The organism is Terasakiispira papahanaumokuakeensis (genome assembly GCF_001709345.1).
In the GTDB taxonomy this organism is placed as follows: domain Bacteria; phylum Pseudomonadota; class Gammaproteobacteria; order Pseudomonadales; family Halomonadaceae; genus Terasakiispira; species Terasakiispira papahanaumokuakeensis.
In genome coordinates, this window is sequence record NZ_MDTQ01000001.1 from 287,447 (window position 1) to 343,951 (window position 56,505).

Here is a 56,505-nt window from a genome sequence, read left to right on the forward strand (position 1 = left end):
GATAAGCAGGGTATCGAAGCCGTGCTGAATGATATTCGTAAGCGCGGTGAGCGCGTCTAAGACGTCGCTGCCTTTGCTATTCGATTGACGCAACCGACCCAGGAGAGTGAGTCATGCGCGAGAAGATCAAACTGGTATCTAGTGCCGGTACAGGTCATTTTTACACGACGATGAAAAACCGTCGTAATACCCCGGAAAAACTTGAGCGTAACAAATACGATCCCGTTGTACGTAAGGTCGTGGCTTATAAAGAAGCCAAGATCAAGTAATTTGGCGCCACCATTGGGTGGCGTTAAATGATGATCTGGCGAGGCAATTGTCTATTAATGATAAGGTTTTATCTGTATTAGGTTGACCTTGCAATTAATCGGCTCTTGCAAGCTTGAGTGGCGGTATTAAAAAGCCCAGCACGGCAACGTGCTGGGCTTTTTTCTGTGCTTAAATGTCTTGCCATTGCCGGTGATGCGGCGTCTGCCATTGAAGGTCAGTTATAGGTCAGTCATTGAAGATGCAAGCCCTGGCGATAAACCCTTGTGAAGACTAAAACGCTTGAAGATTAAGTACGCGGTATGCTTAATTTCGAGCTTTCATGTGTCCTGAGTAGCCGATATGCCTGAGTTACCTGAAGTAGAAACGACTCGACGCGGTTTAGCCCCTTATGCGGAGCAACAGGTGATTGAGCGCGTGACGGTGCGCCAGCCAAAGCTGCGCTGGCCTATCCCCGATAACCTCTCTTCTTTGATTGAGGGGCAGTGTATTGGAGCGCTGTTTAGACGCGCCAAGTACCTGTTGATGCCGGTTGCAGAAGGGCATCTGCTATGGCATCTCGGGATGTCCGGAAGTTTACGTTTAGTGTCTCCCGAGACACCGCTGCGTAAGCATGACCATGTCGAGCTCTTGCTGAGCAATGGTTATGCCCTGCGTTATCATGATCCGCGCCGTTTTGGCGCCTTGTTATGGTTGCAGGGTGACCCTATGGCCGATAAGCGGATTGCATCGCTCGGCCCTGAACCATTAGGCGCAGAACTGACGGGGGCGTATTTGTATCAGCAATCTCGGGGCCGAAAGACTGCAGTCAAAAACTTCATTATGGATAATGCGGTTGTGGTCGGGGTGGGGAATATCTATGCCACTGAGGCTTTATTTATAGCGGGTATTGATCCTCGAAGAGCTGCTGGTCGTATTAGCTTGTCACGCTATGAAGCCTTAACCGGCGCAATTCAGCAGGTGTTGGCCCAAGCGATTGAGGTTGGAGGGACAACCTTACGAGATTTTGTCGGTAGTGATGGGGCTGCGGGCTATTTCGCGCAGCAATTGCGTGTCTATGGGCGAGCGGGTGAAGCTTGTCGGGAGTGTCAGACGACCTTGAAAAACATTCGTTTAGGCCAGCGTGCCAGTGTCTTTTGTCCCCACTGTCAGCACTAGACTTCTGTTACAATCGCGCCATGCGGTCAATCGGATCATCATCGAATAAAGGGCCTATTGTGAGTTATTTGCTGTTAAAAAACCTGCATTTATTGGGTGTCGGGGCGAGTGTCGCGCTTTTTTTGACACGAGGTGTTTGTGCGCAATTGAATGTCAGTTGGGTTCAGGCGGCCTGGGCTCGAATAGCGTCTCATATCAGCCATACTTTTTTACTCTTGATGGCCTTGTTGATGTGCTATCAACTGAATATGTGGCCTTTGTATAACAGTGCCTGGTTGACGGCCAAACTGATCGGTTTGATTGTGTATATCGTATTGGCAACGCTGGCCATTAAACGTCAGCGAGGTTGGGCATTTGGCCTGGGATTTCTGTGTTTGATGTACATTGCAGGTGTTGCGTTTAGTAAATCACCTTGGGTGGTGATGTGACTGATCTGACCGTACGGTTCCGGTGCTGGCTATTATCCTGCATCATCCAGAGCCAACGTTTGTCAGCCGGGTAATCAAGGAGAGGGTATGCAGGTTGCTTATCGCTGGAGCCGTGCTCAGTTTGTGCGGGCCAGCCTTTATGACTATGAGTTAGGGCCTAATAGTCGCCGCCGCAAGGTGGTCACCATGGTGGTGATTATTGCGATTCTTGGGACCTTGGGCTTGAATTATGCCCATCGAGGGTTTGCTCAGTCAGATCTTGTGCTCGTGGCCGTGGGGTTATTGTGGTACGCCATGCGTGGCAAACTTCTCGCTTGGTCGTTCCGGCGAGCATTTGATCGTGCGCAAAGTACGCCGATGTCACTTCAGTTTGACCTCAGCGAAGATGAGCTGGCGACAACGGTGAATGATCAAACGAACCGTATGCCATGGTCCCAGCTCAAGCGGGTGGTTCGGACGCCTGAAGGTTTTTTATTATACCCAGGGCCTATGTGGTTGCCTGTGGCCCATTTGCAGGGTGAAGCGTCAGCTGAACAGATGGCTGCGCTTTTGCAACGTAAAGTCGACGATTATCAGGATCGTCAGCACCATAAGCTTAAATTAAAGGATGACGATTGAGATGAGTGCTTCTTTGCCGACTGACCGACGTTTTTCTGAGACCCATCAATGGGCTCGGTTACAGGATGATGGACTGATTCAGGTGGGGATTACTGATCATGCCCAAGAAGCGTTAGGTGATGTTGTTTTTGTTGAATTGCCCCAACAGGGCCAATTGTTGGAGGCGGGTCTCTCTTTCTGCACGATTGAGTCGGTCAAGACCGCATCGGATGTTCATGCGCCTGTATCGGGTGAAATTGTGTCAGTGAACGAGTCGTTGGATGATGAGCCTGAAGCCTTAAATGATGCTCCTTGGGAGACTTGGCTTGTGGTGGTGAAGGCCGAGCATCCAGAAGAGGCGATGAGCGCCTTGATGGACACTTCAACTTATCAGTCGGTTTTGGACGACTGAGACGTACCGATGGCGTACGCCCGTATTTTTGCGCATCACGATACGTTATTACTCGGGCATTTGCATAATCTGCTTAAGCAAGCCGGGATTCCTTGTGAGATGAGGAATCTCTGGCTTGCTGGCGGTGCCGGTGATTTGCCTTTGGGTGAGTGTGAACCTGAACTTTGGGTGAGTGACCACAATCAGGTTAGGGCAATCCAATTAATTCACACTGAACTGTATACACCGTTACCGGCATGGCCTCAATGGTGTTGTGAACAATGTGGTGAATGGAATGAGGGCCAGTTTGCCGTCTGTTGGCAGTGTGAAGCCCCTTGTCCATTGCCGCCCCCTACCGATGGCGACTGAGTCACTCGCCTTGCAGTGGAGTTGACCCATGCTTGACTGGGATTTGTCTGACCCTTTTGTTTTGCCTCTCACGGTTATGCCTGATGCGATTGATGATTATCAGCATGTCAATAATGCGGAATATGTGCGCTGGTTGGAACAAATCAGTTGGGCTCACTCGGCTGCATTAGGACTTGATCTCAAGCGTTATCAAGCGCTGGATCGGGCGATGGCCGTTGTGCGTCATGAGATTGATTACTTAGCTGCAGCCCGTGAGGGTGAACAGTTGATGTTAGCCACTTGGATTGTGGACTGTGATGGTCGGCTTTCGCTTACTCGGCGTTTCCAGCTGCTGCGTTGTGAGGATAAGCGCTGCCTGTTAAGAGGGCGGACGCGTTTTGCGTGCATTGAGCTCTCCAGTGGTCGACCAAGGCGAATGCCTGACGAGTTTACGCGTATTTATCGGCAGGCTTTATGCTCAGAGGAGGCCGGGCTTAAATGAAGTCCAAGCGTTTGTTTTTATATCTTTCTCCTGGGCAGCTGGATGTGTTACGCCATGTGAGATTGCATTTTCAACCGGTGAATGCACAGTTTGATCCTTTTGAGCAAAATGCTAAAACGATTGCCCGGCAATCTGTCCGAATTACTGATGCGGAGTTTGAAGCGGAACTGGACCGGCAATATAAAGCGCTTCCGCCTCAGATGGCGGGGCTTGTGTCGTTAGATTACTTCAAAGCTGAAGCGCGTAAGAAGCGAGCCAAAATAGAAAGTCAGATGAAGGCTAAGCGTCAAGGGAAGCCGCCCAAAATGCCCTCTTCTGCACCCTATGAGCAATTGATTCGTTTGCGTTTATTTGAGCGTGGGGATAATCCACTATTGTGGGAGCGCTATGCGGATCGTCATCGTGGCTTGGTGCTTGAGTTTGATATGACACATCCTTGTTTTCGGCAAGGTAAACAGATTCTTAAGCCGGTTCAGTATGGGCAAGCGCGCCCTCGTGCAGATCATCCTGAACAACCCTTTCCAGCACTATTTCATCAGCCGGCAGAATATGCAGCAGAGAAAAGTTGGCTTTTAGTGCGCCCTCAGGAAGAAGCAAAAGCGGAGCATACCACCAGCACTGGGCGTCGTATTGCTCTGGTTCCCTTTGCCCCTCAGGCGTTGGTTTCCGTTATTTTGGGAGCAGGTGTGGATGCTGAGCTCAGCGATCAAGTCGATCGCATACTTCAATATGATATGCGTTATAAGCCTGGGCGCACTAAACGCCAAGCCATGCTCGATCCTGATCAGTTTAAATTACACCTAAAAAGTACGTTATAAGGTGCTTTTTAGTGCGCCTTGGCGGCATGCCATGATTGCTGATGCTTTGTGAGCCGTGCTTGATTAGCACAAGACGACGAGTAATATGTCGAGCCGCCTCTCTCTATATTGATGCCTAGATATCGACCCTTGCTACGATTGAGTTATTGGTTTTTATTCATTTGACTCGATTGCTGGCGTCGACGATAAAGCCCTCCCATCGTTAGCCCTAGCCCTAATAGTGATACCACTAAAAAACTGTTAACGCCTAAGGGGTGGCGCTGGGCAAATGAGACGAAAGGCGCTTGGCTACCATCGTTCAGGCATGCCTGGGCGACATAATCGTAGCTCCCTCCCGCATATAAGCAGTCCAATGCTGCCTTGTAATCAAACCACCAAGCGAACATTAAGAGTAGGCCTGGTAGAACCAGCAGGGTGATACCGGCTTTCAGCATGCGTGTAACTCCATCAGTGAAGTAGGGCTTTGTGGGGTATTACTTTATGGAGCGTCATCTCTGATTTCAAGCAAGGGGTTAACTGCTTGATCGGGCGGGCTGATGGTTGTTGTGTTGTAAATAAGAGACGTTTTAAAAAATGGTCTAAAGTGCGCAAAATAGAGCTACATTTAAATAAAGGAGCGTGAGTTATGTTCAGCTTAAAACGCTGGCCATTGTTACGCGTCATGTTGTTGAGCGCTTTATTGATGGCCGTAGTGACGGCTTGGGTGGGAGAGATGGGCGTGACTCATCAGCCGCCGACATTGGGTTACTTAAGCAGTGCTGATCCTATCTTCTCTCAGTTGGATCAAAACCATGATGGCTTAATTTCTCGTACAGAGGCTAAACGCTCCTCTGACTTGACGCTAGCTTTTTCCGGGCTGGATCACGATGGCGATGGGCTGTTGAACCGCCAGGAATATCAGGCATTCCGTTTAGGTTGATTTTGTCTGAGATCAATTGAGGGGGCACTGCGTGGAAGTTATCGGTTTGAAGGGCCCGTGCGATTTTGAATGGTTTGTTTGATTTGTGAGTGGTTCGTGCAGGGGTTGAGTGAGCAGGCTGACGATTAGGTTGTGTAGTGCGAGAGGCGATATACCGAACCATAGCCCGGTATATCGCCTTTTTTATGCCTGTTTCATGAATACGCCCGTACCCGTCGATATTGGGTTAATACATCAGCGTGAACAGTTTGCGTCGATACGGTGCCACCAGAGGATGGCTTTCTCCCAGTAAGGCAAACACCTCGAGTAGTGCTTTATGGGCTTCCCCTTCTTGGAAGGTGCGGTCATCGCGCATGATCGCAATCAGTAATTCAAGGGCTTGTTCATGCTCGCCTTGTACTAATGCATTCATCGCTTTGAGGTAGCGGGCCTCACTATCATCTCGGTCACTGAGTGTCGCCAGCACTTCTAGAGAAGGGGCTGCATCGACAAACTTCAGCCCAGAAATCAGCCCTTTGACATCGGGTCGGCCTTTTTCTGTTTCCGGCAAATGATCGAGCACTGCTTTCGCGTCGTCGGTTTTTTGCTGCTGCAATAACACACGTGCAAGCAAAACCTGCAACTCAATGTCGTCGGGTAGCTGTGTAATGGCTTCTTGCAAATAAGCTTGGGCTTGCTCTAGCTGGCCATCACCGATTAATTGATCAATTTGTTCACGCACAATTTCGGCTGGGCTGCGGGTGTCTAAGTGTTTCCCCAGGAAAGCGCGGATTTCGCTTTCGGGAAGGGCTCCGTTGAATTGATCAACAAGTTGCCCCTGACTGACGAGCATGACCGATGGCACACTGCGAACGCCAAATTGAGCGGCGAGGTCTGGGTTCTCGTCAATATTGACCTTGGCCAGGACAAAATGGCCGGCATATTCTTCAGCAAGCTTGGTCAGAATCGGCATCAATGCTTTGCAAGGTGCGCACCAATCAGCCCAGAAGTCGACAAGTACTGGGCGCTCCATCGAGCCTTGAAGTACGACCTGCTGAACGTTTTCGAGCGTAATATCAACAATATGAGGAGATGGAGTCATAGAAAAATCCTTGTGGCTGATCGGCCATTAATCAATCGATGGCGCCGCAATGAGCGGGCATGCAAGGGTTATGGCGGTCCTGGATAGGAAAATCAAGCATTACAGTGATAGAAAAGATCTGCCACTGTAATGCGTTTTGTTCTTAGCGTCGACGCCAAGCCGGTTGACGGTCGGGTGGTGGAGGGGCTTGTTGGGGTGTTTTGCTGCCATCCCGAATATCTCTGAAGTCGCGTCCAAACCGAGTGCCGTTGGATTGCTCTTCACTTTTTGCTGAAGATTGCCGCTCTCGTTGCTGTTGACTCCGTTGTGCCGCGTTAATGGCAGCTGTCACGCTGCTGGCGCTAATGCGTTTGATCAGTCGAAAGCCTTTTTTCTCCAGGGCTTCGTAGTACCACTGATTGCCTTGAAGGCCTGCCCATATAGGCAGCATGCTTAAACCTGCCAAAGCGCCTAACATCAGCATTTGAGAGTTCATAAGCCCACTCGCCACAGCTGCTGCAATTAAGCCGCCTGTGAATAGGAAGAGCATAAACGCTTGGCCCCAAAGACTATTGGCCGCAGCCCAGAGAAAGCCAAGCCCTGCTGCTGGCCAACAAAAGCCGACAGGAACGGCACGATAGCCCTTGCGTTGATGATGATAGACTCTGAATGTCTGCATCCGTTGAATATGCTGGTATCAATATGAATGAAAATGGAAGGCCCAACCTTATTATTGTCAAAGGTCTGGTCTAGATTCCACTATTGTTAGGTGACAAGTTGTTAGGTATGACACTTTACGTACAGCTTATTGCCAGAACGGCTTTAAATCATCAGGTTACTTTTGCTTCGAATAACTGGGTTACCTTATTCAGGTTACTTTCTCTTTCCCAGGTTATCTTCTCTTTTCTAGTTTCTAGATTATCTTCCCTTATAGCGTATAACCCAATCGTTTTTTAGCCTATTGTTGCGTTTCTTGTTCTAGATATTGCTTTGCTCTCGATATTGTATCCCTTTATCGACATCTTATCTCATTGTGCCGCCTTGTGCGGGTTTTATCTTCTGTTATGCATAGCTTGAATTCGAGACCTTTTTTCGCAAACAAATGACTTGAAATCTCAATTGAGAGTCGTTATTGTTCGATCATTGATAACCGTTCTCGATGCCGAATGAAAGTAAGGGCTATTGCTGCCTACTTGGGATATGTCGGCCAGGAGTCAAGTTCATGGTTGTATGTCTGTGTAAAGGTGTCAGTGATCGCCAGATTCAGCAATTAGTGGACGCCGGTGCTCGTAGCTTACGGGATGTGCGTGAGACTACAGGGCTTGGCACTCAATGCGGTAAATGTGCTTGTGAGGCGAGACAGCTTGTTCGAGATGCGCTGAGTGAGCAGGCTGAAGCCGTACAACTCTTTAATCCTCGCCAGTATGAGGATGGTGCACGCGCGGTGGCTTAAGCATTCTCGAGCAGGCGTCGATCTGTTTCTTTTGAGTATAAACTCTCCTTATTAGCGTTTCTCAACGCTTACAATTCCTGTTCTCTGTTGCTTTATTGGCATTGGCCCTAATGGGGCTTTCTCGGTAGCCTATGTCTGCTGTTGCGGGTCTTGCCCGCGGTACAATCATTCATATGCTGATGAGGCAGGACTATTTATGAAAGGTGATGCTAAAGTGATTGAGCACCTGAACCAGGTGCTGGGCAATGAGCTGGTTGCCATCAACCAATATTTTTTGCATGCGCGAATGCTCCAGGACTGGGGGCTGAAAAAGCTCGGAGACTGGGAATATCACGAATCGATTGATGAAATGCGCCATGCTGACTGGTTGATTGAGCGCGTACTGTTTCTTGAAGGGATGCCGAACCTACAAGATCTTGGCAAGCTGCGTATTGGTGAAGATGTTAAGGAAATGCTGGAAAGTGATCTGGCATTAGAACAGCAAGCCCACAAAGATCTTAAAGCGGCGATTAGCTATTGTGAGCAAGTTCAGGATTATGTCTCGCGCGATTTATTGCGTAAGATTCTGGATAGTGAAGAAGAGCATATTGATCATCTGGAAACTGAACTGGAGTTGATTCGCCGAGTGGGTATGCAGAACTATCAGCAGGCCCAGATGGAAACCGCTGACGACTAAACCCTGTCGGTTTCTGGTTCAGATATCCAATAAGGCCCGGTATCAATACCGGGCCTTATGTTATTTCAGCGTTGTGCGCAGGGTTACGACGCCGTGTTAAAGGCGTGTAGGCCTAGGCGTCAATACGCTTGTATTTCATTCTGTGGGGTGTGTTGTCCCCAACTCTGTTGCGGTAATCTGCTTCATATTCGGCGTAGTTACCTTCGAAGAATTCTACGTGTGAGTCTCCTTCATACGCGAGAATATGGGTCGCGATGCGATCCAGGAACCAGCGGTCGTGTGAGATGACCATCGCGCATCCTGGGAAGGCTAACAGTGCCTCCTCCAGAGCCCGTAATGTTTCAACGTCCAGGTCGTTAGAGGGTTCGTCCAATAGTAAGACATTGGCCCCTTGTTTGAGCGTGAGTGCCAAGTGAAGTCGCCCACGTTCACCGCCTGACAATTCGCCAACCCGTTTTTGCTGGTCACTGCCTTTGAAGTTGAAACGACCGACATAAGCGCGAGAAGGCACTTCGACGTTCCCTATTTGTAGAATGTCCGCCCCCCCTGAAACCGCTTCCCAGACCGTCTGGTCGTCTTGAAGCCCTTCGCGAGACTGGTCAACAGTCGCCAAATGTACGGTATCGCCGAGCACGACCTCGCCTTGATCGGGCTGCTCTTTGCCGGAAATCATGCGGAACAGGGTCGATTTACCCGCCCCATTGCCGCCGACAATCCCCACAATAGCGCCTTTGGGAATGGTCAAAGAGAGGTCTTCGATGAGTAGGCGATCGCCAAATTGCTTACTGACGTTATGCAGTTCAATGACTTTATCACCGAGGCGTTCACCTGGTGGAATATAAATCTCATTGGTTTCATTACGTTTTTGGAATTCTTGACTGGAGAGTTCCTCAAACTGTTTGAGGCGCGCTTTGGATTTTGTCTGACGGCCTTTCGTCCCTTGGCGTACCCACTCCAGTTCGTGCTGAACTGCTTTGCGGTGGGCGGTCTCTTGTTTAGCTTCTTGCTCCAGGCGTTGTTCTTTTTGTTCCAACCAGGATGAGTAGTTGCCTTCAAAAGGAATGCCGTGGCCGCGGTCTAGCTCTAAAATCCAACCGGCCACATTATCCAGGAAGTAGCGATCGTGGGTGATGGCTACCACTGTGCCCGGATAATCATGAAGAAAACGTTCAAGCCAAGCGACTGATTCGGCATCCAAGTGGTTGGTTGGCTCATCCAGTAATAGCATGTCAGGGCTTGAGAGCAGCAAGCGACACAGGGCCACTCGGCGCTTTTCACCCCCTGACAGGCTGCCGACCTTGGTCTCCCATTCGGGGAGGCGTAATGCCTCAGCGGCAACCTCTAGTTTGCGGTCGAGGTTGTGGGCGTCGGCGGCTTCGATAATATTTTCCAGACGAGCTTGCTCGGCTGCTAACGCATCGAAATCAGCCTCTGGGTCCGCGTAGGCGGCATAGACTTCATCGAGCTTGGTTTGTGCCTGCTTGATTTCATCAACAGCTTCTTCAACGGTTTCTCGAACCGTTTTATCCGCATCGAGCTCAGGTTCCTGCGGCAGGTAACCAATATTGATACCGGGCATTGGGCGCGCTTCGCCATTATAGTCTTGATCAACACCGGCCATAATGCGCAGCAATGTTGACTTCCCGGCACCGTTTAAGCCCAGTACCCCAATTTTGGCGCCTGGAAAGAATGATAGCGAGATATCTTTCAGAATCTCTCGCTTGGGTGGGACAATTTTGCCCACACGGTTCATTGTGTAAACGTATTGTGCCATGTCGGATCAACCGCTCCTGAGTTGTTTGCAGTGTGCAAAATGCACATTGCAGTGCTTGCAGAAATGAATCTCATCACTTCTGGACCTATCGTAGCCGCATACCAAGCGGCGCTTTAGCGCCAGATGATAGGAGGTCGTCTCATTGAAAGCCAGCGCTTGACGATGAAGAATGCCGTCTTCGATTCCATGTCAGGGCGGTATGAATGAAATGTGGTGGTTAATGCGGTTTTTTCATGTGAATACGTGGTGTCTCTGGGCTAGAATACTCTTCCTTAAATTTTGATCACCTCACCTTGGTTGCTTTTTCCAATGTGTAGCCTTGGTGAATGCCTATCCCCGGGAGATGCGCATGTTTGATAAATCCGTGACGATTGCCGCTTATGATCCGGACGTCTGGAATGCGATGCAGTCCGAAGTTAAGCGACAGGAAGCTCATATTGAGCTGATTGCTTCTGAAAATTATACCAGCCCCGCGGTCATGGAAGCGCAAGGGAGCCAGCTGACCAACAAATATGCCGAGGGTTATCCGGGGAAACGCTACTACGGTGGCTGTGAGTATGTTGATGTCGTCGAGCGTCTTGCACAGGAGCGGGCCTGTGAATTGTTTGGCGCGGTTTATGCCAATGTTCAGCCTCATGCGGGCTCTCAGGCCAATAGTGCCGTCTTCCAGGCTTTAGTGACCCCCGGCGATACTGTATTGGGTATGAGTTTGGATGCGGGCGGTCACTTGACTCATGGGGCTAAGCCTAACTTTTCAGGTAAGCACTACAATGCCATCCAGTATGGCCTCAACGAGCAAGGCTTGATTGATTATGATGAGGTGGCTCGCCTAGCTCAGGAACATCAGCCTAAAATGATCATTGCGGGTTTTTCGGCTTACTCTCAGATTGTCGATTGGGCGAAGTTCCGTGAGATCGCCGATAGTGTCGGAGCCTATTTGATGGTTGATATGGCACACGTGGCTGGGTTGGTGGCTGCGGGTGTCTATCCGAGTCCGTTGCCTCATGCGCATGTGGTCACGACCACCACGCATAAAACGTTGCGTGGTCCGCGTAGTGGTTTAATTCTCTCTGCGGTTGAAGATGAAGCACTGCATAAGAAACTGAACTCTGCTGTTTTCCCGGGCGGTCAGGGTGGTCCTTTGATGCATGTGATTGCGGCTAAAGCCATTTGCTTCAAAGAAGCGATGAGCAGTGAGTTTAAGGCCTATCAGCAGCAAGTCGTCAAAAATGCTAAGGCGATGGCGTCCGTCTTTATTGAGCGTGGTTTTGATGTGGTCTCTGGTGGCACTGAGGATCATCTCTTCCTGTTGTCTCTGATCAAACAAGGCCTGACCGGTAAAGATGCCGATGCGGCTTTGGGACGTGCTCATATTACGGTCAACAAAAATGCGGTTCCTGGTGATCCCCAGAGCCCGTTTGTGACTTCTGGCTTGCGTATCGGTTCTCCTGCTGTCACGACTCGTGGTTTTGGTGAGACGGAGTGTCGTGAGCTGACCGGCTGGATCTGTGACATTCTCGATGCCATGGTGGCGGGTGATAGTGCCGCTGTTGAGCAGAATGTGCGAGATAAAGTTGAAGCACTCTGTGGGCGCTTTCCTGTTTATGGTTGAGCCCGTTTGTGATGGGACTGTTTTGTGATAAAGCACACTGTGTGACGAACATAGAAAGTCAGCGTTGATTCAAGGATCCGCGTTGGCTGAGTCTTTTAAGCCACCCGATGGGGTGGCTTTTTTATTGGTGCGCTAGGCATGGCGCGTAGCGCCTTGACAGGCGCTGTGCCGGTGTCGACCATCTGTCAGTGGCCGCTTTGAAGCGCCGTATATGGAACCGTACGTACGGTGGACGGTGGTGTGAGAGGACGGAGTAAGCAACTCCCCTCCTATTCGATTCGAGTATTCGGCAGCCATCGGAGAAACACGTTTTAAGGTTGGGTATCCCTTGAAGGATTCATTTTTGCCCATAGATCCCTGTTAACGCTATGCTGAGTTCAAATGATGCAGTTGGATGTCTCCGGGAGGGGTCAATGAAAATTCTGATGGTATTGACGTCGCACGACAAGATGGGCGATACGGGCCACAAGACGGGATTTTGGTTAGAGGAGTTTACTGCTCCATACTATGCTTTTGCTGATGCTGGGTGTGACATTACTTTGGCCTCGCCTGCGGGAGGGCAGCCGCCGGTTGACCCCAATAGTGATGCTGAAGATGCACAGACCGATACCACGCGTCGTTTTAAAGAAGATGCGTCTGCTCAAGATAAATTGAGCCATACCTTGGTCTTGGATACAGTCCGGGCTGCTGATTATGACGCTATTTTTTATCCCGGTGGGCATGGGCCTTTATGGGATTTAACGCAGAATGCTGACTCTATTCGTCTCATTCAGGAGTTCCTGTTGCAGGACAAGCCAGTTGGGGCTGTCTGCCATGCACCGGCGGTGCTACTGAAAACGCAGTATCCTGATGGCACCCCCGTCCTTGAGGGCATCAAGGTGACGGGCTTTACTAACACTGAGGAAGAGACCGTTGGGCTGACCAAAGTGGTCCCTTTCTTGCTGGAAGATGCGCTGAAAAAGCGTGGGGCTAATTATCAGAAGACGGGTGATTTTAAGCCCTTCTATGTCCGTGATGGGCTGGTGATTACGGGGCAAAATCCGGCCTCTTCTGAGACGACTGCACGTGCTTTGCTGCGAGCCTTGCGGGGTGAGAGCGAAGACGAGGATGATTGATGAGATCTCTGGGTGAGACGTTCGATCAGTGTTCAGTGGATTAAAGCGTATTGATCGCGTCTTTCTTGTACTTCGCCTGAAAAAGCCCGCCGTGTTTGGCGGGTTTTTTGTCTTATATATTTTTGTCTTATATATTTGTGTCTTATAGATTCTGGCCTTATGTATGCTTGCCGTTTCATGCTCAGTAGAAAGCGGTGTTATAGCGCACCTAATGATCTGAATGACTGAGACGCTTGCCTAGCATTTTGGCCACAAAAGGGCTGACGAGTAACACCAGTACAAACCTGACAGTCTGAAAGGTCATGATAAAGCCCACATCAACATGAGTGGAGGCCGCGATGATGGCAATGGTATCGAGTCCACCGGGGCTGGTCGCCATATAAGCCGTCAAAGGGTCGACATCAAACAGCCAGACCAATAAGAAGGCCAGGAGGCCGCATAACGCCATCAATGAGGCGATGGAAAGCAAAATTTTAGGTAGTGCGTGTGCGGCATAGCGCAATATGGTGACCGTGAAACCCAAGCCAATATGCCAGCCAAGCAGGGCGTAGCTGATGGCCAAGAGCCAAGGCGGGAGTTCAATATTAATGTGTCCTGTTAGCGTCAATGCCGCGCCAATGAGCATGGGCATTAAAAGTGCGCCGGCCGGTAGTCTCAATTTGATGCCTAGCCAACCGCTTAATGCGGCCAACACCAAGGTCGTGGCAAAGTCATCTGGATTTAATGAAGGAAACCAGTGGGTTAAGCTGTGAACGGGGTTTGCCTGAGTTTCTGGGACGGCCAGTGTGGCGATGAGGGAGGCCGTGATGGCCACCATTAAAACTCTTAAATACTGCATGAAGGCCACGAGCCGAATGTCGGCGCCTTGACTCTCCGCCAGCATGGTCATCACGGACGCGGCGCCGGGTGAGGTGCCCCATAGGGCGGTCATCCCAGGAAGCACTTGCCATCGTGTCATTAACCCCCCCAGTACAATGCTGGCGGCAATGACCAGCAGAGTGACCCCCATAAATAACCACCAGTTATGAATAAAGACACCGATGACTTCTGGTTGCAAACTATGTGCGATCATGCAGCCGATTAACGTTTGAGCGGCGGCAAACCGTGTTCGTGGAATTTTGATTTGGCTACCGCGAATGCTGAATAGAATGCCGGCCAGCATGGGGCCAAGCAGTAACGCCGCGGGGATGTTGAGATACTCAAGGCCTGCTGCGATCGCTCCTGAAACAGCAATCAAAGATAACCATTGAAGTCGAGTTGGCCAGTTGGCCAAACGAAAGCGTAACCGAATGGGCATCGCTTATCCTTTCACGAGGCGTCTAATAAGAAGGTCATGTTTTACTCGATTGAATCGAATCGAGACTGAATAAGGTCGTATTTAAAAACAATGATTCAGCATGCTATATATGAGGGAAACCTCACAAAACTGATTTTATGAATATGTCCTCACAAAAGTCAATGTCAGAGGGGTCGCCCTCATCGCGTGACGCTGATCACAAGGTGGCTCAAAAGCCTCGCCAACCCAAGCGCTTGCGAGGTAAGCAGCGGGTTGAAGACTTACTTAAAGCCGCCACCAGTATCTTTGCGGCTAAAGGGTATGATGCTGCAACGATGACTGAAATTGCGGCCCGAGCGAAGGCGCCTATCGGCTCTCTCTATCAATTTTTTCCTAATAAAGAGGTCTTGGCAGGCGCTTTAATGCAGCGTTATGCGGAACATTTGGAAGCACAATTGACTCAGTTATCGATTCAGGCCGGTGAGCTTTCAACCGACACCTTGTTGCAACATTTACTGGGAGTCATGCAGGCGCTGGCGCTTGAGCGGCAGGCGGTGATGACACTTATTGAGGCGCGTAATGTGACAGGGGAGTCTCGGCATATATTACGGCAGACGTTACGCCGAGGTATTCAGCAAGTATTGTGTGCCCATTGCGATACCTTGGCTAGTGATGACGCTGAGGTCTTGACTGTTATGTTGGTGCAGGCCATGAAAGCCATGGTACTGCTGGGCGATGAATCTTGTGCCGAAGCTGGGAGAAAGGCATGGCTGGAAATGGTGCAAATGTATTTTCAACAGCGTTTGCCTAGCGCTGGTGAGATGTGATTCTTGTGACTTGTTCAGTGAGGCATATCAGCCTGTCATGCCCGTCAGGTAATATAAACATCAGAACCCGAGTTAACAGGTGAGGATGTGCGTATGACAAGTCAGGAGGTCCCATTGGCAACAATCAAAAGTGTGGCCGTTTATTGTGGTTCCCGGTTGGGTCATCAGAAAGGGTATCAAGCATTAGCTCGAGATGTCGGGCGGCATATTGGTGAGCAAGGCTTGCGCCTGGTATATGGCGGAGCGAGTGTTGGTTTAATGGGCAGTGTGGCTGATGGCGCCTTACATAGTGGGGCCGAAGTCATTGGTGTTTTGCCTGAAGTGCTGAAGGATAAAGAGTTCGCTCATAAGGGACTGACGCAATTACTGGAAGTGCGTGATATGCATGAGCGCAAGTCCAAGATGTCAGCGCTTTCGGATGCTTTTATTGCGTTGCCAGGAGGGATCGGGACGCTCGAAGAGTTGTTCGAAATGCTGACGTGGCATTATCTGAAAATCCATCAAAAACCCTGCATTTTACTGAATTTTGATGGTTATTATGATGGACTTTTGAGCTTTTTGAAGCACTCTCTGAATGAAGGTTTTAGTGCGCCGATGCCTCAGTTATGGGTCAGTGACCAGTTAGATGATGTGTTTGCTGCGCTGGCAACGGGTGATGCGCCTGCAGCGATGAAACCCTTGGCTTAGGCTGTTTAATAAAACGCCGACACCCTGTCGGCGTTTTATACTGGGGCATCCTTGTGTTTGAGAATTTGAGAATTTGAGAATTTGAGAATTTGAGAATTTGAGAATTTGAGTGCTTATTGTTTTAGGCATCGGAAGCGCTATCGAGGCGCCCCATATAACGCTCACGTTTACGCGGTTTGAGTTTATCGATATCGACCATAACAAGACCGTCAATGCAGTAGCCGAAGTCCGCATCCACACTGAAATCTAGAAAGCGAACGCCACCTTCCTCACAGACTTCCGTGTATTGTTTGTAGAGTGTCGGCACCGTGACCCCGTACAAATCCAGTCGTTCTCGCAAGGCAATAAAGTCTTCTCGAGCATCTTTGAATTCGAAAATGGATTCAGCTTCACGCTGGCCCACCGCTGAAATGCGATACGGGGCATTCGCCATGGCGCCGGTTGAAGGGTCGTTGTGACCATAATAATGGCGGTAGTAGGTGACTAATAGGTCCTTGGCCTGGGTGGGTAGGCTGTTGGACAAGGTTACGGGGCCAAACATCCATTTGATATGAGGACGGCTACGTAAGTAAGCGCCAATACCAAACCACAGATAATCCAAGCTGCGCTTGCCCCAATAGCGAGGCTGAACAAAGCTACGGCCTAACTCTATGCCTTCGGCCAGTTGTGGAATGATCGCATCACCGTAACGGAATAAGCTGGCAGAGTAGAGGCCGCTGCGGCCGTGCCGTTTGAGCAGTTCGCCTGCTTCGGCAATTCGATAAGCACCGACTATTTCTAGTGCTTCATCATCCCACAGGATTAGGTGTCGATATTCTCGATCATAGGCATCCAGATCACGTCGGCTGCCTGTGCCTTCACCGACGCGACGAAAGGTCATTTCTCGCAAGCGGCCAATCTCACGCATAACGGCAGAGTCTGGCGCATAACCCAATAACCAGATCTGTTTACCATCAGCGGTACTGCCAAGCCGTTCACCCTGGCGTAGCTCAGTCCGTACTGCTTGGCAATCTTCCGGGTGAGCGATGGACTTTTCGGTGACAAATAGAGGCGGTTTGCCTTTAGCCAGTCGATAGACGTGTTTGCGGAGTAACTTGATTTTGGTGCGGGTAGAAAGATCCTGAACGTCAAAGCGCTCCAGCGGAATCAGTTCACCAATGCGAATGGGGATATCTACGGCATGCTTTTTAAACATTTCATTGACGAGCAGTAGCGAGCCAATAGGTCGATAAAGCAAGCAAAGGGAATAGAAAAGCGCTGAATTTCTTGCACTGACATGGACCGGTAGGATCGGCGCATTCGTTTTGCGAGCGAAATGTAAAAAACCGCTTTGCCAGCGGCCATCTTTGATACCCGTCGGTCCAGCGCGTGAGACTTCCCCTGCTGGAAAAATGATGACGGCTTCTTCAGCAGTTAAAGCATCCACGACTTTTTGGCTCGCGGCGCGATAACGCTTTTGAGAGACGACATCAATGGCCAGCAGCAGGGGGGATAACGGCTCAAAGTGCATCAACATGTCGTTGGCGACGATTTTGACATCGCGGCGCACTTCGCCGACCAATTTGAGTAATGCCAGTCCATCCAATGTGCCCAGCGGGTGGTTAGCGACAATCACCACGCGGCCTTCGGTGGGAATATTTTCGCGTTGTCGATCACTGACTTGGTAGCTGATTTGAAAGCGTTCAAGCACTTCATCGACAAACTCAAAAGGCCCCGCATCTTGGTGAGCACTGAGGAAGTGATTGACCTCAGACTCATGAGTCAAACGCTTCAACAGGCTGACGGTCGGTTGTCGAATCAGGGCGGGTTTATCTGCCAACTGCGGGAATCGATCCCGAATAACGTGTTCAATGTTCAGCATCAGTTTATCCTCCGGTCGCGCTCAGCATGGCGACCGGATGTGACGCTCAGATGGCACCGATATGGCAAAGGGATGACGGTGCTGGCCTTGAAAATCAGAGCAATCTGCACCATCACTCTTTTAGAGCATAAGCACCGAGTGTGCTTATCCGTTTTGAGATGAAGGAGAGCCCATGTCCGCAATGCAAGCAATCGTGATTGATGATCAGCAGCAATTACAATGGCAATCAGTTCCTGCTCCTGAGAGGCCGGGCCCAGGGGAAGTGCGGATTCAGGTGGTGGCGTCAGCGGTGAATCGAGCCGATTTGATGCAGCGCAAAGGGGTTTATCCGCCGCCCCCTGGGGCGAGTGAGATTCTGGGCCTTGAATGCAGTGGTTTGATTGATGCCGTGGGCGAAGGGGTGACGCAATGGCAAGTGGGTGACCGTGTGTGTGCTTTGCTCAGTGGGGGCGGTTACGCCGAGCAGGTGGTCTGTCCTGAAGGGCATGTGTTGCCTGTGCCCGAAGAGGTGGACTTGATCGATGCCGCAGGCTTGCCCGAGGTGTTTGCGACGGCTTGGTTGAATATTTGGCAGGAAGCCGCTGCTCAGCCGGGCGAGTCGGTGCTGCTCCATGCTGGCGCCAGTGGTGTCGGGACGGCCGCCTTACAGTTGTGTCGTTACATGGGGAATCCCACTTTTGTGACGGCAGGCAGTGCCGATAAGATTCGACTTTGCCAGACCTATGGTGCTGAGGGCGGTCATGACCGTCATGAGGGACGCTTTACCGAAGCGGTGAAAGCGTGGCGCCCGGCAGGAGTGGATATCATCCTTGACCCGGTGGGAGGGGATTACTTCCCTCAAAACCTGGAAGTGTTGGCACAAGATGGGCGCTTAGTCATGATTGCCATCTTAGGGGGGCGTCAGGCGGAGATCGACATGGGGCGCTTGGTGTTTAAACGGTTACGTCTTGTTGGGTCAACATTACGCTCTCGCTCAGATGCCGATAAAACAGCGTTAATCAGTGATTTACGGCAACGGGCTTGGCCTGGGCTGAGCCATGGCGATCTCATGCCCGTGATTCACCAGCGGTATCCGATTGCGGCGGCTGACCAAGCCCACCAAGCGCTGGCTGAGAATGATACGGTAGGCAAAATTATTTTAACGGTTGCGGATTCGACCGATACGTGACCATACCGCTAACCTGCTGTAAGGAATGACGCTGAGATGGATTCAGTCACTCAAGCCGTATTGGGTGCCAGTATTCAAGGCGCTCTTTTAGGGCGCTGGCAGGGACGCAAGGCGCTGTTGTATGGAGCTGTATTGGCCACCTTGCCGGACCTGGATATATTGATTGACTATGGCGACCCCGTGGCCAACATGACACATCATCGCAGCTTCAGTCACTCGCTGCTGGTGTTGACCGGGGCCAGTATTTTGATGAGTTGGTTGATCGTCAAAATGAAGCCTCGATTACCCTATTCACCTTGGCGGTTGTGGGTGACGCTGTGGCTGGTGCTGATTACGCACCCGTTGCTCGATACCATGACGACTTATGGGACTCAGTTGTTATGGCCTTTTGAGCCGCCCCCCGCGGCTATTTCGAGTATTTTTATTATTGATCCGTTGTACACGTTGCCGCTTTTAATCGGTGTGTTGATCGCCACTTGCTCATCGGCATCACCGCAGCAGGCTGTTCGGCCCCAGAAGGCACTGATTGTGGGACTCATGCTCAGTAGCCTCTATCTGGTTTGGAGTTATGGTGCTCAGCAATGGATAACGCATCGTGTGATGGCTCAAGCTCGGGCGGATCACGTTTCGGCGGATAAAATACTCGTTGTGCCGGCACCTTTTACCACTTTCCTGTGGCGTGTCGTGATGCTGGATGATCAAGGGCAGTTTACGGAAGGTCTTGTCGGTGTGTTTGATCGTACCCCGCCTCACTGGGTGACGTTACCTTTAGGTCAGCCGCCTGAGCCTGCGTTGGCCCAGTTGAGTGATTACCAGCGGATGCAGTGGTTTACACAGGGCTTCTTACGTCAGGATCTGGCCGATAATGAGTGGATTGTGACCGATTTACGATTGGGCATGACCGGTTTACACCCTTTTCGTTTTGGCCTGGCCACTGAGGATGATGGGCATTGGCAGCCGATGACCCCGGCGCACCGGCTACCTCGGGTGCAACCTGACTGGGATCGCATCAGATTGCTCTGGCAGCGCATTTGGAATGATCAGACCCCAGTACCACTGGCTGAGTGGGCGAAAGGGATTCGGTAGGATTTGGCCTGCGTATGCGCGATTGAACGTCTCATGCGCAGGCGGTCATTTATAATACGGGCGGCACCACACTGAAACTGGTTTCTGGCTCTAAACTCGCACTACGGGCTTCCAGCATTTCCAAAAAGTTATTTTGGCTGCGTTCGTACCATTCCAGAATTTCACGGTAGCGGCGAATGTTACGGACATAAATGACGGGCTCGTGGCCTCTGGCATAACCATAACGGGTGTGGCGATACCATTCGCGCTTAGCCAGTAGCGGGAGGTATTCGGCGACATCCGCCCATTGGTCGGGATCTTTGCCTTGGGATTCTGTGATGCGCCGTGCATCTTCCAGGTGGCCCATGCCGACATTGTAAGCGGCCAAGGCCATGTAAAGTCGGTCATCATCATTCAGTCTATCGGGCAAACGATTATAAAGCTGACGTAGATAGCGGGCACCGCCTTTGATGCTTTTAACCGGGTCGAGTCGGTTTTTGATGCCGAGCTCTTTAGCGGTCGTCAGTGTCAGCATCATCATGCCTTTGACCCCGGTGGGGGATACCGCACGGGGTCGCCAGTGAGACTCCTGGTAACCTACAGAGGCTAATAACGTCCAGTCCAAGTCGCTGGTGGCGGCAGCGGCTTTAAAAGCCTCTTCCCATTGCGGTAACTTTTCTCTGATTTGGCGCACAAAACGCCGCGCCCCAACATAATCGATATGTTTCTCGTGGCGGTAGTATCGATCTCGAATTTCGTCAATCAAGCCGCTTTTATGGGCTTGACGGATGAAACCATTCGCCGCTTGGAGTAAGTCTGTGCGCTCTTCTTCTGGAAATAGCCAGACTTGAGCCACTTTGGCATCAATCTCAAAAGCGATGCCTACGCGGGGGAAGAAAAAGCGGTTGAGGGTGTAATCTTGATGATTGATCAGTGCATAAGGCAGTTCGCCATCTTGCACCATTTTGAGCAGATCGGTGACTTCCAGCTCGTCGGTTTCGCGCCAACTGAGGGCCGGGTACTGGGTTTGCAGCGTTCGCATCATCTCAGCTTGACGTGTGTTGGCTAATACGGCGAGTTGGCCTTGATCAATCTCTTCCCAATTGTCGGGGCGCTTTGAACCCCGGCGATAGACCACGACCTGATCGGATTCAATCAGGGGTTCACTCATTTGGAAGCGATGCATGCGATCGAGTGTAATGCCTAGCCCGCCTGCCGCCATATCGGCTTGCCCTTCAAGCAAGGCTGTTTCCATGTCACTGATGCTATGACCACTGATCACCTCAAGCTGGACGCCTAAGTGATCAGCAAAGGCCTTGACCAGCTCATATTCAAAGCCAGCAGGACCATTACGGTTTTCATAATAAACTGAAGGCGTGTTGCGCATCAGCACCTGCAACTTGCCCCGCTTGAGGATTTCTTCCAGCGGGTCAGGGCTGCGGCAGCCAGTGAGTAACACCGGCAGTAGCAACAGAGCCCACCACCATTTCTTCATGATTGGACCAGGCTTGGGGAGCCATCTTACGGCTCCAGATTTTATCGTCTGAGTGTCGTTAGCTGAATCTGTCGTTAACTAAATCTATCGTTAATAGGATCTATCGTTGTGATCCGCATTTTTTACTTACACGAACGGGTCAATCAATCAACTGAGCAGCAATATTTGTTGAACCTGTTGCTGAGTTTAAGTTCGCTATGCCTGAGTTGAATACTGCGGATTGTATCAAATCCTGAATCCCTGTCTTTTGTCGCTTTGTTATCGTGAGCCTAACGGTTATCGCGAGCATTTTTTGTTACTGAAATCACTTTTGTTACTGAAATCACGCCTTCTTGTTATCAGGAATACTGCTTCATCGTTTTGCCTGGGCTCAGTGGTCCGCCATGGAATCGCTCAGTATTATATTCAATGGGCGTCGGCTAAATCTGACATAGATAGCAGGACACCGCCAGTCCCATACGGTATCATGCACGCCTAAATCTTTTCCCGCTCTTTCCATGCTCCCAAAGAGGCCCAGGTAATGCTTGAACTGCGAGGCGCGCCCGCTCTCTCTGCCTTTCGTTCCCGTAAGCTTCTGGCCAGTTTGCAGGCCGCTTGCTCGCATGTGACTTCGGTTTATGCCGAGTACATGCACTTTGTTGATCTTCAGGGCAGTCAGCCCTTGACTCAGCCTGAACAGGATGAATTGACCCAGTTGCTGAGCTATGGTCCAACAGAGACAGCCGCTGACCCTGTTGGCCAACTTTTTTTGGTGGTGCCGCGTCCTGGCACTATTTCCCCTTGGTCATCTAAAGCGACGGACATTGTACGTAACTGTGGCTTGACCCGAATCGATCGTATCGAGCGTGGTGTGGCTTACTATGTACAAGCCAGCGGTGTGCTTGATGCCCCCGTGCGTGCCGCGATTGCCGCGGTTCTTCATGATCGAATGACCGAGTCGGTGTTGGGCCAGTTGGACGATGCTGCTGCTTTGTTCCGTCATGAGCAGCCGCGGCCGTTATCCAGTGTCGATATTTTGTCCGGGGGACGTGAGGCATTGGTTGAGGCCAATCAGTCTCTGGGGCTGGCACTGGCTGACGATGAGATCGATTATCTGGTCAGCAGCTTCACGGATTTGGGGCGTAATCCCCATGACGTTGAGCTGATGATGTTCGCTCAGGCTAATTCAGAGCATTGTCGTCATAAGATCTTTAATGCGGATTGGACCATTGATGGCGAGCCCGCTGAACATTCGCTGTTCGGCATGATTCGGAACACCTATAAGCAATCGCCCGATAAAGTGTTGTCTGCTTATAAAGATAATGCCTCGGTGATTGAAGGCTTTACTGCGCCGCGTTATTTCCCTCAGCCTGATTCTTATCAGTGGACGGTCACAGAAGAACCGACGCCGATTCTGATGAAGGTGGAAACGCATAACCACCCGACTGCCATTTCTCCTTTTCCAGGGGCGGCGACCGGAGCAGGGGGGGAAATCCGTGATGAAGGCGCGACTGGTTTGGGTGCTAAACCCAAAGCAGGCTTGACTGGCTTCACCGTATCAAACCTGCGGATTCCTGATTTTGTTCAGCCTTGGGAAGGTGAGGATTATGGTCGCCCAGGGCGTATGGCTTCACCGCTGGATATCATGATTGAAGGCCCCATCGGGGGGGCTGCGTTCAATAATGAATTTGGTCGTCCTAACCTCAATGGTTATTTCCGCACCTATGAAGATAACGCGGTTGGCGTGAATGGTGTGGAGCGTCGCGGTTACCATAAGCCGATTATGCTGGCTGGTGGACTGGGCAATGTGCGTCCAATGCACGTTGAGAAAGGTGAAATCCCCGTTGGCGCCAAACTGATTGTGTTGGGCGGCCCGGCGATGAATATTGGGCTCGGCGGTGGGGCGGCCTCATCAATGGCTACGGGGGATTCCAGTGAAGATCTGGACTTCGCATCGGTACAGCGAGGCAATCCGGAAATTGAGCGCCGTGCTCAAGAGGTGATCGATCGCTGCTGGGCGTATGGCGATGATAACCCGATTTGTTTTATCCATGATGTTGGGGCTGGCGGGCTATCCAATGCGTTGCCAGAGTTGGTGAAAGACGGCGAACGTGGTGGACGTTTTCAGTTGCGTGATGTGCCCAATGCTGAGCCGGGGATGACACCGCTTGAGATTTGGTGCAACGAGGCACAAGAGCGTTATGTGCTGGCCGTGCCTGCGGATCGCCTGGATGATTTCGATCAACTGTGTCGCCGTGAGCGAGCACCTTATGCGGTGGTTGGCGATGCACTCGAAGCGCATGTACTCGAAGTCATGGATGGTCACTTCAACAGTAAGCCCGTTGATTTGCCCATGAGTGTGTTGTTCGGTAAGCCACCGAAAATGCACCGGACTTTTGAGCGTGTGGTGCCTGAGTTGCCCGCATTACAGCTGAGTGAACTGGATGTTTATGATGCTGCTGAACGTGTCCTGCGGTTACCTGCGGTGGCCAGTAAGCAGTTCTTGATCACGATCGGGGATCGTACTGTGGGCGGTTGTGTCGCCCGCGATCAGATGGTCGGGCCTTGGCAAGTGCCGGTGGCCGATTGTGCCGTGACAACAACGACACCATTCACCGAAACGGGTGAGGCGATGGCGATGGGGGAACGTACGCCCCTGGCCTTGATTAATGCGCCTGCTTCCGGTCGGATGGCTGTTGGTGAGGCAATTACGAATCTGGCGGCAGCACGCATTGAAGCTTTGTCGGATATCAAACTCTCTGCCAACTGGATGTCGGCGGCTAACCATCCTGGAGAAAATCAGGCGCTGTATGACACGGTGCATACAGTCGGGATGGAGCTGTGTCCTCAGCTGGGGATTGCGATTCCGGTCGGTAAAGACTCGATGTCAATGCGCACGGTATGGGAAGACGATCAGGGCGAGGAAAAAGCAGTGACCTCGCCACTTTCTCTCGTTGTGTCAGGATTTGCCCCGGTATTGGATGCGCGTGCGACCTTGACACCACAGCTGCGCACTGATCATGGTGATACCGACTTGATCTTGATTGATCTGGGGCGTGGACAGCATCGTCTGGGCGGCTCTGCGCTGGCGCAAGTTTATAACCAGGTGGGCAATCAAGCGCCTGACTTGGATGAGCCGGAAGACCTCAAAGCACTCTTTGCGGTTGTTCAAGGGCTTAATGCTGACGGCAAACTGTTGGCGTATCACGATCGATCTGACGGCGGCTTGTTCGCGACTTTGACTGAAATGGCCTTTGCTGGGCATACCGGCTTTGAAGTGAAGCTGGATTTATTAGCCGAGTCTCGTGATGGCGCCATTGCCGCCCTGTTTGCTGAAGAGCTGGGCGCTGTCATTCAGGTTCGTCAAACTGATACCGAGTTTGTATTGATGCAGCTAGCGGCTGCAGGGTTGGATTGTGTTCAAGTGATTGGCCACCCGACGACGGATGATCGCTTTAATCTCGTGTTTGATGGTCAGGCATTGCTTGAAGGGCCGCGTAGCCACTATCAGCGCTTGTGGAGCGAAACGAGCTTCCGCATTGCTGCATTGCGTGATAACGCCGACTGTGTCAACGAAGAGTTTGATAATCTGCTGGATACGCAGGATCCAGGTTTGAACGTTAAACTCCCGTTTGATGTCAGCGAAAATATTGCCGCGCCGATGATCAATACTGGGGTTCGTCCTCAGGTGGCGATTTTGCGTGAGCAGGGTGTGAACAGCCAGCAAGAGATGGCTGCGGCTTTCCACCGAGCAGGTTTTGACGCGGTCGATGTGCATATGAGTGACTTGCTGTCAGGTCGGCAAACCCTTGAAGGGTTTAAAGGGTTGGCGGCGTGTGGCGGTTTCTCCTATGGCGATGTTCTTGGCGCTGGCGGTGGTTGGGCCAAGTCGATTATGTTCCATGCGCAGACGCGGGCTCAATTCGAAGCGTTCTTCAAGCGTGATGACAGCTTTGCTTTAGGCATTTGTAATGGCTGTCAGATGCTGGCGCAATTGAAAGATCTGATTCCTGGTGCAAGCCACTGGCCCCGCTTTGTTCGCAATCAGTCGGAGCAGTTCGAAGCACGACTGGTGTTAAGTGAGGTTCAGAAAACGCCGTCTATCATGCTGGCGGGTATGGAAGGCGCTCGCTTGCCGATCGCGGTCTCCCATGGTGAGGGGCTGGCTGAGTTTCGTGATACAGGACACCTTCGTACGGTACAGAATAGCGGCACCGTGGCACTACGTTACGTTAACCACCATGGTGAAGTGACGACACGTTATCCGTTTAACCCGAACGGCTCCCCGGCGGGGATTACAGGGCTGACCAACGAAGATGGCCGTGTCACCATTATGATGCCGCACCCTGAGCGCGTAGCACGAACTGTCAATAACGCTTGGCACCCAGAAGACTGGGGTCAACAGGGGCCTTGGCAGCGGATGTTTGCGAACGCTCGTGTTTGGCTCGGATGATCTGCTTGGCGACTGTGATAAACTAATGCATAGCAAGCAAATGGGAAGGCCAGCGGCCTTCCCATTTGTATTTTTGGGCCTGAGTAAGCTCAGACCTGTTTCCTAAATGAGGCAGGAGATGCGCATGACTGATGAGAAAGCACCCATTAAACGCTTTATTGCTGGGGCCGTATGCCCGCGTTGTAGTGCGATGGATAAAATTAAGGCCTGGAGTGTTGGCGATATTCAGCACCGTGAATGTGTGGCTTGTGGTTTCCATGACAGTATGGACCCAAACCAGCAAGGCGCTTCAGGAGGGCTCAATGAAGAGCTGCCGACGCGAGTGAATCACATGGAGGATGACCCACAAAATGAAATCAATGTGGTGAAGATTCTGGATCCTCGGTGATCGAAGGGTTGGATCGTCTTGTTGAGCGTCAGCGCACTAGATGAAGCGTTAGAGCGTGAGAAAAAAGTGGAATCAATACAAAGGCCTGCGGATGCAGGCCTTTTAGATATTAGAAGCGCTTGCCTAGTAGAAACGTTTATATAGAAGAAACGCTCATTTTCAGCACGTCCGGCTTATATTGAGTTAGCCCATCGCCGCCGTAATAATCTTGTACTTGGCCATCAGGTCGTCTTTGCTTTCCTTGTGATTGGGATCGTGAGGAATGCACTCAACGGGACAAACCTGCTGACACTGGGGCTCATCATAATGACCTACACACTCTGTACAGAGGTTCGGGTCAATGACGTAAATTTCTTCCCCGGCGGAAATAGCGCCATTGGGGCATTCCGGTTCGCAGACGTCGCAGTTGATGCATTCGTCAGTGATATAAAGTGCCATGATTGGGTCCTCGACTGGCATCAGAATTCAGGGCAGTTATGTCAGGTGTCACTGCGCCTGATTGATATCATCATGCTTAAATCAGGTTGGCTTATGAGGTATAGCCAAAGTGTTCGCTGAGTGCGCGTGCGACTGATGGGTGGACAAACTTGTGCACATCCCCTCCGAGACTGGCCACTTCGCGCACCAGTGTCGATGAAATGAACGATAAATGTTCTGATGGCGTTAAAAATAAGCTTTCCACCTGAGGTGCCATGGCGCGATTCAGATTCGCCAGTTGCAGCTCATATTCAAAATCTGAGACGGCGCGCAGACCTCTGAGAATAATATTGGCTTGCTGTTGTTTTAGAAATTCGGTCAATAAACAATCAAAACCAATGACTTCGACATTGGCATGTTCTGCTAACACTTCTTGCGCCAGTGCAACACGTTGAGATAGTGATAGCGCGGGTTGCTTCTTGGGGCTGGCCGCAATGGCCACTAGGACACGATCAAAAATACGTGTGGCTCGGCTGATCAGATCAGCATGGCCGTTGGTGATCGGATCAAAAGTACCGGGATAAACAACTAGGCTCATGAAGGAATCCACGTTGGGTGTTGTGGTGCCTGTAAATCATGCCAATGCGGTCGGCATTTTAGCAGATGGCACCCCGATTCAACCACCTGAGTTCCATTCGGGGTGGCACGGTAATGAGTCTTGCCATGATGGCACTGCGATGCGGACATTAAGTCATGATTTAAGAAGCTTGCCGTTGCAGTAATTTGGCACTGACTTGTCCGGATTTTTTTTCTCTGTAAATCAACCAATTAGAAGGGAGTTGAACATCTTTAAGATCTTGCTCATGCTCAATGTAAATCCAAGCATTAGGTGCAAGCCAACCCTGTTGCTCGAGTGCTTGGCAGCTCTCAGACAGTAAGTTTTGATGGAACGGGGGATCAACAAAGGCGATATTGACCGGTCCTCCAATGGCTTCAGGGCCCTGTTGGAGCCATGTGAGTGCATCGGTTTGTATGACTTTGGCGCTCGGGTGCTCAGGTGCCAGTTGTTGCAGCAAGGTGTTGAGATGTCGACTCACCTGGGGCGATAGTTCACTCCAATAAACGGCACTGGCTTGGCGTGATAATGCTTCAAAGCCCAGCGCTCCTGTACCTGCGAAAAGGTCGAGGCAACGGCTGTAGGGCACTTCAAACTGCAGCCAGTTAAATAGTGTTTCGCGCATTCTATCGGTGGTGGGGCGCAACCCATCACCAGAGGGCACTGTTAATTTACGGCCACGCCATTGGCCCCCAATAATGCGAATTTGCCCGGTTGCGCTGGTCGCAGATCGGTTTCGGGCCGCTGATTGGGGTTGTTTGTGGCTTTTTTGAGCCTCTCGCATTTTATGAGGGACTCGTGCTTTTTGAGGGGCTCGTGACGCCATGGGCCTGTTCTCTAGCTTGTCTAATAGGCGCTGATTGTATCCCGCATGCGGTGCGGGTGGTAGGATAAGCGACGATTAAGGTTGTTAGTTTGAGATGTCTCGATTGACAGCCTCTCCTTTTCGATTGAATGCTGACTCGTTGCCAGGATTGAACTGTCCATGTTCGGATTCTTTAAACGTAAGAAAAATACCCCCGCCCAAACACCGGAAGAGACTTCAGAACAGCTTGAAGATGCTCTGGTTGAAAGCTCTGAGGCTGAAAGTGCTGCGGTTGAAGGTGCTGAGGCTAAAAGTACTGAAGTTGAAGGTACTGAGGCTAAAAGTACTGAGGTTGAAGGTACTGAGGTTGAAAGTACTGAGGTTGAGGCGACGCCAGAACCGCTTGAGGAGGCTTCTAAGCTTGATGAGTCAGTCGTCCTGACGGAGGCTGAACAGGAGGCGATAACGCCTACTCCTGAAGAAGCGTCCGGCTCGACGCCTGTCGAATCAGCGTTGACTGAAACTCAGCCGTCACCAACTGAAGCGCTTGCACCTGAGGCGACATCGACACAGGCTTTGCCCGAGCCCGAGCCCGAGCCCGAGCCCGAGCCCGAGCCCGAGCCCGAGCCCGAGCCAAAGAAACAAGGTCTTTTTGCGCGCTTAAAAGCAGGTCTTTCTCGCACCCGAAGTGGCCTCACTGAAGGGCTGGCCAGCTTGTTTCTGGGGGCCAAAGCCATTGACGATGAGCTTTTGGAAGAGCTGGAAACGCGCTTGCTGATGGCCGATGTCGGCATGACGGCGACGACAGAAATTATTGAACGTTTGACCGCACAGGTGAAACGCAATGAGCTGAATGATGCTCAAGCACTGTTTACAGCCTTAAAAACTGAGTTACGCGAGCTGCTGGTGCCTGTCAGTGAGCCATTGGTTTTGCCGAAGACCTCTGGACCGAAAGTCATCCTGATGGTCGGGGTGAATGGCGTTGGTAAAACGACGACTATTGGTAAATTGGCGAAGCGTTATAAGCATGAAGGCCTCAGTGTCATGCTTGCGGCTGGGGATACCTTCCGTGCGGCCGCAGTTGAGCAACTCCAGGCTTGGGGCGAACGAAACCAAGTGCCTGTGGTGGCGCAGCATACAGGCGCTGATAGTGCCAGTGTTGTCTATGATGCGCTTCAGGCTGCGCAGTCGCGTGGGGTTGATGTCTTGATCGCTGATACTGCCGGACGTTTGCATAACAAAAGCAACTTGATGGAAGAGCTGCGTAAAGTCCGTCGTGTCATGCAGAAGTTACAGCCCGATGCTCCCTTTGAAACACTGTTGGTGCTGGATGCTGGGACTGGACAAAATGCACTGAATCAGGCGCGTGAGTTCCAGCAGGCGGTTGAGGTGACAGGGCTTGCTTTAACCAAGTTAGATGGGACAGCAAAGGGTGGCGTGATCTTTGCTCTAGCCCGTGAGACCGGACTGCCTGTGCGCTTTATTGGTGTCGGTGAGCAAGCAGAAGATCTGCGTGACTTTGACGCTGAGGCTTTTGTGGAGGCGCTGCTTGATCTGCAGGAGGAGGCAGCCTAAGGCTGATGCGTCACTATGATCCAGTTTTCCAACGTATTCAAACGCTATGAAAATGGTCACGAAGCGCTACAAAATGTCAGTTTTCACTTGCCTAGCGGAGATATGACGTTCCTGACAGGGCATTCAGGTGCAGGTAAAAGTACCCTGTTGAAGTTGATGATGCGTATGGAAGTGGCCACGCGGGGCAGTGTGGTGATTGATGGTCAACAATTGTCACGTCTTAAACCTCATCATGTGCCCTTCTTGCGCCGTAAGATTGGCGTCGTGTTTCAAGATCACCAGTTGTTATTTGATCGTACTGTTTTCGACAATGTTGCTTTACCTTTGGTCATCGAAGGGATGGACCCGCGTGAAATCGGGCGTCGTGTGCGCGCCGCACTGGATAAAGTGGGTCTTTTATCTAAAGAAAAGCTATCGCCGATCATGCTCTCTGGAGGGGAGCAACAACGTGTGGGGATTGCACGAGCCGTGGTGAATAAACCCCCGATTTTATTGGCGGATGAGCCGACCGGTAACCTTGACCCTCAGTTGTCAGCAGAAATCATGCAGTTGTTTCGCCAATTTAATGCCGTTGGGGTAACGGTGATGATCGCCACCCACGATCTAGAATTGGTTCAGCGAATGGCTCGCCGGGTCATGGTCTTGAAAGATGGAGCGATGATTCATGACGCGCCTTTTAAACCCCAAGCCGCGACAGGAGGTGAGGGATGAGTCGAGATGATTCTCGCCAGTCTGGTGGAAACCCTGGTGGCAAAACCGGCGGCAAAGGCGGAGCGAGTTATTCTGAGCGTTGGGGGCGTCAGCAACCCACTAAAAAGCGAGCCCCTGTTAAACGCACTAAACGCCGTGAGCCTGAAGCTGAAATCTCATCTCGTCGTGGTGGTAATGCTCAGATCAGCCGTGTGGATGCGCAGGAACGACTATCGAGTTGGAAACGACACCATCGACAAATGGCCATCGATAGTTTTCGCCGCATGCTGAAATCACCGGTCGCCAGTTTGATGACTTGGCTGGTGATTGCGATTGCCTTGGCATTACCTACGGGGCTTTATCTGTTTTTGAACAACGCGCAACTGGTATCGAGTAATTGGGATGGGGCCGCTCAGATGTCGGTATATCTGAAGGCCTCAGTCAATGATGAGCGTGGACGTGATCTGACGCAGGAATTAAAGCTGCGCCAAGATGTTGCTGACGCTCATTTTATTTCTCAGGCCCAGGCGTTGGAAGAGTTTCGAACCTTCTCTGGGTTTGGCGATGCGCTGAAGTACCTGGATGACAATCCTTTGCCGGCCGTCATTGTGGTGCGTCCTGCGGCTGCAAGCCTTGGCACTTCCGCAGTCGCCTTGCAAGAACACTTAATGAATCAGCTTAAGGCCATGTCTGATGTCGATGAAGTACAGTTGGACTTGGCTTGGGTGAAGCGACTCTACTCTATTATGGCGTTAGGCGAACGCGCCGTAACCGCTTTGGCATTGCTCTTAGGGGTTGCCGTTTTGTTGGTGGTCGGTAATACCATTCGGTTAGCCATTGAAAGCCGACGTCAGGAGATTGTGGTCGTGAAGTTGGTCGGCGGGACCAATGCATTTGTCCGTCGTCCCTTTTTGTATACCGGTATCTGGTACGGGTTAGGTGGTGGGGTTCTGGCCTGGTTGTTGATTAACCTGGCCTTGATTTGGTTGGCAGGCCCGGTTCATGCATTGGCCAGTGCGTATGCCAGCGACTTTGAGCTATTAGGGCTGGGATTCACAGATTCGGTATTGCTACTCTTATGTAGTACACTATTAGGCTGGCTGGGCGCTTGGTTAGCTGTTGGACGTCATCTTGGGGCTATTGAGCCTCAATAATGGTGTTGTGGTGTTTTTGTCGCCGCTTGAAGTCCATGAGCTTTGATTGGGCCCCTCGTATGATGGTCGAGACTCTCGTGTAAAAAACTTGCGTATAAAAAACGAGAAGAGCAGGCATGTTGTATCAGTGCCCAGTGACAGACCTGAGTGACGAGTGACTTGTTTGTGAGTCATTGATCCGTGAATTGTTTGTCTTTGAACTCTTTGTCAGTATATGGCGACAGTTTATTGAGGAACTCTTCAGGTTCATTGTCGTCATATAGGTTTGTGAGCGAATCGGTGTTATGACGATTCTAAATTCGTTGTAAGGTCAAGAGACTTGAGACGGAGCATTCCATGAATAAGCAACTGCAGGTGGTCGATGTTCTAAGCCCTGGGCGTGATCTCAGTGCTTACATACAGACAGTGAACAGTATACCGCTGTTGACTGTTGAGGAAGAAAAGCATCTGGCAGAGCGCCTGCATGAGCACAGTGATTTAGAGGCAGCGCGTCAACTGGTGCTGTCCCACTTGCGCTTTGTAGTGCATATTGCCAAGAGCTATAACGGTTATGGTCTGCAGCAGGCTGACTTAATCCAGGAAGGTAATGTTGGCCTGATGAAGGCTGTTAAACGTTTTGATCCGACAATGGGTGTGCGCCTTGTATCCTTTGCCGTGCACTGGATCAAAGCGGAAATTCATGAATTTGTATTACGTAACTGGCGCATTGTTAAAGTCGCCACGACTAAAGCTCAGCGTAAGTTATTCTTCAACTTGCGGAGTGCGAAAAAGCGCCTGAATTGGCTTAATGGCGCTGAAGTTGATGCGATTGCCGAAGACTTGAACGTTAAGCCTGAAGTCGTCCGTGAGATGGAAGGTCGCTTGTCTTCAAATGATGCGGCTTTTGATGGCGATCCTTCCGCTGATGATGATGATCATGCGGCTTGGGCGCCTGCTCATTTCCTGGATGATGCTTCTCAGGATCCGGCGCTTCAGCTGGAAGAGGAAGACTGGGAGAGTGATTCAAGTAGTCGCCTACAGCATGCGATGTCAGAACTTGATGAGCGTAGTCGTGATATTTTGCAGCAGCGTTGGTTGGCTGAAAACAAGGCCACATTGCATGAGTTGGCTGACGTCTATGGTGTGTCCGCTGAGCGGATTCGTCAGCTCGAAAAGAATGCGATGAAAAAGGTACGTAAAGCGATGGAAGCGGACATGGTTGTCGCTTGATACTGAAATCTTTAATTTTATTCGCAATGCAGTTCAAGGTTTCTTTGTGAAGTGCTTGTGTCGCAAATTGCTTTGTAGGAAGCGTCTTTGTAGAACGTGTTTCTGTTGAAAATGCCTATGCAGTGTGTTGTTAAGTTCCTTTGAGATTTGTCCTTGTGATTGGATGCCGCCTATTGGGCGGCATTTTTTTATCGTTGTTGATCTATCGAGTGACTCTTTTCCAATGACGTCTCATACGTCAATTTTATGCGTACATTTCATACGTACCTCTCATACGTACATTTCATACTTGCATCCATACGTACATCTCATACACGCATTCCAAGAAAACGGCTTAGCGCGTCAGGATGATCGGCCATGGGGTGAGGTCGTGGCGAACTTCGGCATCTAACTGAAAGTGATCTGCGAGGTGTTGTGAGGTCAGCACTTGATGAGGGGTACCATTAGCCACCAGTGTTTGCTGATTAAGCAACAGAAGTTGTTGGCAGTAGCGTGCCGCGAGATCCAGGTCGTGCAACGCGACCACGGTGCAAACCCCTCTTTGGCCCAGTGTTTGTAATGTGCGCAGCAGTCTATGCTGATGAGAAAGGTCCAGTCCGGTGAGTGGCTCATCTAGAAGTAAAAGTCGAGGGGTGTCGTCAAGCGGCCAGACTTGTGCCAGTGTTCTAGCCAATTGAACGCGCTGACGCTCGCCACCTGAAAGTGAGTGCAGTGTGCGTTCGAGCAATGACTGGATGCCAAGTGCGGCTATCGCGCCGGCTAACGCAGGGTGTTCCGCCCACTGGTCGCTTTCTGTCGTGAGGTCCGCATGTGGGGTTCGGCTGAATTTCAACCAGTCGGAAACGGGGAAATCAAAGCTGGCTTCCGGCCTTTGGCTCAGGCAGGCCCTGACTTGGGCGAAATCAAGGGCTGGCCATTCGGTGATGGGTCGCTGGTTCCAATAGACCTGACAGGATTCTGCTCGATCCCCTGCCAACGCTTCAATTAGGCTACTTTTACCGGCGCCATTGGGGCCAATGAGGCCAATGAGGCCTGGCGCACACTGAAAATCTAAGTGGTTCAGTATGATTCTGTGTCCGCGTGATAGCGATAGTGAGCGCACGTCGAGCATGAATGGGCCTTCGTTTGCAGGTTGGCTTTTTATTCGTCATTCGAGCATATTTTAAAGCGGCTCGTCCGCGCCAGGTTGATAGGGCTACATGGGTAGCGCTCGACGGCCCAGTAGCAAGTGAATAAATAATGGTGTGCCGATTAAGGCAAGCATAAGTCCGGGTGGCAAGATCTGTGGAGCCAGCAGGGTTCTACCTAATAGGTCTGCGAGTAAGAGTAAGGCCGCACCGCCAATCATGCAGAGTGGTAGCAGTCTGGTATGTCCTGGGCCGACAATTAATCGCAAAATATGCGGCAGAATCAAACCAATAAATCCAATTAAGCCGCATAAGGCAACACTGGTGGCGGTGAGTACGGCAATCCAAAATACGGTTTCACGCTGCAGGCGTTGTACCGGCCAGCCTAGATGTCGACAACTCGCTTCTCCCATAGAGAGTAGATCTAGCCCTCGGGCAAGCCAGTTGAGGCGGATAATCGCGAATAACAAGATGCTGCCCATCACACCCAGTAAAGGCCAGTCTGCTCTTTCCAGGCTCCCGAGTTGCCAGAAGAGTAGCCAGCGCAATTGATCTCCTGTGGCTCGCCAGGTCATGAGTGTCAGAAGTGCCGTCACTAAGCTGTTCAATGCCAATCCGGCCAGTAATAGACGGGCCATGCTTCTTTCATGACGTCGACTGAGTCGCCAAGTGAGCCAAGCGACCAATAGTGCACCGACCAACGCTGCTGGAATGAGTAATCCACGAGGCAGGTTGGGCCAAATAATAATCAGTGTGGCCGATGCCAGTGCGGCGCCAGCACCTATACCGAGCAGCCCGGGATCTGCGAGTGGATTGCGGGTAAGCCCTTGCATGAGCGCGCCTGAGAGTGCCAGTGCGGCGCCCGCCATCATGCCCAAGAGTGCGCGGGGTAAGCGTAATTCCCATACGATTTGTTCGGCGAGGGCTTCGCCTTGACCCATCAAGGCTTGCGCCAGTTGGTCTCGGCTAATTGATAAGCTGCCCGTATTGAGCTGAAGGGATAGTAAAACAGCACACCCTATGGCCAGCAGGGCCATCAAAATATGATATTGGCGCCGTCTAGAGAGTGGGTCTGAAGGCGTGCTCAGAAAACTTAGCGGTGGCAGCATTGTAACCATCGTTCCTTAAATCGCCGATTGGGTGATGATATCAGTATCCTGAGCTTTAAGTGGTATTTGGGGATTATTTTTATTAGTCGTTGGTCTTAAATTAATGGGTTCTTCAACATCTTTTTAAAGCTGGATATCGGCGCGCTTTAGCGCTATAGATATGATCTATTCAGGTTTTTTGCTGCAGTTGCGAGCTGGGCGCCGTGGAATTGAGGCCAACCTTATGATCCCTATAAGGTTTTGCCTGGGTTGACTATGAGGCGCTGATCCCTTCTGATATCACATAGATGACGCGCCGTCAGGTCAATTTATTCAGATCTGGTGGCCATGCGGTGAATCTGTCTTGCAATCTTGTGGCACCACCCTCTACCTTGATGGAACCACAGTCGTGAGGCCTCTGAAGAACCGTTTTCATCAGGTTTTGATCAGATCTGATGAAAGAGACCACCTTGATTTCCTGACGTTACTCCAGATAAAGCGTTAGCTTTCTTCTTCATATGGAGTGACGCAGCGCGCCACCTTTGATCATGACAACGGTTAACCATGACAGCATGATGAATCCTTGCGTTCAGGCTCTCTTGGTTAGCCTATCATTCCGCTATGTCGTTTCGGGTGATGATCGTGAAAACAGCTGATGTGATGCTAGTCGGGGCCGGAGCCATGAGCTCGACCCTAGGCATGATGCTTAAGCAGCTTGATCCTGCGTTGAGCATTATGATGGTTGAGCGCCTTGACCAGGTGGCCCAGGAAAGTACTGATGCGTTGAATAATGCAGGGACAGGCCATGCCGCCTATTGTGAGCTGAACTATACCCCTGAGTTGTCAGATGGCAGCATCGATATTCGTAAAGCACTCAGAATTAATGCATCCTTCGAGCTGAGCTTGCAGTTCTGGTCATACCTCGTGTCTCAAGGCATGCTGCCTGAGCCTAAAGCCTTTATCAACATTGCGCCGCACCAAAGTTTTGTCTGGGGTGAGAAGAATGTTGAGTTTCTGCGTAAGCGTTATCGCACCTTGAGCCAGCATCACCAGTTTTTAGATATGGAATTCTCGGAAGATCCTGAGGTGCTGGCAAAATGGATGCCGTTGGTGATGAAAGGGCGGCCTAAAGATCAGCCTGTTGCCGGGACTCGCGTGCGTTATGGTTCAGATGTCAACTTTGGTGAGTTGGCTCGGCATATGGTGAAGTATCTTGAAACGCAACCGGGTTTTGATCTTCAGCTCTCTCATAATGTCCGTGATCTGAATCAGACTGCTGATGGCCAGTGGGATGTTGAGTTGGAAAATGTTAAAACCGGGCGTCGGGAAACGGTGCGCTCTCGCTTCGTTTTCCTAGGCGCCGGCGGTGCAGCCTTACCGCTTTTACAGAAGAGTGACATCCCTGAAGGGAAAGGTTACGGCGGTTTTCCTGTCAGTGGTCAATGGTTGGTTTGCCGTGATCCAGCGATTGTGAATCAGCATTTGGCCAAGGTTTACGGTAAGGCGCCGATCGGGGCGCCGCCGATGTCAGTGCCACATTTGGATGCCCGCTATATCAATGGTCAGAATGTCCTGTTGTTTGGTCCTTTTGCCGGCTTTACGACGAAGTTCTTAAAACGTGGCTCCTTTATGGATCTCGTTAAATCTGTCAATGGTAGCAATTTGGTGCCGATGCTCTCAGTTGGCCGCGATAACATGGATTTAACGCGCTATTTGATCAAAGAAGCCATGCAATCTCACAGCTCTCGTGTGAAAGCGCTACAAAATTTTTATCCTGAAGTTAAAGATGGTGATTGGGAGCTAGCGGTTGCTGGGCAGCGCGTACAGATTATCAAGAAAGATCCAGAAAAAGGCGGTAAGTTAGAGTTCGGTACTGAAGTAGTCAGTTCTGCTGATGGCTCTTTAGCCGCTTTGCTGGGGGCCTCCCCGGGGGCCTCTACCTCTGTTGAAGCCATGCTGACAGTATTAGAAACTTGCTTTAAAGATCGTCTCGCCGGTGAATGGCAACAGAAGCTTAAAACGATGATTCCGTCTTATGGGCGTTCTTTAAACGATGAGCCGGAGTTGTTACATCAAGTGAGGGATATGACGTTGACCACTTTGGCGTTAGATCCTGAGCGCGAAGTTGAAACCGCTTGATTGTGTGTTGAGCTGATTAAGTCCTGATGGACTGCTTTTAAAAAGCCGAGCACTGAAGTGTTCGGCTTTTTGGTTATATGCCCGTTATGTGTCAGGGCCGTTATCGGCTGGGAAGGCTTAACGCAAGCTGATAATTGGCCAGCCTTCAGCCTCTGCTCGGGCTCTGAGAGTGGGGTCGGGATCTACCGCGACGGGGTGATCAACCTGTTCCAGCAAGGGAAGGTCATTACGCGAATCACTGTAGAAGTAGCTTCCTGAGAGGGTCATTTGGTGACTTGTTAGCCATTGTTTAAGGCGCGTTACTTTACCTTCCTGGAAGGTGGGTAGCCCTGCAATGCGGCCGGTATAACGACCATCAATGATCTCAGGCTCTACGGCAATCAGGTCGTCGACCTGGAGTGCCTCTGCAATAGGCTCTGTGATAAAACGGTTCGTGGCGGTAATAATCAGTAATGTGTCGCCTGCTTCGCGATGCTTTGAAAGCAGTGATTTGGCCGCAGGGAGCATCATCGGGGTGATGACTTCGGTCATAAAGCGCGAGCGCCATTGCTCAAGTGTTGCGCGATCGTGATTGGCCAAAGGGGCGAGCGCAAATTGTAGATATTCCAAGATATCTAATTGGCCTTCAGTGTATTGCTGGTGAAAGCGATCATTCGCCTGCCGATAGTGCTCTGCATCCACGTACTGATGCCGTACCAGAAATTCTCCCCAGGCGTGATCACTGTCTCCAGCAATCAGCGTATTATCGAGATCAAAAATGGCCAGACTCACCATGTGCTCCTGTTTTACTGAAACGTTTTGTCTACTGAAACGCTTAGCTGCTGTGACGTTTTGAGTAAACCGTTTGGGTGGTGGATACGTTTGCCGAACCGTTGATGGCCTTAAAGGCTGTCAGCTTGATTGCTTTATGGCTTATCGGCACTCGCGAGTACCCTTGAGGGCTGTAAGATATATGAGCTTAAAGATATCAGGCAAACGGCGTTCAGTAATCACTCGATTGTCTCTGTGCACTAATCGCCAAAGTATTTTATAGGTTGTGATGGTATGCCGTGATGCCAAGTTCCACCCATGATGTCGAGGTTCATCAACCGTTATGTGACTCATTCATATTGAATAATCTTTAACGATTGCCCGAATCAATCGCATACTGTCTAGTGTGCAAATTGAATAGCTTCAGTGCTTTGTGGAACAATGGCATTAAGTCTTGGTGAGGTAATCGTGTGTGATTGATGAGGATGGGTATAGACCCAACGTCGGCATCATTATTGCGAATGCGCGTGGAGAGGTGCTTTGGGCGCGTCGCTGCGGGCAGGATGCATGGCAATTTCCGCAAGGTGGTATCAAACAGGGAGAGTCCCCTGAAGATGCCCTTTATCGTGAGTTGCGAGAAGAGATTGGTCTGGATCCGGAGCATGTTCAGGTACTGGCCTGTACCCGTGGCTGGTTGCGCTACCGGCTGCCCCGACGCATGATTCGGCGCCATAGTAAGCCTTTGTGTGTAGGCCAGAAACAAAAATGGTTTTTGTTGCAGATTCTGTGTGAGGATCGTGAAGTTTGTTTTGATAAATCGACTCACCCTGAGTTTGATGGTTGGCGTTGGGTGAGTTACTGGTATCCACTGGCTCAGGTGGTCGCATTTAAACGTGAGGTTTATCGGCGGGCGCTGAAAGAGTTGTTACCCCGTGTTCACCGTTTAATGCGCGATCAGGGGCATGAGGGTTAACTTTGCCGCTATAGCCTGTCATTGATAGGAGGATAAGGCCACATGATGCTCGAAACCTTGCGCCGCATTGTCCAAGATGTGAGCGCCGCACGAGATTTAAGTACGGCTTTGTCCTTAATCGTGCGGCGTGTGCGTAAGGCCATGGGTACGGATGTTTGCTCGGTTTACTTATATAACCCTGAGCGTGAACGCTATGTTCTGATGGATACGTTGGGGTTGAACCCGGCGGCGATTGGACGTGTGAGCTTAGCACTGAATCAAGGGCTCGTGGGCTATGTCGGCCAGCGTGAAGAGCCGGTGAATCTCGATAATGCACCTGAGCACCCCAACTATCTTTATTTACGTGTCACCGGTGAAGAGCGTTATCACAGTTTCTTAGGGGTGCCCATTATCCACCAGCGGCGCGTATTGGGTGTACTGGTGGTGCAGCAAAAAGCTAAGCGCCGTTTTGATGAGGGTGAAGAAGCTTTTTTGGTGACGATCGCAGCGCAACTTGCTGCTGTGCTTGCTCATGCGATTGCCAATGGTAGCTTAAGCCTTGATCGAGCGGGTCAACGGAAAAGCGTACCTTATAATGGTGTTTCAGCCTCTCCTGGGATTGCTATTGGTGAAGCGGTTGTTGTGATGCCTCCGGCGGATCTGGATGCCGTTCCAGACCGCCAGTGTGAAGATGCCGAAGCAGAAAAAGCGCTCTTTGACCAAGCGCTGATGGCCGTTCGGGAAGATATCGAGGCGCTATCGGCCCGTCTAGCGAAACGTATTAGCCCACAGGAGCAGCTGCTCTTCGAGGCTTATCTTCAGATGCTGGACGAAGCGGCATTGGGCGGCGAGGTTCATAAGCGGATTGATGATGGTCATTGGGCCCAGGGGGCCTTGTCTCATGTCGTTCGACGCCACGTCAAGTATCTCGAAAAGGTTGAGGATGCTTATCTCCGTGAACGTGCAGCGGATATCCGTGACTTAGGGCGTCGAGTGCTGGCTTATCTACAAGCCCGTAGTGATATCCGCCAAGACTACCCTGAAAATACGATTTTAGTGGGTGAAGAGCTGTCACCTGCATTGTTAGGTGAAGTGCCTCGTGAACATCTGGTCGGCCTGGTTTCTGTGCGAGGTTCCAGCAACTCTCATTTGGCGATTTTAGCTCGTGCTATGGGCATTCCTACCGTAATGGGGCTTTCTGACCTGCCTTATAAGCGCCTCGAGAGCGAGTCATTAGTGGTGGATGGTTATCACGGCCAGGTGATTTGCTGGCCGGATGAGATACTCAGTGCGCAGTATCGTGAGCATATGCGGCAAGATGAAGCGCTCACCGAAGAGTTGGAGGTTGAAGCACGCAAGCTGTGCGAAACACTCGACGGTCATCGGGTTCCTTTGCTGGTGAATACAGGCTTGGTCGAAGATCAGTCCCGTGCCCAGGCGTTAGGGGCCGAAGGGGTGGGGTTATATCGTACCGAAGTCCCTTTCATGATGGCAGAACGCTTCCCAGGGGAGCAGGAACAAACGCGGATCTATCGTGAGCAATTGGTGGCCTTCGCTCCTTTTCCTGTGGTGATGAGAACACTGGATATTGGGGGCGATAAACCTTTACCTTATTTCCCTATTGAGGAGCGTAACCCCGCACTGGGGTGGCGAGGTATTCGAGTCACGCTCGATCACCCTGAAGTGTTTATGGCTCAAATTCGGGCCATGTTACGTGCCAGTGATGGACTTGAGAACCTGCGTATTCTCTTGCCGATGGTGGCCTCCATGCATGAGGTTGATGAAGCGCGCAAGATGGTGATGCGGGCGCACGAAGAATTACAAAGTAATGAAGGCCTTAAGCTACCAATGCCAAGGATAGGGGCCATGATTGAGGTGCCGTCGATGATTTTTCAAGTCGGCGCTTTGTCTAAACGGGTTGATTTCTTATCGGTGGGTAGCAATGATTTGACGCAGTATCTGCTTGCTGTTGATCGCGACAACCCTCGTGTGGCGGGGCTTTATAATGCGATGCATCCTGCCGTATTACGGGCATTAAATGATTTAGCGTTAAAAGCGCGCAAGTATCAGCTGCCTGTGAGTTTGTGTGGCGAGTTGGCTGGAGATCCGGCGGGAGCGCTGCTATTGATGGCCATGGGGTATCAGGGGTTATCAATGAACCTGTCGAGCTTGCCACGGGTTAAGGCTGCGATTCGTCGGGTGACGTTGGCTCAGGCCAAACAGTTGTTGGTGGCTGTACTGCCCTGTGAGACGACTCAAGAGGTTGAAGATGCCGTGGCGGCATTCAGTCGTGAACATGATCTTGAATGGTTAATTGTGATGCGTCGTAAAGCATAAACAGCGGGTCGCTGTTGTATTGTTGTTGTATTAATGCCCTCGATGATATGAGGGCTTTGGGTTGCTAGCGAATTGAGTAGGATGAGCCTCAAACCGATCCTTTCCGTAAATGTCTTCTCTCCATTGCAGAATGCCTTGAGCGTCTACAAAGGCGGTCCAGTACATTAAGTAGACAGCAACCTTGGGGCGTACCTGTACGTACCGTTCTTCTTTCGTTTGCCACTGTTGCTGCAGTTGTTCTCTGGACCATGCTGGGGTGTCTTCCAGTAGCCAGGTGGCCAGTTGTTGGGCATTTTCCACTCGGACACAGCCGTGACTCAAGGCTCGCTGTGTGCGATTAAAAAGGGATTTTGCCGGTGTGTCATGTAGATAAATGGCTTGCCGGTTCGATAAGCGAAACTTGACACGCCCAAGTTGGTTAAAGCGCCCGGCCTGCTGCTGAAGACGGTACCTTGGATTATCCGGCGTAAAGGCATCTTCGGGTAACGACGCTAATGGCCGTGAGCGCGGAGGCTGGGACCAGCCTTCAATAATGGTGTAATCCCGTGAAGCGAGATAGGACGGGTTACGCTTAGCAAGCGGCATGATATTGGTGCGGGCGATCTCTGGTGGGACATTCCATAGCGGGTTGAGAATCAACGAGGTCAACCATTGCGCCATGATGGGGGTTCGGTGCTGGCGATTACCGACAATGACCCGGGTTTGTGCGCGTGTTTGCCCGTTGACGACCCATTGCAGTTGTTGATCGGCCATGTTGATCATTAAATAGTGATTGTTTAACTGGCGAGGTAAATGTTCCAGGCGACGAATGTTATGTGCAAGGCGGCGTAGCTTTTCATTCAGCGGGACGTTGAGCCATTGTCGAGTGGGCTCATCTAATTGGCCGCTGGGGGGCAGTTGATGGCGCTGCTGAAAACGTTTGAGGGCTTGCGAGAGTCGCTCATTCAAGGGTGCGCGCTGTTTTGGCGAGGTGAGAGTCTCATCCTCAACTAAATCGCCCAGACGGCTCAGTTGTAGGCGAAGTATTTCATGATAAATGGGATCTAGTTGGTTATGGTTCTGATGGAGTAAAGGCGGGAGCGTGGGCCATGGGCCCGTTGCATTCGCCTGTTGAAGCCTGGCAAAGGCTTGCCTCAAGGGCCAGTAATAAGCTGAAGGGGGAGTTGTTTCAGTCAGCGTATCCCGTATCCATTGTGCTGGAGACCCCTGGCGTAATTGTAGAGTCCACGATGTTAAGTGATCCTCTAACCGGCTTCGGGAGAAAGGGGCAGGCCATTGCCCCCAAGAGTTGGCTTGATTGAGTAGTGTTTGGTCCTGATCGCGATCAAATGTGTTCCAGCGATAGCGATAACGGTCGCTGAGCCAATCCAGGTAGCGATCGGTGATGAGCAGGTCCCGAGCATAGGCCTCATCGGCACTATGTCCTCTTGTCGAGTCACTCAACCAGTGGTTCAGCTGGCGGAGATTATCGAGTGCTGGAATCGGTGCTAATAACTGCCAGGGCGCTAACTGTTGCTGCAAATGACGTGCTGCCCCTGTCGGCACTCCGGCAGCATCACGCCAGAAGCGTGAATAACCTGCCGCTTGATAAAGTTGACGGATCAGTTGGGGGTGATGGAGTGCTGGCGCGTCTGGCCAGCCGGCAAGTCGCTGTAATAACCAGTTATGGTGGGGCTCTAGGGGGGCCGCTTGGCTCCAGGCAGAAGTCAGCGCGAGCATGCTGGTCATGAATAAAAGCCTGAGCGTTTTGCAAATATGAACGCTTGTGAGCCGCATGTGATGTCTTACTCCAGAGACCACTTTAAATGACGCTCGCCAACGCACTGTGCTTGAGCATTGAAGCTCCGCTCCATTAATTGGCCGCAACCGTGTGCCGATTGATAAACGATCGTGCTGGCGCGAGTGCCGTATTCCGGGCTCTCGATAAAGGGGGTCGAGAGTAAACGTTCCCACTCTAGTCCTATCCCGGTATCTGGGAGTTCGTCATCCGTGGGGCGATGGCGGTCTTTTAGTATGGGCCAGAGGGCCATCAGGTCTGGATGAGGAGTATTCAGCCACTGTTGCATCAGATCGCGCAGCCGTTCACTTTTTGGCCAAGGGGTATCTAAGGCGGCATTACTTAAAATGTAGAGCCCCGATGTCAAGCGCTGTGGTTGGGTTGGATGCCGGTTGCTAAACCACCAGGCTTGCTCTTGATCGCCCCAAATCAGGTTGTAGCCTAGGTATTGATCCGTTTGTGTCGTGAGCCAAGACGCCAGTGTCTCTGGCGCTTGCTCAAGTGCTTTTAGCGGTAGCTCTCCTCGCGAACGATAGCCTGGCTGACGACCCATAGTGTTGGGTTCGCGAAAGTTAGTTAAAGCGGCCCAACGCCCATTGTTATGTGTCAGTAACCAGCTGCCTCCAGCTTCAACATCTTGGCCACCGGTAATGCGGTCGCTGGCCCAATGATAGGCGGGTTGAGTGGGGCGTGAGTGGAATTCATCTCGATTAGCAGCCATCACCAGAGGAAAATCCAGATGAGACTGCCAGGCAATTGCAAGCAAGCACATAATCTAATGTGAGTCCGTTCCAGGTCATTTGGGGACGCTGTCGCGCTGGTCCATTGAGCCTTTAGCGTCGGTGATCTGCGTCGAGTTTACGGGGTATTATCTATGATGACCAGTAGGGCGCTGATATACTGCTACCCTCATATCATGGGCTTTGTGCTCTTTGTTGAGCGTGACTTGACCACGGGATGCCTGCTTTGGCACAACGCAATCCTTCAACGGTACGTGATCTTTTAACTCAATGGCTTCAACGCAGCCGTGGGCGGATGTTGATCTGGCCGCTGGGCGGTGTTCTAGTCGTCTGGTTGTTGTTGTGTATTATGGTGGCTTCTTTGATTGGCCAGGAGGGGGCTGACCAAGTCGCACGTGACGCACAGGATCGGGTCTTAAACTCAGTTGGGTTGCTAGGACATCAGCTTGATCTGGAGCTGTCGAACCTGGAGCATATAGGGGCTTTGTTAGGGCGACAGGGAGCAAGGGTGATGACGGCGACGCCGGGCCATACCCCTCTGATGCTGAAGCAAAGCCCCGAAGGTGTCCGCTACAAAGCCTATGATGATGGGGGCGGGGCTTTATTTTTCTCCGCTGTTCAGCCTGCGGGCGATCAAGACATGCGCCAAGCTCGACGTATGCAGGCCATGGGCTGGTTGTTGAAGGACACCTATCGAAGTCACCCTTTAGTTCGGCAGCTGTATTTTATTAATGACCGAACCGAAATGGTGATTTACCCCTATGTTGATGTCTTAAAGCAATTCTCTCCTCAAGTGGATATTCGGGATTTCATGTTTTTCTATCATGCTGATCCTGAGCATAACGCTTCTCGTAAGTCCGTCTGGACCGATGCTTATATGGATCCGGCTGGTCAAGGCTGGGTCTTAACACTGAGCCAGCCGGTATATGCCAATGATGAGTTCCTTGGCATTGTCGGCCTCGACCTCACTGTTGAAGCCTTGGTCCAACGGTTATCTCATTTGAATGTGCCTTGGGACGGTTATGCCATGTTGCTTAGCCGTGATGGTACTGTGTTGGCGGCGCCTGCTAAGGGGCGTCGGGAGTGGGATTTGAGTGATCCGCCGAGTGCACTGTCTGAGGCGAGCGGCTTGCCGAAGGATATGCATGAGGGGTTATTGAATGCGATTCCTAATAATATTTTTTTCAGACCGGGTTATCAGGATGCATTAGAACCTCTTCGTTCCGATGCGGCGGGGTTGTTAGATATTCAATTGGATCAGCCGCGAACACTGGCTTGGTCCACGATCGGCTCGACGGGGTGGAAGCTCTTATTGGTTGTGCCCAAAGCGTCGGCGAAGGCCGGTGTACAGTTACTGGACTATACCCGCAATGCGCTATTGGTGTTGCTGACGGTTGGGTTATTGGGAGTGTGGGGCCTGGTCATTTATCTTTCGATCAGGCGTGATCGCCGATTTAAATTGCGTTTAAGCCAGTATCTTGAAGCTAAGACCAAGCAGACACATGAGCCAGCCTCAGCTGCAGTCGATACAACTGCGGCGACAATTGTGGCATTGCATAGCTTTATTGAACAGCATAGCCATGGTCCGTTAGTGCTTTGTCATTATGATGACCAAGGCTTAATTATCCACTGTAATGCCCCCTTTGAAGCCTTTGCTGGCGATATTCGCAAGCGGCTCAAAGGTCAGCCGATCAGTCATTTTGTTCCGCTGGATTCGCAAACCAAGGAAGTGTGGTATAGCGAGTTAAGGCGTTCTGAGCAACATGATGATGGTCTGCATGAGTGGATGGCTATCATGACCCCGCTACAAAGTGGCGGCGGTTTGTTGTCGATGTTCGATATCAGTGAGTTTCGTCGTGCCCAACAGCAACTTCGTAATGAGTATCAGCGTTTAGAGGCTGCTTCTAAGTTGCGTTCTGAATTTGTACAAGTCGCCTCCCGAGAAGCCGAGCAACTGGTCGATCAACTCATCGAGCAATCCGATGTTGAGTCACCCGATATGCCTTCTGAGGCCGATCGTTTACTCATGACTTTGCGACGTCTATTGCATGATCTAGATGATATGACCCAGGAGATGGGAACTCGCAGCGGGGCGCCTCAGTGGACGTCGTTATCCCGTGTTTTGAAGGCACTTCAAGTTCATTTGGACCATGAGCTTAGTGTCTCCGGCCGTCGTTTGAGACTTCCTTCTGACCCCCAGTTGGAGACTTTGGCGGTCGATGACGCCCGCCTTTTACGCTTACTCATGCTCTTGGTCAGACATTGTCTAACTTATTCCCAGCAAGGTGATATCGATATGGAATATCGCCTGCTTTCGAATACTCAGCTAAAGCTTACTTTGACCGACCAAGGGGATGGCCTGGATATGGCTGTTCGGCGGAATTTATTTGAGCCGATGACGCCCCTGGACAGTCGATATGAGCGCGCCCGTCAGAGCCATGACATGATCTTGGTGCGTCAATTATTGCGTGAGTTGAATGGGCAGTTAGATGTACGCCAGGCCGTGGATGCATTCACTTTGGTGTTGACCTTGCCGCTACCTGAAGGGGTGACGATTGGTCTGAATACGGCGATGGCCAATCCGGTGATGAAGCGTCCGCGCATTTTGGTCGTTGATGACGGCCCCGTGAATAGTATGTTGGCACGCACTGTTTTGGAAAAATCGGGGTTTGATGTTGATGTCGCGGCTTCAGGGCATGAAGCATTGAAACTCGGCCGTGAACAGCAATATGCGCTGGTCCTGATGGATATTTTTATGCCCGAAATGGATGGCTTGGAAGCCACCCTACGATGGCGCCAATTACCGAACGATAATGCAGATATTCCGGTGATCGCGATTACGGCCAATGCGTTGCCTGAAGATCGAGAGCGTTTTATTAACGCCGGTATGAATGACTTTTTTGCTAAGCCTTATCGCCCTGCCGAGTTACGTCAATGCGTGACGCAGTGGTTAGGAGAGTAAGTTTTGAGTCAGTCGATATGTCTGATCGCTGTGTTTTGAACTCTTTGGTTTGAGCTCTGTTTTTTGGGGCTCAGTTTTTGAGCATTGCTTTTGGGGTATTGATGTCGTTGGGAGTGGTGTCATGACGATAGTTACAGCCCCTTGCGCATGATCGAACTTATGTGTGCTCGATGTTGTCAGCACCCAGATATAGGCAATCCCGCTTTCGTTGACTGAAATGAATAACCGGAGACATCATGCTGCAATACCCCCATATTGATCCAGTGGCAGTAAGCCTCGGGCCCCTGCAGGTTCACTGGTATGGTTTGATGTATTTGTTTGGTTTTACTGGCGCTTGGTGGCTGGCACGAAAACGTGCATCGCGGCTGGGGTTGACCCACGAGCAGGTTGGCGACCTGGTGTTTTATGGGGCTCTAGGGGTGATTCTAGGTGGGCGAATAGGCTATGCCATTTTCTATCACTTTGATCGTGTGCTTGCTGAGCCTCTCTGGTTATTTAAAGTCTGGGAAGGCGGTATGTCCTTCCATGGCGGGTTGATTGGTGTTGTCTTGGCCATGTTGCTGTATGCGCGTCGTCACCAGTTAACCTTACTTGCCTTGGGCGATTTTATTGCCCCTATGGTGCCGATTGGGCTGGGGTTAGGGCGCTTGGGTAATTTTATTAATGGTGAATTATGGGGCCGTCCCACTGACTTATGGGTCGGTATGGTTTTCCCCGGCGCCGGTCCTTTGCCAAGGCACCCTTCGCAGTTGTATGAGTTTGCGCTGGAAGGCGTCGTGCTATTTACGGTGTTGTGGCTATATTCGTCAAAACCTCGTGCTCAGGGACGGGTCGCCGGACTTTTCCTGTTAGGATATGGCGTATTTCGAACATTGGTTGAGTTTGCGAGAGAGCCGGATGCGCAGCTGGGTTTTATTGCGATGAACTGGTTGACTATGGGGCAGTTGCTGTCGATTCCGATGATGGTGATCGGGATATGGCTTTTACTGCGACCTGCGACAATGTTCAAACCAGGCCACGCTCACTAGCTTCTTATTCAGGTCATGGTTAAAAGGCCATTGTTAATAAGGCCATTGTTAATAAGGCCATTGTTAATAAGGCCATTGTTATTCAGCCCATGTTAACCTTGGCCTGAAAGTGATTTTTCAACCTCATTTATTGATCATTCATCTAAGTTTGAGTGTTAAGCATGCAACAATATCTGGATCTGATGCGCCGAGTGCGTAACGAAGGGGTTCGTAAAGAGGACCGTACAGGAACTGGAACCCTCTCTGTGTTTGGTCATCAGATGCGATTTGATCTGCGCCAGGGCTTTCCTGTGGTGACCACGAAAAAGCTGCATCTGCGTTCAATTATCCATGAGCTGTTGTGGTTTCTGAATGGCGACACCAATATCCGTTATTTAAAAGAAAATGGTGTGCGTATTTGGGATGAGTGGGCCGATGAAAATGGTGATCTAGGGCCTGTTTATGGGTATCAATGGCGTAGCTGGCCGGATCATCATGGCGGGCATATTGACCAAATCACGCGTCTGGTTGAGCAGATTCGTTGCAATCCTGACAGTCGGCGATTGATTGTATCGGCCTGGAACCCGGCCCAGATTGATGAGATGAAACTGCCTCCTTGCCATTGCTTGTTCCAATTTTATGTTGCTGAGGGGCGTCTATCCTGTCAGTTATATCAACGCAGTGCCGATATCTTTTTAGGCGTGCCGTTTAATATTGCCAGCTATGCCCTGTTAACGCACATGGTGGCACAAGCCTGCGATTTGGATGTGGGCGATTTTGTGCATACTTTAGGGGATGCTCACCTCTACAGTAATCATCTCGAACAGGCTGATCTGCAGCTTTCTCGTGAGCCCTTGGCGTTACCCCAGCTGAAGCTGAATCCCGAAGTCAAATCTTTGTTGGATTTTCGTTTTGAGGATATTGAACTGCTGGATTATCAATCTCATCCTCATATTAAAGCCCCGGTGGCGGTGTGATGATGGTTTCTAATACAGTCGCCGATGAGTCGGCATTGGCTCAGGTTGTGAGTGCGCTAGATCATCCGGTCGCATTAATTGTAGCGATGGCTGAGAATCAAGTGATTGGTCATGGCAATGCCATGCCCTGGTATTTGCCTGAAGAGTTGAAGCACTTCAAACGGGTGACGATGGGAAAGCCCTTGATTATGGGGCGTAAAACGTTTGAGTCGATCGGGCGGCCACTTCCTGGACGCTTGAATATCGTGGTGACGCGTGATCAAAATTTCGCGCCAGCCGGAGTGAAGGTGGTATACGATTTGGCGCAGGCGCTCAAAGTCGCTGACGGGCAGGCCTTGATCGATGGGGCTGAAGAGATCATGGTCATTGGCGGGGCTCAGATTTACCGCCAAATGTTACCGCATGCTCAACGCCTTTATCAGACGCTAGTGCATGCGCAGCCTGTTGGCGACGCTTGGTTCCCTGAGCTCGATCCCGCACAATGGCACTGTACCAGTCAAGATGTCTATCCTGGCGGTGAGGGGAATCGGTACCCTTATGACGTGTGTGTTTTGCAGCGCCAATCTGTATAAAAAGGGTTAGCACTGGATGACAGGTGATCTTGCGTGGGCCGTATCGAATACTGGGGTACGGCCGAGCAGTCTCATTGGCTGACCGTATCATGATCGTGCAGGGGCTTGTCGCACAAGCTTGTTTATTATCGTTTTGCGTCCAATGCTCAGGGGCGCCATGTAAGAGGGTGGCTGATGTCACAATCCAACACGGCTTTAGGCTTGGATCAGGCCTTTGAACAACTTGCCCAACACATTGATCAGACCATGGGCGTGCTGGTTGCGACCCAGGCCGATAATCAGCAGCTCCGTGAGCAACTGGCTGAGCAGTCGGTCTCATTACAGGCGACGCAAGCACAGGCATGGGAAATGAAGGCTCAAGCACAAGGTTTGGTGACACAGTTGACTGACTGTCACAAGCGTTTAGCGCGCGTGTTGGCACAGCCTGAAGATCAAACCTTAGATGCGTTACTGCAGCAGCTTGAGGCGCGTTTTGATGGGTTTTCAGGCAGTGAGCCAGAGGCAGCAGCCGTTGCCGTATCCGCTGAGCCTCTGGTATCCGCTGAGTCGGTCGCGTCGGCTGAAGATGTTGGGCCAAATCTGAATGAAAAGGTCTTGACTGATGATCAACCGGGACAAGAAGAGGGGCCTCCGGATAAGGCGATAGATCAAGCTCTGAGTGAGCAAAAGATCGCGGTAGGTCAAGGCGTTGGTGATCAGGGCATGGATGATCAAGAAGACACGACGTCGAGTCAGGGTGAAAGCGACAACAAGCTTCACCCTAAGGAAGTGCTTCGCAGCTGGTGTCAGCGCTATCCGAATACTTTTATGCTGGAACAGCCGCAGCCCTTGCAGATTGGGTTGCATGAAACATTAGCTGAAATCGATCAGCTGGATATTAAGTTAGTGCGTCGGGCCTTGGCTCACTATGTCAAGACACCCCGCTATTTACGTTGTCTGCGCACAGGTGCCGTTCGGCTTGATTTGCAAGGACATAATGCGGGATTTGTGACGGCTGAAGAAGCTCAACATGCGCAAGATGAGCTGAAGGCACTGGATAAAAAGCGTAAAGATCGAGAAAAAGAACGCCAAGAGCGCCAACTTCAAGATAAATTGACGCAGCTGGTTAATCGCTATTGAACGACTGTTAATGGCCGCGTGGTTGACACATTTCTCTTGATCTCTGTGCATCATCGTGTGGTGTTATGTCCAGAGCTCCATGGAATGATTGGTGAGCGCCAGTAATAAATCTGAGCGAGTAATCAGCCCGACGAGCTCTTCATCATCCCCTAAAATAGGCATGGCGCGTAGATCCTGCGCCAACATGACGCGTGCAACATCGCGCACATCGGTATCAGGGGCTGCAGTGATTAATGGTCTTGACATGACGTCTTGTGCGGTCAAATCTTTGAAGGCCTTGCCTTCACGGGCCCGACGACCAACACCAGACATTTCCCGCAGTAAATCTTTATCACTGATTAATCCAACTAGCTCACCTGAGGACAGCAGCGGTAAGACATGAATGCCGTGCTGTATCAGTTGCTGCCACGCTTCTGCTGCATGCCAGTCGGCTTCTCCTGTAATGACATCCTGACGCATGACTTGAGCGGCGGGTAAACTGTGGTCAGGGCTATCGGGGAGCTGTTCAGCCGTTTTTTGATAAGCGCGAATCCCATAGCCACTGTTCCGGTTCTGATCACTGCTTTGGTTGTGATCTCCATGCGCGTTTGGATCGTTCACTGTATCGTGCTGGGTGGGAACTTCGTTAGGTGTTTGCTCTGTGATGGCCGTCGTTGCAAAGTCAGGGACGCGCTTAGTGGTTGACTGATGTGCTGATTGAGACTGTAACTGGTCTTGAATGTTACGAAAGTGATCCCAATCGCCGCTTTCGTCAGCTGGTGGACGACTAGGCAGGCTGGCATTGGTTTTGCTTATGCCATCACGCCTGAGCAATTTGTTGACTGGCGTACGAATTCGCATGCCTTGTTCATATACAGCAAACACCATGTTGGGCATCCTTTGAGTGTGGTGTTAATCGGCCATCATCATGACCTACTGATGAGTCTCTTTGGAGCAAGCAATATCCCTGAAGAGTTCCGCTTGGGGTATGAATATGGCTTCTTTATATAGTTCGGCTGGAAAAGTCGATACATTAGGGGAATAATACGCCCTTTTCGTTACCGGCATGGGCCATACCCGTTTGGCTTGCTGCCGGTTAAACACCTATAAGGCAATGGGTGCCATCAGTTCACAAGGCTGGAGCACCTCGGGGGATGATGTATGACTCAAGCACCTGCCGCTCTTGAGGTGGTGAATATTCATAAGCAGTACGGCGATGTTGAAGTACTGAAAGGGATTTCACTGACGGCCCAGGATGGTGATGTCATCTCTATTATTGGTTCAAGTGGTTCGGGAAAATCGACTTTCTTACGCTGCCTTAACCTTCTAGAACATCCCTCTAAAGGCGAAATTGAATTACGGGGAGAGTCTCTTGCGCTGAGTGCTGATGGCAAAGGGGGGCTTCGCGCAGTTGAACGTCGTCAGTTGGAGCGCATGCGTGCCCGCATTGGTTTTGTGTTTCAAAGCTTTAATTTATGGCCGCACAAAACCATCCTCGACAATATTACGTTAGGGCAGCGTCAAGTGCTTGGGCGTTCCAAGGATGAAGCGATTGCGCGTGCTGAGACGCTCCTTAAAAAAGTCGGTCTCTACGAGAAGCGCCATGCCTATCCCAACCAACTGTCCGGTGGCCAGCAACAACGTATTGCGATTGCGCGGACTTTGGCCATGGACCCAGAAGTCATGCTCTTTGATGAGCCGACATCAGCATTGGACCCTGAACTGGTGAACGAAGTCTTGACCGTGATGCGGGATTTAGCCGATGAAGGGCGTACGATGTTAATTGTGACTCACGAGATGCGTTTTGCTCGTGATGTGTCAAGCCAAGTGATGTTTTTACATCAAGGACGAGTGGAAGAGTACGGTCCGCCTGATCAAGTCTTTGGTAATCCCTCTTCTGCGCGTTGTCGAGAATTTCTCTCTAGCCATTTGTAATGGCTGGATAGGCTTCATTGGCTATATTGATCATGACGTTATTGTTTGAACTAAACTGCTTTTTTGTTCGCATCAACTGCTGATGTGTACGACTTGAATGAATGTCCATATGGCCATTCACTCACCTTGATCCAATAATGATAAATGCAAGGAAAACCATTATGACGATAACCCGTAAATTAGCCGCTGTATTGTTCCTTTCTTCCTCTGTGTTAGGGCTGGCCCATGCGGATACGATCCGAATGGCAACTGAAGGGGCTTATGCGCCTTTTAACTTTATGGATAATGCCGGGAAGCCTCAGGGGTTTGATGTCGATATTGCCAAGGCCTTGTGTGCTGAAATGAAGGCCGATTGTGAGATTGTGACCCAGGATTGGGATGGTATCATCCCTGGGCTGATGGCACATAAATATGATGCCATTATTGCTTCTATGTCGATTACGCCTGAACGTCAGAAAGCGGTTTCGTTTACTGATCCCTATTACTCTAATGTCTTGGCCTATGTGGCACCCAAAGATGAAGCCTTCCCCATCGCAAAAGCCGATCTAGAGGGCAAGACGCTAGGAGCGCAGCGTGCGACGATTGCCGGCCAGTATCTGGAAGATCACTTAGGTGATGTCGCCAATATTAAGTTATATGACACCCAGGATAATGCCTATCTAGATTTGGCTTCAGGCCGCTTAGATGGCTTATTGTCTGACAAATTTCCGGCCTATGACTGGCTGAAAACTGATGAAGGCCAAGGGTTTGAGTTTAAAGGTGATGATATTGATATCGATGATAAAATCGGTATTGCCGTGCGTAAGCAGGATAACGCGCTGCGTGAACGTTTGAATAAAGCCTTGTCGGAAATTGTGGCCAATGGCACTTATGCCGAGATCAATGCCAAGTATTTCCCATTCTCCATTTATTAATGATTGAAAACGGATAGAAACCTCAATGAAACTTCGTACGTCACTTTATGCATTGTGTTTGGCTGTCGGGGCATCGTTTGCAATAGCTACCCCGGCGGCGGCTGAAACGGTTCGTTTTGCCACTGAAGGTAATTTAGCCCCTTTTGAATATGTAGACGCTAATGGCGAACTGCAGGGCTTTGATGTCGATATTGCGCATGCTTTATGCGAACAAATGCAAGTGACGTGCGAAGTGGTTGCTCAAGATTGGGATGGTTTAATTCCAGGCCTTAAAGTGCACAAGTTTGATGCCATCATTGCATCGATGTCGATCACGCCTGAGCGTCAACGTGTGGTCGATTTTACCCAACGCTATTACTCTAATGTTTTGGCCTTTGTCGCTCCTAAAGCCGATACCCTAGACCGTGATAACCTCAAAGATAAAGTCATTGGCGCGCAAAGAGCGACCATTTCAGCGCAGATTTTAGAAGATGACTATGCCGATCAAGGCGTTGAGGTCAAGCTCTATGACACTCAAGACAATGCCTATATCGATTTGGCTAATGGTCGCCTTGATGCGTTGTTGACAGATAAATACCCGGCTTACGATTGGTTAAAAGCGCCTCAAGGACAGGCCTTTGAGTTCAAAGGCGACGATATTGATATTAATGACCGTATTGGCATTGCAGTGCGTCAAGGTGATCCATTACGCGAGCGTTTAAATCAAGCGATCCAAGACATTATCGATAACGGAACTTATGCCAAAATTAATGCCAAGTACTTCCCGTTCTCGATTTATTGAGGCTCAACGTTGGGCCCTGAAATGGCGCGCCAAACAGGATGGTTGGCGCCCTTTGAAATCATGTTGGCCTCAGGTGAGCATGAGTGTGGCATAGCGGATGTGATTTCGCCCCGGCCTATTAGGGCCGGGTGTTTCATTTTGAGGCGATGAGTTGATATGGAACTCCATGGCTTTGGCCACCTGTTAATCTCTGGCTTTTGGGTGACACTTCAGCTGGCTGTCACCAGCCTCGTATTCGGCCTCTTGTTCGGGCTACTTGGGGCAGCGGCTAAACTTTCTCCAATCCGGTCGCTGCATGCGATTGGGACTCTGTATACCACGCTGATCCGTGGTATTCCCGAGCTTCTTCTGGTGTTGATTCTTTATTACGGCACCTCGACGCTACTGAATTGGTTGCTCGGTCGCTATATTGAAGTGGGTCCTTTTACCGCTGGGGTTGCGGCTTTATCGCTTGCATTTGGCGCCTATGCGACCGAAGTATTCCGCAGTGCCATGTTGGAAATCCCTAAAGGTCAGCGTGAAGCGGCTTTGGCCATTGGGATGAGACCTTGGGCCATTTTCTGGCATATTGAGCTGCCACAGCTCTGGCGTATTGCCATTCCTGGGCTGGGTAACCTTTTCTTAGTGCTGTTAAAAGATACGGCGTTGGTTTCTGTTGTCGGACTTAACGAATTAATGCGGCAGGCTTATGTGGCTGCTGGCAACACGAAAGAGCCTTTTACCTTTTATATGGCGGCGGCTTTGATTTATTTAACGCTGACCATTATCAGTATGCAGGTGACGCGCTGGCTGGAACGTCGGGCCAACCGTGGATTTGAGGAGGCGCGCGCATAATGGATCAACTGCATACCTGGTTAATGAGTATGGCTGGTGATGCCGAGCCTTGGGCCTCTTACGCTAAGTATTTGCCTAAATTATTGGATGGGGCGGGGCTGACGCTTCAACTGGTTGTGGTGTCAGGCCTGATTGGAGTGTGTTTAGCGATTCCGATGGCGTTAATGCGGGTGGCGAAGTCACCTTGGGTCTGGGGTCTGCCTTACGCTTATATTTTCTTTTTTCGTGGTACCCCGCTTTTGGTTCAAATTTTTTTGGTCTATTACGGCCTGTCTCAATTTGAAGCGATCCGTGATCTGGGATGGTTATGGGATGAAGTCCTTTCCCAACCGTATTGGTGTGCCATTATTGCATTTACATTGAATACGACGGCTTATATTGCGGAGCTTTTTCGAGGTGCGATTCAGTCTGTCCCTAGAGGAGAGGTTGAAGCGGCTCAAGCCATTGGAATGAATCGTTACCAGCAGTATCGACACATTATTTTGCCGCGTGCTTTCGGGATTATTTTGCCCGCTTACGGGAATGAAGTCATTTTGATGCTGAAGGGTAGTGCGCTCGCATCCACTATCACCTTGCTTGATTTGACCGGAATGACGCGCAATGTAATTGCTCGGACTTATATGAGCATGGAGTTCTTTTTATTGGCGGGTGCGCTTTATCTATTGATTGCTGGAGCAATTATTTTACTGTTTCGAGGCTTAGAGCACCTTTACAGTGCGCAGCATCGCCAACCGCGTCTGGCGGCCAAAGGGCTGGACCCTCAGCTCAGAGATCAACACCTGGATGATCCGAGTTGATCTTTCCATAACCTCTTCTATGCTAAGGCCAGGGCTGTAGGTTGGCCCTTCATGGAGTGACTTACTGTCGAAAGAGGGAGGGTGTTATGTGTATGACCGCGGATACATTGGCATGGCTGAGCGAAGACTTGTTAGTGCGCGATGAGGCCCAAGAAGAGGCTTGGCATTGGCAAGCATCTCAAGATGTTGAAGAGGACAGCGCCGCCTGTTAATGGTCCATTCTCAAGACGTTCATTAAAGCCCCCGCAGTCGAAATTGTGGGGGCTTTTTTGTGGTTTTTTGTCGGGGGAGAAGGCTGTTGTCCCCCTAGCATTCTATTAGTGCTGAAGTTGCGGGCTCTAGCTTAAATATTTGATCATCACCCCCGCTGCAACTGCCGAGCCGATGACACCTGCCACATTGGGCCCCATGGCGTGCATCAAAAGGAAGTTATGCGGGTTAGATTCCAGGCCGACTTTATTCGAAACACGTGCCGCCATGGGCACCGCGGATACCCCTGCAGAGCCGATCAATGGGTTGATGGCATGATGGCTGACTTTGTTCATCAGTTTTGCCATTAAGACGCCACAGGCCGTACCAATGCCAAATGCGATGACTCCCAGCCCCAGAATGCCGAGGGTTTCGACTGCCAGGAACTTATCGGCCATGAGTTTAGAGCCTACCGATAACCCAAGGAAGATCGTGGTGATATTGATCAAGGCATTTTGAGCGGTATCTGAAAGCCGTTCTACGACACCACATTCACGCATCAAATTGCCAAAGCAAAACATGCCGAGTAATGGGGCAGCATCAGGGAGCAGCAGTGCCACCAAGATTAAAAGCACCAACGGGAAAATGATCTTTTCCGTGCGAGAGACCGGACGTAGTTGTGTCATCACAATGGCGCGTTCTTTGGCCGATGTCAGCGCTTTCATGATCGGCGGCTGAATCAAGGG

The 56,505-nt window shown here is 50.9% G+C and carries 56 protein-coding genes (2 of these 56 only partly in view); 39 read left to right on the forward strand and 17 right to left on the reverse strand.

Annotated elements, in window-relative coordinates:
• The 9 genes from rpmB to BFW38_RS01290 form a co-directional block, all read left to right on the forward strand.
• Positions 1 to 60, forward strand: the 3' end of a protein-coding gene (gene rpmB / locus BFW38_RS01250; protein ID WP_068996755.1) for a 50S ribosomal protein L28. The gene continues 177 nt to the left of window position 1, outside the view; the window shows 60 of its 237 coding nt (coding positions 178–237); the start codon falls outside the window, past its left edge; its stop codon occupies positions 58 to 60.
• A gap of 53 nt (positions 61 to 113) precedes the next feature.
• Positions 114 to 269: a 50S ribosomal protein L33 gene (rpmG, locus tag BFW38_RS01255; protein ID WP_068996756.1), complete on the forward strand. Its 156-nt coding sequence runs from the start codon at positions 114 to 116 to the stop codon at positions 267 to 269.
• Between the two features lie 340 nt (positions 270 to 609).
• Positions 610 to 1,425, forward strand: coding sequence for a bifunctional DNA-formamidopyrimidine glycosylase/DNA-(apurinic or apyrimidinic site) lyase (gene mutM / locus BFW38_RS01260; RefSeq protein WP_068996757.1), 816 nt, complete (start codon positions 610 to 612; stop codon positions 1,423 to 1,425).
• 59 nt (positions 1,426 to 1,484) lie between these two features.
• Positions 1,485 to 1,853, forward strand: a complete 369-nt coding sequence (locus BFW38_RS01265) for a SirB2 family protein (RefSeq protein WP_068996758.1) — start codon at positions 1,485 to 1,487, stop codon at positions 1,851 to 1,853.
• Positions 1,854 to 1,940: 87 nt separating this feature from the next.
• Positions 1,941 to 2,471 (forward strand): YcxB family protein, encoded by a 531-nt coding sequence (locus BFW38_RS01270; protein WP_068996759.1) that lies wholly within the window; start codon positions 1,941 to 1,943, stop codon positions 2,469 to 2,471.
• Between the two features lies 1 nt (position 2,472).
• Positions 2,473 to 2,862, forward strand: a complete 390-nt coding sequence (gcvH, locus tag BFW38_RS01275) for a glycine cleavage system protein GcvH (protein WP_068996760.1) — start codon at positions 2,473 to 2,475, stop codon at positions 2,860 to 2,862.
• A gap of 9 nt (positions 2,863 to 2,871) precedes the next feature.
• Entirely contained in the window at positions 2,872 to 3,210 is a 339-nt protein-coding gene (locus BFW38_RS01280; RefSeq protein WP_068996761.1) for a putative signal transducing protein, read from the forward strand.
• Between the two features lie 28 nt (positions 3,211 to 3,238).
• On the forward strand, positions 3,239 to 3,691 hold the full coding sequence (locus BFW38_RS01285) for an acyl-CoA thioesterase (protein ID WP_068996762.1): 453 nt from the start codon (positions 3,239 to 3,241) through the stop codon (positions 3,689 to 3,691).
• A complete protein-coding gene (locus tag BFW38_RS01290; protein WP_068996763.1) occupies positions 3,688 to 4,509 on the forward strand; it encodes a hypothetical protein in 822 nt (273 codons plus the stop codon). The genes BFW38_RS01285 and BFW38_RS01290 overlap by 4 nt, the downstream gene beginning before the upstream one ends.
• Before the next feature lie 143 nt (positions 4,510 to 4,652).
• On the opposite strand, the gene BFW38_RS01295 is transcribed toward BFW38_RS01290, so the two are convergent.
• On the reverse strand, positions 4,653 to 4,943 hold the full coding sequence (locus tag BFW38_RS01295; RefSeq protein WP_068996764.1) for a hypothetical protein: 291 nt from the start codon (positions 4,941 to 4,943) through the stop codon (positions 4,653 to 4,655).
• Between the two features lie 191 nt (positions 4,944 to 5,134).
• Between BFW38_RS01295 and BFW38_RS01300 the strand changes: the two genes are divergently transcribed.
• Complete coding sequence (locus tag BFW38_RS01300) at positions 5,135 to 5,428, forward strand: EF-hand domain-containing protein (RefSeq protein WP_068996765.1); 294 nt, start codon at positions 5,135 to 5,137, stop codon at positions 5,426 to 5,428.
• 226 nt (positions 5,429 to 5,654) lie between these two features.
• On the opposite strand, the gene trxA is transcribed toward BFW38_RS01300, so the two are convergent.
• A complete protein-coding gene (gene trxA / locus BFW38_RS01305) occupies positions 5,655 to 6,509 on the reverse strand; it encodes a thioredoxin (protein ID WP_068996766.1) in 855 nt (284 codons plus the stop codon).
• 142 nt (positions 6,510 to 6,651) lie between these two features.
• Positions 6,652 to 7,167, reverse strand: coding sequence for a hypothetical protein (locus tag BFW38_RS01310; protein WP_068996767.1), 516 nt, complete (start codon positions 7,165 to 7,167; stop codon positions 6,652 to 6,654).
• 543 nt (positions 7,168 to 7,710) lie between these two features.
• Between BFW38_RS01310 and BFW38_RS01315 the strand changes: the two genes are divergently transcribed.
• Both BFW38_RS01315 and bfr read left to right on the forward strand, forming a co-directional pair.
• Positions 7,711 to 7,941, forward strand: a complete 231-nt coding sequence (locus BFW38_RS01315; protein WP_068996768.1) for a bacterioferritin-associated ferredoxin — start codon at positions 7,711 to 7,713, stop codon at positions 7,939 to 7,941.
• Between the two features lie 196 nt (positions 7,942 to 8,137).
• Positions 8,138 to 8,617 carry a bacterioferritin gene (gene bfr, locus BFW38_RS01320; protein ID WP_068996769.1) on the forward strand — a complete coding sequence of 160 codons (480 nt, stop codon included), beginning with the start codon at positions 8,138 to 8,140 and terminating at the stop codon, positions 8,615 to 8,617.
• 112 nt (positions 8,618 to 8,729) lie between these two features.
• On the opposite strand, the gene ettA is transcribed toward bfr, so the two are convergent.
• Complete coding sequence (gene ettA / locus BFW38_RS01325; protein ID WP_068996770.1) at positions 8,730 to 10,391, reverse strand: energy-dependent translational throttle protein EttA; 1,662 nt, start codon at positions 10,389 to 10,391, stop codon at positions 8,730 to 8,732.
• A gap of 349 nt (positions 10,392 to 10,740) precedes the next feature.
• Here ettA and glyA point away from each other — a divergent pair, with 349 nt between their 5' ends.
• Together glyA and BFW38_RS01335 are read left to right on the forward strand one after the other, a co-directional pair.
• Entirely contained in the window at positions 10,741 to 12,003 is a 1,263-nt protein-coding gene (gene glyA, locus BFW38_RS01330) for a serine hydroxymethyltransferase (RefSeq protein WP_068996771.1), read from the forward strand.
• Between the two features lie 413 nt (positions 12,004 to 12,416).
• A complete protein-coding gene (locus BFW38_RS01335) occupies positions 12,417 to 13,118 on the forward strand; it encodes a type 1 glutamine amidotransferase domain-containing protein (RefSeq protein WP_068996772.1) in 702 nt (233 codons plus the stop codon).
• A gap of 208 nt (positions 13,119 to 13,326) precedes the next feature.
• On the opposite strand, the gene BFW38_RS01340 is transcribed toward BFW38_RS01335, so the two are convergent.
• A complete protein-coding gene (locus BFW38_RS01340; protein ID WP_068996773.1) occupies positions 13,327 to 14,415 on the reverse strand; it encodes an AbrB family transcriptional regulator in 1,089 nt (362 codons plus the stop codon).
• 203 nt (positions 14,416 to 14,618) lie between these two features.
• On the opposite strand from BFW38_RS01340, the gene BFW38_RS01345 reads away from it, so the two are divergent.
• Positions 14,619 to 15,221 carry a TetR/AcrR family transcriptional regulator gene (locus BFW38_RS01345; protein WP_175400914.1) on the forward strand — a complete coding sequence of 201 codons (603 nt, stop codon included), beginning with the start codon at positions 14,619 to 14,621 and terminating at the stop codon, positions 15,219 to 15,221.
• A gap of 114 nt (positions 15,222 to 15,335) precedes the next feature.
• Positions 15,336 to 15,908: an LOG family protein gene (locus tag BFW38_RS01350; RefSeq protein WP_245686044.1), complete on the forward strand. Its 573-nt coding sequence runs from the start codon at positions 15,336 to 15,338 to the stop codon at positions 15,906 to 15,908.
• 121 nt (positions 15,909 to 16,029) lie between these two features.
• Here the strand turns inward: BFW38_RS01350 and olsF are convergent, their stop codons facing one another.
• Entirely contained in the window at positions 16,030 to 17,769 is a 1,740-nt protein-coding gene (olsF, locus tag BFW38_RS01355) for a bifunctional ornithine lipid synthase OlsF (RefSeq protein ID WP_068996774.1), read from the reverse strand.
• A gap of 172 nt (positions 17,770 to 17,941) precedes the next feature.
• On the opposite strand from olsF, the gene BFW38_RS01360 reads away from it, so the two are divergent.
• Together BFW38_RS01360 and BFW38_RS01365 are read left to right on the forward strand one after the other, a co-directional pair.
• Positions 17,942 to 18,937, forward strand: a complete 996-nt coding sequence (locus tag BFW38_RS01360) for an NAD(P)H-quinone oxidoreductase (protein ID WP_068996775.1) — start codon at positions 17,942 to 17,944, stop codon at positions 18,935 to 18,937.
• A 36-nt stretch (positions 18,938 to 18,973) separates the two neighbouring features.
• Positions 18,974 to 20,023: a metal-dependent hydrolase gene (locus tag BFW38_RS01365; protein WP_068996776.1), complete on the forward strand. Its 1,050-nt coding sequence runs from the start codon at positions 18,974 to 18,976 to the stop codon at positions 20,021 to 20,023.
• A gap of 49 nt (positions 20,024 to 20,072) precedes the next feature.
• On the opposite strand, the gene mltF is transcribed toward BFW38_RS01365, so the two are convergent.
• Positions 20,073 to 21,497, reverse strand: coding sequence for a membrane-bound lytic murein transglycosylase MltF (gene mltF / locus BFW38_RS01370; RefSeq protein ID WP_068996777.1), 1,425 nt, complete (start codon positions 21,495 to 21,497; stop codon positions 20,073 to 20,075).
• Positions 21,498 to 22,017: 520 nt separating this feature from the next.
• On the opposite strand from mltF, the gene purL reads away from it, so the two are divergent.
• Both purL and BFW38_RS01380 read left to right on the forward strand, forming a co-directional pair.
• Positions 22,018 to 25,929, forward strand: a complete 3,912-nt coding sequence (purL, locus tag BFW38_RS01375) for a phosphoribosylformylglycinamidine synthase (protein WP_068996778.1) — start codon at positions 22,018 to 22,020, stop codon at positions 25,927 to 25,929.
• Positions 25,930 to 26,053: 124 nt separating this feature from the next.
• Complete coding sequence (locus BFW38_RS01380) at positions 26,054 to 26,317, forward strand: YheV family putative zinc ribbon protein (protein ID WP_069000128.1); 264 nt, start codon at positions 26,054 to 26,056, stop codon at positions 26,315 to 26,317.
• A 183-nt stretch (positions 26,318 to 26,500) separates the two neighbouring features.
• Here the strand turns inward: BFW38_RS01380 and BFW38_RS01385 are convergent, their stop codons facing one another.
• Positions 26,501 to 26,755 carry a YfhL family 4Fe-4S dicluster ferredoxin gene (locus tag BFW38_RS01385; protein ID WP_068996779.1) on the reverse strand — a complete coding sequence of 85 codons (255 nt, stop codon included), beginning with the start codon at positions 26,753 to 26,755 and terminating at the stop codon, positions 26,501 to 26,503.
• A 91-nt stretch (positions 26,756 to 26,846) separates the two neighbouring features.
• Entirely contained in the window at positions 26,847 to 27,332 is a 486-nt protein-coding gene (gene coaD / locus BFW38_RS01390) for a pantetheine-phosphate adenylyltransferase (RefSeq protein WP_068996780.1), read from the reverse strand.
• Between coaD and BFW38_RS01395 the strand changes: the two genes are divergently transcribed.
• Positions 27,331 to 27,516 carry a hypothetical protein gene (locus BFW38_RS01395; protein WP_068996781.1) on the forward strand — a complete coding sequence of 62 codons (186 nt, stop codon included), beginning with the start codon at positions 27,331 to 27,333 and terminating at the stop codon, positions 27,514 to 27,516. The genes coaD and BFW38_RS01395 overlap by 2 nt on opposite strands.
• On the opposite strand, the gene rsmD is transcribed toward BFW38_RS01395, so the two are convergent.
• A complete protein-coding gene (gene rsmD, locus BFW38_RS01400; RefSeq protein WP_245686045.1) occupies positions 27,493 to 28,176 on the reverse strand; it encodes a 16S rRNA (guanine(966)-N(2))-methyltransferase RsmD in 684 nt (227 codons plus the stop codon). The genes BFW38_RS01395 and rsmD overlap by 24 nt on opposite strands.
• 159 nt (positions 28,177 to 28,335) lie before the next feature.
• Between rsmD and ftsY the strand changes: the two genes are divergently transcribed.
• From ftsY to rpoH, 4 genes are all read left to right on the forward strand, one after another.
• The gene (ftsY, locus tag BFW38_RS01405) at positions 28,336 to 29,730 is read left to right on the forward strand and encodes a signal recognition particle-docking protein FtsY (protein ID WP_068996782.1); all 1,395 of its coding nucleotides are present in this window, start codon (positions 28,336 to 28,338) and stop codon (positions 29,728 to 29,730) included.
• Positions 29,731 to 29,745: 15 nt separating this feature from the next.
• Entirely contained in the window at positions 29,746 to 30,441 is a 696-nt protein-coding gene (ftsE, locus tag BFW38_RS01410; RefSeq protein WP_068996783.1) for a cell division ATP-binding protein FtsE, read from the forward strand.
• Positions 30,438 to 31,574: a permease-like cell division protein FtsX gene (gene ftsX, locus BFW38_RS01415; RefSeq protein WP_084004383.1), complete on the forward strand. Its 1,137-nt coding sequence runs from the start codon at positions 30,438 to 30,440 to the stop codon at positions 31,572 to 31,574. The genes ftsE and ftsX overlap by 4 nt, the downstream gene beginning before the upstream one ends.
• Positions 31,575 to 31,910: 336 nt before the next feature.
• Complete coding sequence (rpoH, locus tag BFW38_RS01420; RefSeq protein WP_068996784.1) at positions 31,911 to 32,783, forward strand: RNA polymerase sigma factor RpoH; 873 nt, start codon at positions 31,911 to 31,913, stop codon at positions 32,781 to 32,783.
• A gap of 334 nt (positions 32,784 to 33,117) precedes the next feature.
• On the opposite strand, the gene BFW38_RS01425 is transcribed toward rpoH, so the two are convergent.
• The gene (locus tag BFW38_RS01425) at positions 33,118 to 33,894 is read right to left on the reverse strand and encodes an ATP-binding cassette domain-containing protein (RefSeq protein ID WP_068996785.1); all 777 of its coding nucleotides are present in this window, start codon (positions 33,892 to 33,894) and stop codon (positions 33,118 to 33,120) included.
• 84 nt (positions 33,895 to 33,978) lie between these two features.
• On the reverse strand, positions 33,979 to 35,019 hold the full coding sequence (locus BFW38_RS01430; RefSeq protein WP_218186343.1) for a FecCD family ABC transporter permease: 1,041 nt from the start codon (positions 35,017 to 35,019) through the stop codon (positions 33,979 to 33,981).
• A gap of 615 nt (positions 35,020 to 35,634) precedes the next feature.
• Here BFW38_RS01430 and mqo point away from each other — a divergent pair.
• Positions 35,635 to 37,137 (forward strand): malate dehydrogenase (quinone), encoded by a 1,503-nt coding sequence (mqo, locus tag BFW38_RS01435; RefSeq protein ID WP_069000132.1) that lies wholly within the window; start codon positions 35,635 to 35,637, stop codon positions 37,135 to 37,137.
• Between the two features lie 117 nt (positions 37,138 to 37,254).
• Here the strand turns inward: mqo and BFW38_RS01440 are convergent, their stop codons facing one another.
• The gene (locus BFW38_RS01440; RefSeq protein WP_069000133.1) at positions 37,255 to 37,908 is read right to left on the reverse strand and encodes a histidinol-phosphatase; all 654 of its coding nucleotides are present in this window, start codon (positions 37,906 to 37,908) and stop codon (positions 37,255 to 37,257) included.
• Between the two features lie 451 nt (positions 37,909 to 38,359).
• On the opposite strand from BFW38_RS01440, the gene BFW38_RS01445 reads away from it, so the two are divergent.
• Complete coding sequence (locus BFW38_RS01445; RefSeq protein WP_068996786.1) at positions 38,360 to 38,860, forward strand: RNA pyrophosphohydrolase; 501 nt, start codon at positions 38,360 to 38,362, stop codon at positions 38,858 to 38,860.
• Between the two features lie 45 nt (positions 38,861 to 38,905).
• Complete coding sequence (gene ptsP, locus BFW38_RS01450) at positions 38,906 to 41,176, forward strand: phosphoenolpyruvate--protein phosphotransferase (protein WP_084004760.1); 2,271 nt, start codon at positions 38,906 to 38,908, stop codon at positions 41,174 to 41,176.
• Positions 41,177 to 41,206: 30 nt separating this feature from the next.
• Here the strand turns inward: ptsP and BFW38_RS01455 are convergent, their stop codons facing one another.
• Positions 41,207 to 42,904, reverse strand: a complete 1,698-nt coding sequence (locus BFW38_RS01455; protein WP_175400915.1) for a L,D-transpeptidase family protein — start codon at positions 42,902 to 42,904, stop codon at positions 41,207 to 41,209.
• A gap of 56 nt (positions 42,905 to 42,960) precedes the next feature.
• On the reverse strand, positions 42,961 to 43,725 hold the full coding sequence (locus BFW38_RS01460; RefSeq protein WP_068996789.1) for an NRDE family protein: 765 nt from the start codon (positions 43,723 to 43,725) through the stop codon (positions 42,961 to 42,963).
• A gap of 185 nt (positions 43,726 to 43,910) precedes the next feature.
• Between BFW38_RS01460 and BFW38_RS01465 the strand changes: the two genes are divergently transcribed.
• The 5 genes from BFW38_RS01465 to BFW38_RS01485 all read left to right on the forward strand — a co-directional run bounded on the left by BFW38_RS01465 (position 43,911) and on the right by BFW38_RS01485 (position 50,330).
• The gene (locus BFW38_RS01465; RefSeq protein ID WP_068996790.1) at positions 43,911 to 46,655 is read left to right on the forward strand and encodes a response regulator; all 2,745 of its coding nucleotides are present in this window, start codon (positions 43,911 to 43,913) and stop codon (positions 46,653 to 46,655) included.
• Positions 46,656 to 46,891: 236 nt separating this feature from the next.
• Entirely contained in the window at positions 46,892 to 47,683 is a 792-nt protein-coding gene (gene lgt, locus BFW38_RS01470; RefSeq protein WP_068996791.1) for a prolipoprotein diacylglyceryl transferase, read from the forward strand.
• 161 nt (positions 47,684 to 47,844) lie between these two features.
• On the forward strand, positions 47,845 to 48,639 hold the full coding sequence (locus BFW38_RS01475; RefSeq protein ID WP_068996792.1) for a thymidylate synthase: 795 nt from the start codon (positions 47,845 to 47,847) through the stop codon (positions 48,637 to 48,639).
• Positions 48,639 to 49,211, forward strand: coding sequence for a dihydrofolate reductase (locus BFW38_RS01480; protein WP_281180348.1), 573 nt, complete (start codon positions 48,639 to 48,641; stop codon positions 49,209 to 49,211). The genes BFW38_RS01475 and BFW38_RS01480 overlap by 1 nt, the downstream gene beginning before the upstream one ends.
• Positions 49,212 to 49,385: 174 nt before the next feature.
• Positions 49,386 to 50,330: a ProQ/FINO family protein gene (locus BFW38_RS01485; RefSeq protein WP_068996793.1), complete on the forward strand. Its 945-nt coding sequence runs from the start codon at positions 49,386 to 49,388 to the stop codon at positions 50,328 to 50,330.
• A gap of 63 nt (positions 50,331 to 50,393) precedes the next feature.
• Here BFW38_RS01485 and BFW38_RS01490 read toward each other — a convergent pair whose 3' ends face one another.
• Positions 50,394 to 51,197: a CBS domain-containing protein gene (locus BFW38_RS01490; protein ID WP_068996794.1), complete on the reverse strand. Its 804-nt coding sequence runs from the start codon at positions 51,195 to 51,197 to the stop codon at positions 50,394 to 50,396.
• A 273-nt stretch (positions 51,198 to 51,470) separates the two neighbouring features.
• Here BFW38_RS01490 and BFW38_RS01495 point away from each other — a divergent pair, with 273 nt between their 5' ends.
• From BFW38_RS01495 to BFW38_RS18275, 6 genes are all read left to right on the forward strand, one after another.
• Positions 51,471 to 52,244: an ABC transporter ATP-binding protein gene (locus BFW38_RS01495; protein WP_068996795.1), complete on the forward strand. Its 774-nt coding sequence runs from the start codon at positions 51,471 to 51,473 to the stop codon at positions 52,242 to 52,244.
• 161 nt (positions 52,245 to 52,405) lie between these two features.
• Positions 52,406 to 53,158 carry an ABC transporter substrate-binding protein gene (locus tag BFW38_RS01500; protein ID WP_139116536.1) on the forward strand — a complete coding sequence of 251 codons (753 nt, stop codon included), beginning with the start codon at positions 52,406 to 52,408 and terminating at the stop codon, positions 53,156 to 53,158.
• Between the two features lie 25 nt (positions 53,159 to 53,183).
• On the forward strand, positions 53,184 to 53,939 hold the full coding sequence (locus BFW38_RS01505; RefSeq protein WP_068996797.1) for an ABC transporter substrate-binding protein: 756 nt from the start codon (positions 53,184 to 53,186) through the stop codon (positions 53,937 to 53,939).
• A 156-nt stretch (positions 53,940 to 54,095) separates the two neighbouring features.
• A complete protein-coding gene (locus BFW38_RS01510; RefSeq protein ID WP_068996798.1) occupies positions 54,096 to 54,773 on the forward strand; it encodes an ABC transporter permease in 678 nt (225 codons plus the stop codon).
• The gene (locus tag BFW38_RS01515; protein WP_342668830.1) at positions 54,773 to 55,570 is read left to right on the forward strand and encodes an ABC transporter permease; all 798 of its coding nucleotides are present in this window, start codon (positions 54,773 to 54,775) and stop codon (positions 55,568 to 55,570) included. The genes BFW38_RS01510 and BFW38_RS01515 overlap by 1 nt, the downstream gene beginning before the upstream one ends.
• 86 nt (positions 55,571 to 55,656) lie before the next feature.
• Complete coding sequence (locus BFW38_RS18275; RefSeq protein ID WP_281180349.1) at positions 55,657 to 55,782, forward strand: hypothetical protein; 126 nt, start codon at positions 55,657 to 55,659, stop codon at positions 55,780 to 55,782.
• A gap of 126 nt (positions 55,783 to 55,908) precedes the next feature.
• On the opposite strand, the gene BFW38_RS01520 is transcribed toward BFW38_RS18275, so the two are convergent.
• Positions 55,909 to 56,505: the 3' portion of a sodium ion-translocating decarboxylase subunit beta gene (locus BFW38_RS01520; RefSeq protein WP_068996799.1), read on the reverse strand. Its footprint extends 726 nt past the window's final position; 597 of the gene's 1,323 nt are visible here — the last part of the coding sequence; its start codon lies off the right edge, out of view; it ends in the stop codon at positions 55,909 to 55,911.

Bases quoted from the DNA above. Each gene is read 5' to 3' on its own strand.
- rpmG (WP_068996756.1), top strand. From the start codon at position 114: ATGCGCGAGAAGATCAAACTGGTATCTAGTGCCGGTACAGGTCATTTT.
- mutM (WP_068996757.1), top strand. From the start codon at position 610: ATGCCTGAGTTACCTGAAGTAGAAACGACTCGACGCGGTTTAGCCCCT.
- BFW38_RS01270 (WP_068996759.1), top strand. From the start codon at position 1,941: ATGCAGGTTGCTTATCGCTGGAGCCGTGCTCAGTTTGTGCGGGCCAGC.
- gcvH (WP_068996760.1), top strand. From the start codon at position 2,473: ATGAGTGCTTCTTTGCCGACTGACCGACGTTTTTCTGAGACCCATCAA.
- BFW38_RS01280 (WP_068996761.1), top strand. From the start codon at position 2,872: ATGGCGTACGCCCGTATTTTTGCGCATCACGATACGTTATTACTCGGG.
- BFW38_RS01285 (WP_068996762.1), top strand. From the start codon at position 3,239: ATGCTTGACTGGGATTTGTCTGACCCTTTTGTTTTGCCTCTCACGGTT.
- BFW38_RS01290 (WP_068996763.1), top strand. From the start codon at position 3,688: ATGAAGTCCAAGCGTTTGTTTTTATATCTTTCTCCTGGGCAGCTGGAT.
- BFW38_RS01295 (WP_068996764.1), bottom strand. From the start codon at position 4,943: ATGCTGAAAGCCGGTATCACCCTGCTGGTTCTACCAGGCCTACTCTTA.
- BFW38_RS01300 (WP_068996765.1), top strand. From the start codon at position 5,135: ATGTTCAGCTTAAAACGCTGGCCATTGTTACGCGTCATGTTGTTGAGC.
- trxA (WP_068996766.1), bottom strand. From the start codon at position 6,509: ATGACTCCATCTCCTCATATTGTTGATATTACGCTCGAAAACGTTCAG.
- BFW38_RS01310 (WP_068996767.1), bottom strand. From the start codon at position 7,167: ATGCAGACATTCAGAGTCTATCATCATCAACGCAAGGGCTATCGTGCC.
- BFW38_RS01315 (WP_068996768.1), top strand. From the start codon at position 7,711: ATGGTTGTATGTCTGTGTAAAGGTGTCAGTGATCGCCAGATTCAGCAA.
- bfr (WP_068996769.1), top strand. From the start codon at position 8,138: ATGAAAGGTGATGCTAAAGTGATTGAGCACCTGAACCAGGTGCTGGGC.
- ettA (WP_068996770.1), bottom strand. From the start codon at position 10,391: ATGGCACAATACGTTTACACAATGAACCGTGTGGGCAAAATTGTCCCA.
- glyA (WP_068996771.1), top strand. From the start codon at position 10,741: ATGTTTGATAAATCCGTGACGATTGCCGCTTATGATCCGGACGTCTGG.
- BFW38_RS01335 (WP_068996772.1), top strand. From the start codon at position 12,417: ATGAAAATTCTGATGGTATTGACGTCGCACGACAAGATGGGCGATACG.
- BFW38_RS01340 (WP_068996773.1), bottom strand. From the start codon at position 14,415: ATGCCCATTCGGTTACGCTTTCGTTTGGCCAACTGGCCAACTCGACTT.
- olsF (WP_068996774.1), bottom strand. From the start codon at position 17,769: ATGCTGAACATTGAACACGTTATTCGGGATCGATTCCCGCAGTTGGCA.
- BFW38_RS01360 (WP_068996775.1), top strand. From the start codon at position 17,942: ATGTCCGCAATGCAAGCAATCGTGATTGATGATCAGCAGCAATTACAA.
- BFW38_RS01365 (WP_068996776.1), top strand. From the start codon at position 18,974: ATGGATTCAGTCACTCAAGCCGTATTGGGTGCCAGTATTCAAGGCGCT.
- mltF (WP_068996777.1), bottom strand. From the start codon at position 21,497: ATGAAGAAATGGTGGTGGGCTCTGTTGCTACTGCCGGTGTTACTCACT.
- purL (WP_068996778.1), top strand. From the start codon at position 22,018: ATGCTTGAACTGCGAGGCGCGCCCGCTCTCTCTGCCTTTCGTTCCCGT.
- BFW38_RS01380 (WP_069000128.1), top strand. From the start codon at position 26,054: ATGACTGATGAGAAAGCACCCATTAAACGCTTTATTGCTGGGGCCGTA.
- BFW38_RS01385 (WP_068996779.1), bottom strand. From the start codon at position 26,755: ATGGCACTTTATATCACTGACGAATGCATCAACTGCGACGTCTGCGAA.
- BFW38_RS01395 (WP_068996781.1), top strand. From the start codon at position 27,331: ATGAAGGAATCCACGTTGGGTGTTGTGGTGCCTGTAAATCATGCCAAT.
- coaD (WP_068996780.1), bottom strand. From the start codon at position 27,332: ATGAGCCTAGTTGTTTATCCCGGTACTTTTGATCCGATCACCAACGGC.
- rsmD (WP_245686045.1), bottom strand. From the start codon at position 28,176: ATGGCGTCACGAGCCCCTCAAAAAGCACGAGTCCCTCATAAAATGCGA.
- ftsY (WP_068996782.1), top strand. From the start codon at position 28,336: ATGTTCGGATTCTTTAAACGTAAGAAAAATACCCCCGCCCAAACACCG.
- ftsE (WP_068996783.1), top strand. From the start codon at position 29,746: ATGATCCAGTTTTCCAACGTATTCAAACGCTATGAAAATGGTCACGAA.
- ftsX (WP_084004383.1), top strand. From the start codon at position 30,438: ATGAGTCGAGATGATTCTCGCCAGTCTGGTGGAAACCCTGGTGGCAAA.
- rpoH (WP_068996784.1), top strand. From the start codon at position 31,911: ATGAATAAGCAACTGCAGGTGGTCGATGTTCTAAGCCCTGGGCGTGAT.
- BFW38_RS01425 (WP_068996785.1), bottom strand. From the start codon at position 33,894: ATGCTCGACGTGCGCTCACTATCGCTATCACGCGGACACAGAATCATA.
- BFW38_RS01430 (WP_218186343.1), bottom strand. From the start codon at position 35,019: ATGCTGCCACCGCTAAGTTTTCTGAGCACGCCTTCAGACCCACTCTCT.
- mqo (WP_069000132.1), top strand. From the start codon at position 35,635: ATGATCGTGAAAACAGCTGATGTGATGCTAGTCGGGGCCGGAGCCATG.
- ptsP (WP_084004760.1), top strand. From the start codon at position 38,906: ATGCTCGAAACCTTGCGCCGCATTGTCCAAGATGTGAGCGCCGCACGA.
- BFW38_RS01455 (WP_175400915.1), bottom strand. From the start codon at position 42,904: ATGACCAGCATGCTCGCGCTGACTTCTGCCTGGAGCCAAGCGGCCCCC.
- BFW38_RS01460 (WP_068996789.1), bottom strand. From the start codon at position 43,725: ATGTGCTTGCTTGCAATTGCCTGGCAGTCTCATCTGGATTTTCCTCTG.
- BFW38_RS01465 (WP_068996790.1), top strand. From the start codon at position 43,911: ATGCCTGCTTTGGCACAACGCAATCCTTCAACGGTACGTGATCTTTTA.
- lgt (WP_068996791.1), top strand. From the start codon at position 46,892: ATGCTGCAATACCCCCATATTGATCCAGTGGCAGTAAGCCTCGGGCCC.
- BFW38_RS01475 (WP_068996792.1), top strand. From the start codon at position 47,845: ATGCAACAATATCTGGATCTGATGCGCCGAGTGCGTAACGAAGGGGTT.
- BFW38_RS01480 (WP_281180348.1), top strand. From the start codon at position 48,639: ATGATGGTTTCTAATACAGTCGCCGATGAGTCGGCATTGGCTCAGGTT.
- BFW38_RS01485 (WP_068996793.1), top strand. From the start codon at position 49,386: ATGTCACAATCCAACACGGCTTTAGGCTTGGATCAGGCCTTTGAACAA.
- BFW38_RS01490 (WP_068996794.1), bottom strand. From the start codon at position 51,197: ATGGTGTTTGCTGTATATGAACAAGGCATGCGAATTCGTACGCCAGTC.
- BFW38_RS01495 (WP_068996795.1), top strand. From the start codon at position 51,471: ATGACTCAAGCACCTGCCGCTCTTGAGGTGGTGAATATTCATAAGCAG.
- BFW38_RS01500 (WP_139116536.1), top strand. From the start codon at position 52,406: ATGACGATAACCCGTAAATTAGCCGCTGTATTGTTCCTTTCTTCCTCT.
- BFW38_RS01505 (WP_068996797.1), top strand. From the start codon at position 53,184: ATGAAACTTCGTACGTCACTTTATGCATTGTGTTTGGCTGTCGGGGCA.
- BFW38_RS01510 (WP_068996798.1), top strand. From the start codon at position 54,096: ATGGAACTCCATGGCTTTGGCCACCTGTTAATCTCTGGCTTTTGGGTG.
- BFW38_RS01515 (WP_342668830.1), top strand. From the start codon at position 54,773: ATGGATCAACTGCATACCTGGTTAATGAGTATGGCTGGTGATGCCGAG.
- BFW38_RS18275 (WP_281180349.1), top strand. From the start codon at position 55,657: ATGTGTATGACCGCGGATACATTGGCATGGCTGAGCGAAGACTTGTTA.